The organism is Bradyrhizobium sp. 14AA, from assembly GCF_054185205.1.
This window is the reverse complement of sequence record NZ_JAVAYM010000024.1, coordinates 1-55,976: the sequence shown is the minus strand read 5'-3', so window position 1 is coordinate 55,976 and position 55,976 is coordinate 1. Positions and strand designations below refer to the sequence as shown.

Below are 55,976 nucleotides of genomic sequence, written 5' to 3'. Positions count from 1 at the left end.
TGCGCTCCGTCGGCGACAATCTGGTGGTGTCGGCGCTGCGAAAGCTGTTCCCGAGCGGACTTTTCGATTCTGGCGGCGCGCAACGGACTTCCGACGCCCTGATCCGGCAGCTGCGCATCGCGACGCCCAGTGCACGCCAGACCGTCGGCCTGCTCTCCGGCGGCAACCAGCAGAAGGTCGTGATCGGCAAATGGCTGGCGGCCGGCTCAAAGCTCTTCATCTTCGATGAGCCGACGCGCGGCATCGACATCGGCGCCAAGTCCGAGATCTTTGCGCTGATCGACCGCCTCGTCGCGGAAGGCGCGGCGGCGCTGATGATTTCGTCCGAGCAGGTCGAGATCTGCCATGTCTGCGACCGCGCCTATGTGATGCGCGAGGGGCGTATCGCCGGCCACCTGACCCGCAACGAACTGACCGAGGAGAACATCGTGCGACTGGGGATGCATCATGCGTGAGGCCGCGGTCGTCGCTCAACCCAATCCGCTGCAACGCATTCCCGGCGTTGCCATCGTGCTGACGCTGCTGATCGCGCTGTTCAGCGCGATCGCGCCCGGCTTCCTGTCGGTCGCCAACCTCTCCAACGTGCTGGTGCAGTCGACCATCCTGACCATGCTCGCGCTGCCGATGACGTTGATCATCATGACCGAGGGGCTCGATCTGTCGATGGGCGCGGTGCTGACGCTCACCTCGCTCTGCGTCGCGATCGTCTCGCTCGCGACCCACTCGATGCTGCTGGGCCTCGGCGCCGGCCTGCTGGTCGGCGCGGCCTTCGGTGTCGCCAACGGCTGGCTGGTCGCGATTCTCGGCATTCCGCCCTTCGTCGCGACGCTGGGCACGCTCGGCATGGCGCAGGGATTGTCGCTGATCGTCAGCGACGGCCAGAGCGTGGTCGGCATTCCCCACAGCGTGCGCGACATCTATTCGGCGACGCTGTTCGGCGTGCCCGTGCCGATCGTGATGGCGCTGGTAACTTACGCGGCCTTCCACGGCCTGCTCTATCATACCCGCTTCGGCACCTACATCTTCGCGCTCGGCGGCAATCGCGAAGCGCTGCGCTATGCCGGCCTCTCGCCGAACAAGCTGCTGATTGCAGTCTACGCGCTCGGCGGCGCCATGGCCGGCATCGCCGGCCTGTTGATGACCGCGCGGATGAACTCCGGCCATCCCACCGCGGGCCTCGGGCTCGAATTCGATGCCATCGCCGCGGTCGCCGTTGGCGGCACTTCGTTCGAACGCGGCAATGGCTGGCTGCTCGGCACCGTACTCGGCGTCATCGCGGTGGGCGTGCTCCGCAACGGACTGAACCTGATCTCGCTGCCGTCCTCGGTGCAGGTCGCAAGCGTCGGCGTCCTCGTCATCGTCGCCCTGTTCCTCGACGGCATCAGGAGCCGCGCATGACCGACATCTCCAAAGACGCGATGATGCCTCCTCGCTCGTTCCTGTCGCAGGACGCGATCCAGGCGTTCTACCGCCTGCTCGCCGCGCTCCTGATCTGTGCGGTGCTCGCCGTGCTCAGCGATTCCTTCCTGAGCCTCGGCAACATCCTCAACGTGCTCCGGCAGGCAAGCCTGACCTTCTTCATCGCCTCCGGCCTGACGCTGGTGGTGTTGACCGCAGGCCTTGATCTGTCCGTCGGCGCCAATGTCGCGCTGTCGGCCTGCATCGCCGGCACCGTGATCCACAAGACCGGCTCGCCGGCGCTCGGCATCCTCACCGGGCTTGCCTGCGGCGGCCTCGTCGGCCTGCTCAACGGCATCATGGTCACCGCGCTGCGCATCCCCTCCTTCATCGCCACCTATGGCATGCTCTGGGTGCTGAACGGCCTCACCTACTGGTACATGGCGGGCGAGACGCTGCACGGCTTCCCGGCGGGCTTCCGCCAGATCGGCAGCGGCTATCTGTTCGGCCTGCCCATCCCGGTCTATCTGCTGCTGGTGTTCCTCGGGATCGGGACGCTGTTCGCGCAGCGGACGATCTGGGGCCAGGAGATCTATGCGATCGGCGCCAATCCGGTCGCGGCCCGCCTCTCCGGCATTCCGGTCGCGCGGCGCCTGCTGTTGGTCTACGCGGTCTCAGGCACCATGGCGGGGCTCGCCTCGATCATCTTCCTGTCGCGGCTCAATTCGGCCGAGGCTGACATCGGCGAAAGCCTGACGCTGCCCGCGATCGCGGCCGTGCTGATCGGCGGCACCTCGCTGTTCGGCGGCGTCGGCACCGTGTTCGGCACCTTCGTCGGCGCGCTGATCCTGACGCTGGTGCTGAACGGCATGAATTTGCTGTCGGTCAGCGCCAACTGGCAGCCGCTGGTCACAGGCATCATCGTCATTCTCGCGGTCTGGCTCGACATGAAGACCCGCCGCCGCGCGCAATGAGTTCTAGAGTTCCAACAAGCAAAATGAGGGATGGAGGCAACATGAAACAGAAACTGGCTTACCTTGCGCTGCCGCTGCTGATGGCGGCTGCGCTCACCAGCGAGGTGCGTGCCGACGGCGAGACCATCGCCGTCTTCACCAAAAACCAGACCAACCCGTTCTTCCAGACGGTGCGGGTCGGCGCCGACAACATGGCGAAGACGCTGAACGCGAAGACGCTTCAGTACATCCCGACCAAGCCGGACTCGATCCCCGAGCAGCTCAGCCAGATCGAGGACGTCGTGGTGAAGAAGCCGAGCGCCATCGTCTTCACGCCGGTCGATTACAAGGCGATGGTGCCGGGGGTCGAGAAGATCAACGACGCCAAGATCCCCGTCGTCAACATCACCGACCGCTCCGCGGGCGGCAAATTCCTCTCCTTCGTCGGCGCCGACGATTACAGCCTTGGCCTGGAGACCGCGCGCTACCTGCTCAAGACGCTGGGCGGCAAGGGCAACATCGTCATCGTCGAAGGCGTCAAGGGCTCGCTGACCAATGTCGACCGCGTTCGCGGCTTCAACGACGCGCTGAAGGAGACCCCCGGCGCCAAGCTGCTGGCCTCGCAGCCCGGCAACTACCAGCGGCTCCAGGCGCTTCAGGTCATGGAAAACCTGATGCAGTCGAACTCGCAGATCGACGGCGTATTAGCCGCCAACGACGCCATGGCGGTCGGCGCGATCGAGGCGCTCGACGGCGCCAACCGCAAGGCGCAGGTGATCGGCATCAACGGCACCAAGGAAGCGATTGACGCGATCAAGTCCGGCAAGCTGCTCGCGAGCGGCGACTACAACGGCTTTGCGCAAGGCTGCCTCGGCACCATGATGGCGATCCGTTCCCTGCGCAACCAGCCCGTCATCAGCGAGATCGTGCTGAAGCCGACCGTCATCACCAAGGACAATTTCGGGCCGTTCGACGTGCCGCTGGAGCAGCGGACCTGCCCGACCTTCGAGGAAGCGGGCAAGCTCGGCGCGAAGTAATCCGGCCGATCACGGCAAGCCCGGACGGCCGCCGCTCGCGGCCGTCCCAAGACCTGAAGTAAGAAACGGAGACATCATGCTGTTCGCCATTCACGCCGTCGACCGCGCCGGCGCGCTGCCGACCCGGCTCGCCAATTACGACGCCCACAAGGCGTTCCTGAGCGACACCTCGCGCTTCGGCGTCAAGATCGTGATGTCGGGGCCGCTCGTCTCCGACGACGGCGCGACCATGATCGGCAGCCTGTTCCTGATCGAGGCGCCGAGCCGTAGTGAAGTCGAGGCCTTCAACCGCGCCGATCCCTTTGCCGCTGCGGGGATCTGGGAAAAGGTCGCGATCACGGGCTTCCTGCGCCGGCAGGGTTGAGGCCGACTTCCGCGCCATCTTCGAGGTGACAAGCCACCCACTGCTCGGGCCCGGCGGCGCGCAGCACCGGCTCTTCGACCCGGCAGCGGTCGAAGACGAGCGGACAGCGGGTGTGGAAGCGGCATCCCTTCGGCGGATTGATCGGGCTCGGCACGTCGCCCTTGAGGATGATGGGATTGCGCTGGGCACCGGGCTCGGGCAGCGGCACCGCGGAGAGCAGCGCCCTGGTGTAGGGATGCCTTGGCGCAGCAAAGATCTCGCGGCGCGGCGCCACCTCGACGATCTTGCCGAGATACATCACCGCGACGCGATGGGTCATGTGCTCGACGATGGCGAGGTCGTGGCTGATGAACAGCAGCGCGAGGCCGAACTCGCGCTGGAGATCCTGGAGCAGATTGACGATCTGTGCCTTGACCGAGACGTCGAGCGCGGAGACCGCCTCGTCGCAGACGATCAGCTCGGGCTCGGCCGCGAGCGCCCGCGCGATGCCGATGCGCTGGCGTTGGCCGCCGGAGAATTCGTGCGGCCTGCGGTTCAGCGCCTCGCGCGGCAGGCGCACGGTGTCCATCAGCGCCGTGACGCGCACCTCGAGATCTTCGGCGGATTTGGCGAGACCGAAATTTCGGATCGGCTCGGCCAGGATGTCGCGCACGCGCATGCGCGGGTTGAGGCTGGAGAACGGATCCTGGAACACCACCTGCATGCGGCGGCGCATCTGGCGCATCGTGCTCGGATGCGCATCGTCGATGCGCTGACCGTCGAGGATCACCTGGCCCGAGGTGATTTCGAACAAGCGCAGGATGGCGCGGCCGACCGTCGATTTGCCGCAGCCGGACTCGCCGACGAGCGACAAGGTCTCGCCGCGCGCGATCTCGAACGAGACGCCGTCGACCGCATAGACGAATTCGGTTTGTCGCCCGAACAGGCCCTTGTTGATCGGGAAATGCTTCTTGAGGTCGTTGACCTGGAGCAGCGGAGGACTCATGCCGCGACGGCTCCCTTGGCCGCGTAGTGACAGGCGGCGATATGGCGGGGGCCCTTCTCTTCGAGCCCCGGCGCATATTGCCGGCAGAGATCGGTCGCGAGCGCACAGCGGCCGGCAAAGACGCAGCCAATGATCGGCTTGCGGAGATCGGGCACTTGCCCGGGAATTTCGGCGAGCCGCGTCGCGGTGCCGGCGAGCGAGGAGCCGAGCCTGGGCACCGCGCCGAGCAGGCCTTGCGTATAGGGATGAAGCGGCGAACGGAACAACTCGGCCACCGGCGCTTCCTCGACCTTGCGGCCGGCATACATCACCATGACACGCTCGGCGATCTCGGCGACGACGCCGAGGTCGTGGGTGATCAGGATGATGGCCGCGCCAACCCGGCGCTTGAGGTCCAGCATCAGCTTCAGGATCTGCGCCTGGATCGTCACGTCGAGCGCGGTGGTCGGCTCGTCGGCAATGAGAAGCTTCGGATTGCAGGCCAGCGCGATCGCGATCATGACGCGCTGGCGCATGCCGCCCGAGAGCTGGTGCGGAAACTCGCGCACGCGGCGCTTCGGCTCGGGAATTCCGACCAGCGTCAACATCTCGATCGCGTGCGCCTCGGCGGCCGCCTTGTCCAGGCCCTGATGGATCATCAGCGTCTCGCGGATCTGCCGGCCGACGGTCAGCACCGGGTTCAGGCTCGTCATCGGCTCCTGAAAAATCATCGAGATGTCGTTGCCGCGGATCGCGCGCATCTCGCGATCGGACAGTTGCAGCAGGTCCCTGCCCGCAAAGCGGATGGCGCCCGCGATCCTGCCGGGCGGCTCCGGGATCAGCCGCATCAGCGACATCGACGTCACCGACTTGCCGCAGCCGGACTCGCCGACGATGGCGAGCGTCTCGCCCTCGCTGACATGGAAGGACACCCCGTCCACCGCGCGGTTGATGCCGCTGGGGGTACGGAAATGGGTCTGGAGGTTCTCGACTTCGAGCAACGCCATGTGATCAGCCTCGCAACATCAGAGGCTCTTGGCCATGCGCGGATCGAGCGCATCGCGCAGGCCGTCGCCGAGCAGGTTCACCGCAAGCACGGTGACGGAGAGAAATGCCGCCGGAAAGAACACGATGTAGGGCTTGACCTGCCACAGTGCGCGGCCCTCGGCCATGATGTTGCCCCAGGAGGGAATGGTGGGCGGCGTTCCGGCACCGATGAAGGACAGGATCGCCTCCGTGATCATGGCGCTGGCGCAGATATAGGTCGCCTGGACCAGCATCGGCGCCAGCGTGTTGGGCAGGATGTGGCGCAGGATGATCATCGGCGTGCGAGTGCCGCAGGCGACCGCGGCATCCACATAGGGCTGCTCGCGCAGCGACAGAACCACGCTGCGCACGAGGCGGGAGACGCGCGGGATTTCGGCGATGGTGATCGCCAGGATGACGTTGCCGACGCTGCCGCGCGTCAGCGCCATCAGCGCAATCGCGAGCAGGATCGGCGGGATCGACATCAGGCCGTCCATGAAGCGCATCAAAATGCCGTCGGCCCAGCGGATGAAGCCGGAGACGATGCCGATGGCAAGCCCTGCCGCGGACGCGAAGATCGCGACCGACAGGCCGACGGTAAGCGAGACGCGCGCACCGAAGAGCACACGCGAATAGATGTCGCGGCCAAGCACGTCGGTGCCGAACCAGAAATCGGCCGACGGCGCGCGTGTGCGTTTTGCGGGCGCCAGCGCGGTCGGATCGACCGTTCCGAGATAGGGGGCAAAAACCGCGATCAGGACGAGCGTCAGCAGCAGCGCGCCGCCGATCGCAACCGTGGGATGGCCGCGCAGGAGGCCGATGAAGCCGCGCCGGATCGTGACCGGCCGCAGGATATCAGGCAGTTGCGGCGCGAGGACGAGCCCGGCCGGAAGCGATTGCGGGTTGACGGTCGTATCGGTCAATAGCGGATCCTCGGGTCAACGAGCGTATAGGTGACGTCGATCATCAGATTGACGAGGACGTAGACGAAGCTGAACAGCAGCACGATGCCCTGGATCACCGGATAATCGCGGCGCAGGATCGCATCGATCGTGAGCCGGCCGAGGCCGGGAATCGCGAACACGCTTTCGGTGACGACCGCGCCGCCGATCAGGAGCGCGATGCCGATCCCGATCACGGTCACGATCGGCACCGCCGCGTTCTTCAGCGCATGAATGAACAGGATGCCGCCCTGCCCCAGGCCCTTGGCCTTGGCGGTGCGGATATAATCCTGCTGCAACACTTCGAGCATGGTGGCGCGGGTGATGCGCGCGACCAGCGCGATATAGACGCAGCCGAGCGCGATCGCTGGCAGGATCAGGTTCTCCAGCCAAGGCCAGAAACCCTGGGCAAGCGGCGTATAGCCCTGCACCGGAAGCCATTCGAGCTCGAGCGCGAAGACGTAGGCGAGGACGTAGCCGACCACGAAGACGGGCAGCGAGAACCCGAACACGGCGAACGCCATGATGACGCGATCGATCAGGCTGCCGGCCTTCCATGCCGCCACGACGCCGAGCGGCACCGCGACCACGATCGTGAGCAGAAGCGTGACGATCATCAGGGACAGCGTCGGTCCGAGACGCTGCCCGATCATCGTCGAGACCGGCAGATTGGTGAAGATCGACGTGCCGAGATCGCCGTGCAGGATCCGCCAGACCCAGCTTCCGAACTGGATCAGGAAGGGACGATCGAGACCGAGGCTCTGGCGGATGCGCTCCACATCCTCCGGGCTTGCCTGATCGCCTGCGATCACCACGGCGGGATCACCCGGCGCGATGTAGAGCAGGCTGAACACGAACAGCGCGACGATGGCCATGACGGGCAAAGTCGCGACGATGCGGCGGAGGATGTAGGAGAGCATCTGGCCTCAGCGCGCGATCATGCGGATTTCGACACGCCCCAGAAGAACGGCAGCGGCCCCTTGGTGATGCCGGAGACGTTCTTGCGCCAGGCCGTGTAGCTCAGGAAGAATCCGGTCGGCGCGTAGACGACGTCATCCATCGCCGCCTTGTTGAGGCGGCCGATGGCGGCCTTCTCCTCGTCGAGGCCCTTGGCCTCGAACCAGGCCGTAACTTCCTTTTCGGTGCCGGGGCTGTTCGGCCAGCCGAACCAGGCCTTGTCGCCGTTGGCGCGAATGGCGGTGTAGGGCGCCGGATTGATGCAGTCCGAACCTGCATGCCAGGTGTGGAACATGTTCCAGCCGCCCTGACCTGGCGGCGTCTTCTGCGCGCGGCGGGAGCCGACCGTGCCCCAATCGGTCGCGACGAAGTCGACATTCATGCCGAGCTTCTTGAGGAGGTCCGCGGTTACGTCGCCCATTGCCTTGGTGATCGGCTGATCCTGCGCGACAAGGCACGTCACCGGCTGGCCGGAATAGCCGCTCTCGGCGAGCAGCTTCTTGGCCGCGTCGAGATCGCGCTTGCCCTTGAGGATTTCGCCACCCGTTTCGGTGTAGAGCGGCGTATCCGGCGTGAAGAAGCCGGGCAGCGGCTTCCACAATGAATTGTCGTCGCCGACGATCGCGCGCATGTAGTCTTCCTGGTTGAGCGCCATCAGAACCGCGCGTCGCGCCCGCACGTCATTGAACGGCGGGTACAGGAAGTTCATGCGGAACGAACCGACATTGCCGAGCGGATCGCCGATATCGACGCTGATGTTCTTGTTCTTCTTCAGGACCGGGACGAGGTCCGCGATCGGGTTCTCCCACCAGTCGATCTCGCCGTTCTGCAAAGCGGCCGCAGCGGTCGCCGGGTCCGGCATGATGATCCATTCGACGCGGTCGATCAGCATCTGCTTGCCGCCGGCGAGCCACGACGCCTTCTCCTGCCGCGGCACATAGTCGGAGAATTTCTCGAACACGGCCTTCGCGCCGGGGACCCATTCGCCCTTGGCGAACTTCATCGGCCCCGAGCCGACATAATCCGAGATCTGCTTGAATGGGTCGGTCTGCGCAATGCGCTCCGGCATGATGAAGGCGCAAGGCGAATTGTTCTTGGCAAGCGCATAAAGCATTTTCGGGAACGGCTGCTTCAGCACCCATTTGAAGGTGCGGTCGTCGACAGCCGTGAGCTCTTGCTGGTTCGCCTTGAGCATCAAGCCCATGGGATCGCGCGCGGCCCAGCGGTTGAGGCTCGCCACGACGTCCTTGCTGAGCACCGGCTCGCCGTCATGGAACTTGAGCCCCGGCCGCAGCTTGAACGTCCAGGTGGTGCCGTCGTCGGTCACTTCCTCGGACTCGACCATCTGCCGCTGCGGCTGAAGCGAGGAATCGACGCCGTAGAGCGTGTCCCAGACCAGCGCGGCGGCATTGCGCACGACATATTGCGTGCCCCAGATCGGATCGAAATTGGCGAGATTGGCCTGCGGCACGAAGCGCAGGGTGCGGGCCGATGCGCCTTGCGACAGCGCGGGGGCCGCTAGGCCACCCGTCAATGCCAGGCCGCCCGCGCCAGCCAGTCCCTTCAATACGGTCCTGCGATCCATGAAGTCCTCCCAGTAATGCCGTGATGCCGGCCAATCATTGGCCAAGAGCAGTGAAACCGAAGCCCATTGGCGTGCAAATGGTATGCCACTAACCGCGCCTTCACCAGTGGGATCTCATCGACTTTTCGGCTAGCGCAAGTTGACTTACGCAAGTTGACTCGCCCAACTTGACTTGTCCAAGACCTCAAAGAGCCGCCGCCATCGTCGACCCGGTCTCGATGTGCGGGATCGCCTCGACCAATCTGCGCGTGTAGTCGGTCTTCGGATTATCGAACAGCGCCCGGCTTTCGCCCTGCTCCACAATGCCGCCGTTGCGGAGCACAATGGTGCGGTCGCAGAGCATGCGCACCACGTTGAGATCGTGGCTGACGAACAGCAGCGCGATGTCGTTCTCGCGCCGCAGGCGATCGAGCAGTTGCAGCACAACCGCCTGCACCGAGACGTCGAGCGCAGCGGTCGGCTCATCCAGCACCAGCAGCCGCGGCCGACAAGCGATGGCGCGCGCAATTCCCACGCGCGCCTTCTGGCCGCCGGAGAGCTGGTGCGGAAAGCGCGGCAACAGGTCCAGCGGCAGTCCCACGCGCTCCGCGCATTCCTCCACCCGTTGCCGCAACGCCTCGCCCGCACGCATGCCGTCGAGCCGCATCAGGGGATGGGCGATGCAGTCGAAGGCGGTGAAGCGCGGATTGAGGCTCTCGTTCGGGTCCTGGAACACCATCTGGATGTCTTTGCGCAAGGGCGAGCGGTGAAAATCGCGCGCGGCCACGTGGCCGATCGACGTTCCGTCGAACACGATCTCGCCATCGCTCGGGTCGATCAGGCGGCAGATCATGCGCGACGTCGTGCTCTTGCCCGAGCCGGACTCGCCGACCAGCCCGACACTCTCGCCGCCGGCCATCGTCATCGAGAAGTCGGCGACAGCCGCAGAACCCTGATCGAAACGTTTCGCAAGCTTCCGCACTTCCAGCAGCGGCGGCGTTCCATGCGCGAGCTCCGGTCGGGGCTTGCCGAGAACGGCCGTGTAACGCTCCCGCTCCTCCTCCGTCACGAGATCCTCGATCCGGGAGGTCGCGGTCGGCGATGCCGCAACGAGGCGCTTCGTATAGGCATGCTGCGGCGCGCTGAAGAGTGTCCTGGGACTTGCCTCCTCTACGATGCGTCCGCGCTCCATCACTGCGATGCGACGGCAATAGCGTGCGGCGAGCCCGAGATCGTGCGTGATCAGAATCGTAGCCATGCCGCGCGCGGCGGCAATGTCCGCCAGAAGATCCATCACCACCTTCTGCGTGGTGACGTCGAGGCCGGTGGTCGGTTCGTCGGCAATCAGAAGCGCGGGATTGCAGGAAATCGCGATCGCGATCATGACCCGCTGGCACATGCCGCCGGAGAGCTCGTGCGGATAGGCGTTCATCCGCGTCTCGGGGTCGCGGATCTGGACGGCACGCAGCAATTCCAGTGCCTCGGCGCGCGCGTCGTCCTTCGACATCCGCTTGTGGGTGAGGATCGCATCCGCGATCTGGAGGCCGATGGCGCGGATCGGATTGAGCGCGGCCCGCGGGTTCTGGAAGATCATCGACATCGCGGCGCCCTGGAGATGACGGAGATCGTCACCCCTGAGCTTCGTCACGTCCTGCCCGCGAAACAGGATCTTGCCGCCGACGACGCGGCCGGCGGCATCGAGCAGCCGTGTCGTTGCAAATCCAGTGACCGATTTTCCCGAGCCGCTCTCGCCGACGAGGCCGAGCATCTCGCCGGCTCCGACGGCGAGCGTGACGCCACGCACCGCCTCGACCACGCCGCGACGCGTCGAGAACGACACGTGGAGGTCATCGATCCTGAGCAGGTCCTCGCTCATGTGCGCATGCGGGGATCGAGAATGTCCCGCATCCCGTCACCGAGGAGATTGAAACACAGCACGGCCATCATCAGCGCAAGGCCCGGAAAGGCCACCAGCCACCACCGGCCGGTCGAGATGAAGCGGGCACCCTCGGCGACCATGATGCCCCATTCCGGCGTCGGCGGCTTGACGCCGAGACCGATGAAGGACAGGCCGGCCGCGTTCAAAATCGCCCAGCCGAGATTGAGCGAGATCTGCACCGCCATCGCCGGCAGGATGTTCGGCAGCAGGAAGCGCAGCACCACCGAGAAATGGCTCTCGCCGCAGGCCCGCGCCGCTTCCACCCAGCCGACGTTCCGCCTGACATTGACCTCGGCGCGCGCAAAGCGGATGTAGAACGGCAGATTGATGATCGCGGTCGCGATCACGATGTTCTCGATCCGGTTTCCCAATGCGGCGACCATAGCCATCGCCAGCACGAACAGCGGAAAAGCCATCATGACGTCGACGAAACGGCCGACCGCGCGATCCAGCCTGCCGCCGGCATAGCCGCAGAAGGAACCGACGACGGCTCCGATCACGAAGGAGATGCCGACCGCGGAGATCGCAATGGCCAGATCCAGCCGCGCCGCGATAACGAGGCGGCTGAAGACGTCGCGGCCGAGCTGATCCGTGCCGGCGATATGCGCCGCGCTCGGGGGCAGCAGCGCTTCGGAGACGTTCGAGACCACGGGATCATAAGGAACGATCCACGGTCCAAAGATCGCGACCAGGACGAACAGGAGGACGCCGGTCGCGGCAACGGCCGTCAGCGGATTGCCGCGCAGGATCCAGACCGAGTGGCGGAAGGTGGCACTGGTCATTCGATCGACACCCTGGGATCGGCGATGCCGTAGCAGATGTCGACGACGAGATTGACCAGCACGAACAGGCTCGCCATCAGCAGCACGAAACCCTGCACCGGCGCGTAGTCGGAGGATAAAAGCGCATCGAGCGCGTAGGACGCGACGCCCGGCCAGGAGAACACCTTCTCCACCAGCACGTTGGCGCCCAGCATGGTCGAGAACACGATGCCGGCGATGGTGATGACGGGCAGGATCGCGTTCCTCAGGGCATAAGTGACGACGACCTTGTGCCAGGACAATCCGACCGAGCGCGCGGTGCGCACGAAATCGCTGCCGAGCGACACCAGCATCGAGGCGCGCGTGATCCGCGCCAGCGGCGCGATGACGAACAGGGCCATGCTCACGGCCGGCAGGATCAACTGCTTGCAGGCCGCCCACCAGCCCTCAAAGTCTCCGGCGAGCAGGAAATCGATCGACAGGAATCCGGAGCGCTGCGGCGGCAGCGAGGTGAAGACGTCGATCCGGCCCGTGGGATCGGGCGCGAGGCCAAGCAGATAGTAGAAGACGTAGATCAGCAGCAGGCCCGAAACGAAGGTCGGCACGCAGACGCCGAGCGCGCAGAACAACCGTACCCCGTGATCGATGATCGACCCCGGCCTCAAGGCCGCGATGACGCCGAGTGGAACGGCCGCGATCAGCGCGATCAACAGCGCCGTGAAGGTGAGCTCGAGCGAGGCCGGCAGTCGCTCGCGCAAATCCTTCAGCACCGGCTGTCCCGTCATCATGGAGCGGCCGAGATTGCCGTGGCCGATGTCGGAGAGATAGAACACAAGCTGCTCCGGCACCGATTTGTTGAGCCCCATCTGCTTGCGGATCTGCTCGATCTCCTCCTTGCCGGCATTGGGCCCCGAGGCGAAGAACACCGCGGGGTCGCCCGGCAGGACGCGCATCAGGAGAAAGGTGAAGACCAGCACTCCGAACAGCGCCGGCAGCGACGACAACAGCCGCCTGCCCGCCCGCACCATCGTTGCGCCAAGACCGGTCGTCACCTTTCGGAGCCTCTCTCGTTTGCCGGCATCACTTGCGGCTGACGTCGCGATAGTCGACCTGGCGGTGGAACTCGTAGGTGTAGCCTTCGATCGACGACGCCATCACCGCATCCTGGTTCGGCTGCCACAGCGGAATCTGCGGCATCTCGCTGAAATGGATGGCATTGAGCTTGCGGCCGTCCTCCTCGTACTTGGCCTTGTCCGGCTCGAAGCGCGCCTCCTGCGCGATCGCAGCCAGCTCGGGATTGTTGATCGAGCTGTAATTCCAGCGCTGATTGCCGGTGTAGAAGTTGCGGTAGAAATAGTCCGTCGACGGCAGCCAGGCGACGATGCCCTCGGTGAAGAAGGGCAGCTTCTTCTCGTTGATCTGCGTCGACATCTGCGCATCCGGCAGCTTCTGGATGTCGACCTTGATCCCGATCTTGCCGAGAGATTCCTTCACGAGAGCCGCCATCGGCTCAGCCGTCGAGGCCTGCCCGACATTGAAGCTGAAGGTGGTCGAGAATCCCTCAGGCAGGCCCGCCGCCTTGAGATATTCCCTGGCCTTGTCGAGATCGATCTTCACCGGCGCCTGGAACGGATAGATGCCGTTCAGCGGCTTGCCGTCGGGCCAGGTCGCGCCGAACAGCGGCGCGCCGCGGCCGAACAGAGCGGCCTTGAACATGTCGTCATACGGCAGCGCGAAGGCGACGGCGCGGCGGACGTTGACGTTGTCGAAGGGCGGGATCTGGTTGTTCATCGAGACGAAGGTGATCGAATTGTATTGCGGCGTCGAGATCACCTTGAGCTTGCCCTTGGCCTCGAGCGACTGCACGTCGCTGGCCTGGAGATCGACCACGAGATCGGCGTCGCCGCGCTCGACCAGATTGGCGCGGGTCGCAGGCTCCGGCACCGACTGCACGATGACGCGCTTGAAGAAGGCGGGCTTGTCGGGCGACCCGCGATTCCAGTCCTCGTTGCGCTTGACGATCACCTGCTCGCCCGGCTTGAAGGTCTCGACCACATAGGCGCCGCTGCCGGCGGTGTGCTCCTTCAGCCAGGCGGTGGCCCAGGGATCATCCGCGGTGGCATGCTCTTTTGCCAATTTCGAGTTGATGATCATCGGGTAAACAGTGGCGAGATTGGGCAGCGCGAGCTTGTCGGGTTTCGGCAGCGTCACCTCGATCGTGAGGGGATCGATCACCTTGAACTGATCGGCGGAGGTCAGGGATCCCGTCAGAAGCTGTGCCTTGCCGAGGATCGGCGCCGTGACGCAGCGATCGAGCGACCATTTGACGTCCTCGGCCGTGACCGGCGAGCCGTCCTGGAATTTTGCATCCTTGCGCAGGCGGAACGTGAGCTTCAGCCCGTCGGGGCTGACGTCGTAGGATTCGGCGAGCTCGCCCGTGATCTTGTCGAGATCGAACACCCATTTGCCGTTGAGTTGCTTGCGGCCGAACGCCACGAGCCGGTCATATGTGCTCATGCTCAGCGCAAAGGACTCGCGGGTCGAACCGGGGATGTTGGGATCGAGCGTGTTGACCGATGCGCCGGTGACGTAGCGCAAGGTCTCAGCCCTGGTTTGCGCCTGCGAAGCCGCGGTGGCGACAAGCAGAAGCGCAGTGGCGGCGAACACGCAGGACGCCGGCCTGAAAGACACAAAACGCATTCGTTTTTCCCTGAATTTCGACAAGAATGCCAGCAAGGCAGGTTAAGAAACAAGCAAGTTGCGCGCCAGTCTCATGGTGCGCTTTTGATGTCGCTTCGTCGCGGCGGCGCATGAATGATCACAGCGTTTCCCCCATGTTTCGCACCGGCCGCACGACCACCGCCTGAGGCACGTCGTAGGCGCTGAGCGAGGCCCAGTGCCGCGCGACATCGGCGCGGAACAGGCCGCGCGTCAGACCGTGGACCAGCTTTGGCACGGCAGTCGTCATCGCGTTGATCGACGATCCCGACGGGCCAAAACTCATGGTGGAGGCGATGGCGAAAAGATGGATGTCGGAGATCCACGGCGTCTCGCCCGGCACGCGCTCGGTGAAGGCGTAGTCGTCGGCGAGATAGGGAAAGCGGCCGAGCCGGGCGTTGCGCTCGCCCGCAGGCGGCTGGTAGCGATCGGCCCAGGTTGCGATGTTGCCGGCAAATGCGCGCAGTTCGCCGCGCCCGGCAAAGTTCATGTCGATGCCGGTGCCGCAGATGACGAAATCCGCCGTGATGACGCCGCGCGGCGTCTGCAACTCAACGCCGTTGCCGGTCTTACGCGCGGCTTCGATCGGCGCGCCCTCGTGCAATTTGAAATTGGCGTGGCGCGCGCAGCGGTCGTAGGTCGGTTGCGGAAACCCTTCGCGCATTTCGAGAATCTTGCGCATGAAACGCCAGCGCCAGGCATCGTCGAGATCGCTGAGATGGCGCAGGAAGCCGCGGAAGGTCAGCCAGCGATAGGGCTGGATCACCTGGATCTGCGTCCGGCGGCAGAGCAGATGCACTTCCGCCGCTCCGGCCTCCAGCGCGGTCGCCGCATTGTCGAAGGCGGAGGCGCCCGCGCCGATCACGGCGACGCGCTTGCCGCGCAGGCTTTCGAAATCGATGTCGTCTGCGACGGTTGCGACCGAGCTCGCCGGCAGATGCGCTAGCTGCCCCGGAATCATCCAGTCGCCCATGCCCTCCTGCCCGGTCGCCAGCACGATCTTGCGGGCGTAGAGCGTCTCAATGGCATCGGCCCGTTTCACGCGCGCGGCGAGCAGGCCGTCCGCCACTGGCGCAATTTCCAGAAGCTCGCAAGCGTTGCGCACGGGCAAGCCGATCGTGCGCCGCAGCCACAGCAGGTACTCGGCCCAATGGGCGCGCTCGATCAGGCCAAGCTCCTGCCAGCTCTCCTTGCCGAAACGGGCCTCATGCCAGGACTGGTAGGTCAGGCTCGGAATATCGAGGTCCGGTCCCGTATAATCCTTCGGGCTGCGCAGCGTCGGCATGCGGGCATAGGTGAGCCACGGCCCCTCCTTCCCCTCCGCGGCCTTGTCGAGCAGCAGGATGTTGCTGACGCGCGAGCGCATCAGGCCGAAGCCGATGGCGACGCCGGACTGGCCGGCGCCGACGATGAGAACATCGAGCGCAGGCTTGCCGTCGGGGCCGGTCTTCGGTTCGAGCCACGCGGCGCCGGGATGCGCGATCCTGGCGAGATCGGCGCGAATGCCCGCTTCGAGCTCTGTCAGCGCATCATTCATGCCGCGAGCCAACCTCCGTCGACCACCATCACCGTGCCGGTCGTGAACGAGGACGCATCACTGGCAAGATGCAGCGCGGCCTGCGCGATCTCGTCTGCTTGGCCGAACCGCTTCATGGCGTGGCGGTTGCGCGAGGCCTCGCGCACCTCGTCCGAATTGGCGTGACGGGCAAAGCTGCGGCGAAGCATCGGCGTGTCGATCGCGCCGGGCGCGATCGCGTTGACGCGGATGCCGTCGGTGGCGAAATCCACCGCCATCGTCCGCGTCAGGCTGACGATGGCGCCCTTGGCGGCGATGTAGGCGCTGTTGCCCTTGCCGCCGGCCATCGCAAGCTGTGACGCCAGCGTGATGATCGATCCGCTGTTCTGCCGCTGCATGTGAGGCACTGCGGCCCGCGCCCACAGCCAGGTGCCGCCGACATTGGCGCGGAACACCGCGTCCCAGTCGTCCGGACTCGTGGTCAGCACCGTGCCGCCGCAGGAGAAACCGGCCGCGGTCATGAGGATATCGAGCCGGCCATATCGCGCCACGACGTCGCCGACAACAGCTTCGGCGAACGCGGCATCGCCGACGTCGCCGACATGCGTTGTTGCCTCGCTCACGAGGCTCAACGTTTGCTGAAGACCCGCAGCATCGCGATCAACCAGAGCAAGTCGCGCGCCCTCCTCTGCGAACAGCTTTGCACTGGCCTGGCCGATACCCGAGCCCGCGCCGGTGATGATGGCCGTGCGCCCCTGCAGCCGCATGTCAGCTCCCCTCCCTGTGCTGGGTCCACCAGTTGCTCATCGCAGCCGCAGACTCCGCGTAGCCAAACCGGGCGCGCCAGCCGAATTCGTCCGCCATTCGCTTGATCGACAGCGGCGCACGATCCCCGCCGTAGAGCTTGATGAAGGTTCTTTCTCCAGGCGCGGCCAGCCGGCATTGCAGTCCGGGATGCAAAGCCGCAAAAGCCTCGCCCCATTGCAGCGCGGACCAGGCCGCGCCGCCGGAGACGTTGTAGAGCCGGTGGCGCGGCCGCTCGGCTTCGATCAGCACGGCGACGGCTTCGGCGGCGTCGGGAGCATAGGTCCAGTCCTTGATGCCTGCTGCAGGGAGAAGAGCCGGTTCGCCGCGCGCGAACGCTGCCAGAATCTGAAGCTGGAGACTCGGCGTGTCCCGTACCGAACTGGCCCGTTCCCACGGACCGAACACCGCGCTCAGTCGCACGCTCAGGAAATCGCCGCCGAAGAGCTCGGCATGCCGTGCGACCGATCGTTCCGACGTGAACTTGCTGATGGCATAGAACGAAACGGGATCGCAGGGTGTGTCTTCGTCCAGAATCTCGACCCGCGCGCCCGCAGCGCCGTAAGCCGATGCCGACGACAGATTGACGACGCGGCGCACACCATGGCGGATCGCGGAGAGCAGGATCGGGATCTGCGCCATTACGTTGATCTCGAGAACGCGCGCAGTCGAAACCCGCTCTAGCTCTTCACCGGCCGTAACCGCCGCGCCGAGCACGATCGCATCGCAGCCCCCGCCAATGAGGGCGTCGATGCCTTCCGCGTCGGTGATGTCGCCCTGAACGACCTTGAGCCGCTCGCGATAATCGGCCAGCGATCGCTGCGCAGCCGGCGGCAGCGGCGCGCGGTCATACAGCGTCACCTCATGGCCGCGCGCGAGCAGCACCTCTGCGAGGTTGAGGCCGACAAAGCCTGTGCCGCCGAAGATGACGATCCTCATCGCGCGCGGTCCACCATCACAGCAGTTTTGCCCCGAAATTCCGTTCCGGATCCATATCCGCGACCAGCCGGCCGGTCGGCTTTGCAGCCTCGCCGCCGCTGCGCGCCAGGAATTTTCCGCTGCCGGCGCTCGCGAGACACTTGTCGCCGTCGATGATCACGCGGCCGCGCGAGAGCACCGATACCGGCCAGCCCTTCAGCTTGCGGCCCGCGAACGGCGTGTAGCCGGCAAGGTCGTGCATCATCTCGTCGGCGATCACGGTCTCGCGGTTGGGATCCCAGATCGCGATATCGGCATCGGCGCCGACCGCGATCGAGCCCTTGCGCGGATGCAGATTGTAGATCTTTGCAGGCGCCGTCGCGGTCAGCTCGACGAATTTTTCGAGGCCCAGCCGTCCCTTAGACACCATCGCGTCGAACAGCAGCGGCAATCGCAGCTCCAGTCCCGGCAGGCCGTTGGCGACCTGCTTGAAGTTCGGATTGGAGCCGGCGCGCAGCTTGCCGGTCTCGTCATAGCGATACGGCGCGTGATCCGACGAGATGGTCTGGAGATCCCCGAGCGAGAGCGCCTGCCAGAGCGCCTCCTGATCGGCATGCGTGCGCGGCGGCGGGCTGCACATCCACTTGGCGCCCTCCGCGCCGGGCTTGTCGAGATCGTTCGCGGTCAGGAACAGGTATTGCGGACAGGTCTCGGCAAAAATCTTGAGCCCCTGCCCACGCGAGTCGCGGATCACCTTGGCGCCTTCGGCTGTCGAGACGTGGAAGATCATGATCGGCTGGTCGATCAGCGCCGCCATGCCGATCAGCCGGGTGAAGGCTTCCGCCTCCGAGACGCGGGCGTGGCTGACGGCGTGGTATTTCGGCATGGTGTAGCCGCGCGCAAGCAGGCGCTTCACCATCCAGGCGATGATGCCGTGATTTTCGGCATGGGCGCACAACATCGCGCCGGACTGGCGCGCGGCGAGCAGGATGTCGAGCAGCGGCTCGTCGTCGACCTTGAGCCGGTCATAGGTCATGAAGATCTTGATCGAGGCATGCCCCTGCTTCACCAATGCCGGGATATGCTCCTCGACCGTCTCCTTGGTCGCGTCCGCAATGATCATGTGGAAGGCATAGTCGATCACCGCGCCCTTCTTCGCCAGCGTGTGATAATCCTCCACCACCTGCGGCAGCTTCATGCCGACATGCTGGGCCGCGAACGGGATCACCGTGGTCGTGCCACCAAAGGCCGCGGAAACCGTCGCACTCTCGAACGTGTCGGCGTTCATGATGCCGGCGGCCGACAGCTGCTCGATATGGGCGTGGCTGTCGACGCCGCCGGGCAGCACCAGCTTGCCGCGCGCGTCGATCTCGCGCTTGGCCGCCGGGAGCCCGCGGCCGATGGCCGCGATGGTCTCGCCTGATATGGCGACATCGGCCTCGAACACATCGGTCGTGGTGGCGACGCGGCCACCGCGGATGATCAGGTCGTAGGCGGGTTCAGTCATGAGGCACTCCGTGATAGGCTTAAGGCACGACATCGTAAATTCGCAGGAAGACCAGCATGTCCCGGCCGCGCATTCTCGTCATCAATCCGAACTCCAACCCCGCGGTCACGCAAGGGCTGGAGGACGCGTTGAAGCCGCTCGGTTTCGAGGGCGGGCCGGAATTGGTCTGCCAGACGCTGGCGGAGGGTCCGTTCGGGATTGAAAGCCAAGCCGATGTCGACAGCGTCGCGATGCCGCTGCGCCGGCTGGTTGAAGGCGACAACAGTTTTGCCGCCTTCGTCATCGCCTGCTACAGCGATCCCGGGCTGCAGGTCTGCCGCGAAGGAACGGACCGGCCCGTGTTCGGCATTGCCGAGTGCGGCGTGCTGACGGCGCTGGCCCGCGCCGAGACCTTTGGCGTCATCGCGATTGCCCAGCGCTCGATCCCGCGCCACATGCGCTATCTCAGGCAGATGGGACTGACCGATCGCCTCGCCGGCGAGCGGCCGCTCAACATGAGCGTTGCGGAGACCGCCTCGGGCGAAGGCACGCTCGCCAAGATGATCGAGATCGGCCGCGCGCTGCGCGACGAGGACGGCGCCCGCGCCATCGTGATGGGCTGTGCCGGCATGGCGCGCCATCGCCGACCGCTCGAAGACGCGCTCGGCATTGCCGTGATCGACCCGACACAGGCGGCCGTCACCATGGCGCTCGGTACCGTGCAGTTCTCGGCTCACTAGGCGTCCTTCAGTTCTTTTGAGTCTTGGCGTGCGAGCCATTGCGCATGGCTCTCGCGCGTCAGTGCGAACGTGTCCCGCTGCGTCGTGTAGAGATTGCCGAACATGCGGCCGATCGGCCGGTAGGCGTCGAGATCGACATACATGTTGGCCTCATCCACGAGGCCCTCGCGGGCATGAATTCTGAGCACCTCGCCGACCAAGAGCTCGCGATCCGGAGAGAAGTTCAGTACGACATGGCGGCGGCATTCCAGCGCAAAGGGCGCAGCAGCGAGCCGCGGCACTTTCACGTCGATCGAAGGGAGCGTCGCCAAACCGGCCGCGGCAACCTCGCTGTCGCCGGAGGGGAAATCGACCGCGCAGTCGTTCATCGCGCCCGATAGCGCCTCGTCCACCATGTGCACCACGAACTCGCCGTCGCGATGGATGTTGCGGGTCGTGTCCTTCGGCGAGTGATCCGGCTTGTGCTGGAGCCCGAGCACGATCAGCGCGGGGTTTTCCGAGAACACGTTGAAGAAGCTGAACGGCGCAGCATTGACCGCGCCGTTCTCGTCCAGCGTCGTTACCAGCGCGATCGGCCGCGGCACGACCACGCCGCAGAGCAGCTTGTAGCGATCGCGCGGATCGAGATCACGCAGGGAGATGCCTTTGTCCGCCATCGTTGTCACTTCTCCGGCGGCGGTACCGCGCCGGTCTGGCTGGTGATCAGGCCGTAATGCTCGATGCGGCGATGCCGGGCGAAATCGAAGATCGTGGTCTTGCCGAACGTCGTGGCGTCGAGATCGCAGGGGTGAACCAGCACCTCGTCACCATCAGTCTTGGCCTCGGCGACGATCTCGCCATTGGGATCGACGATCAGGCTGCCGCCGAACAGCGGGTGCCCGTCCTCGACGCCGGCCTTGGCCACCGCGACCACCCAGGTCGCGTTCTGATAGGCGCCAGCCTGCACCGAGAGGCGATTGTGAAACAGGCGCTTCTCGACACCCTCCTCGCTCTTCTCCGCGTTCACCGACGGCGTGTTGTAGCCGATCAGCACCATCTCGACACCCTGCAGGCCCATGACGCGATAGGTCTCGGGCCAGCGCCGATCGTTGCAGATAGCCATGCCGATGATGCCGCCGAGCTCGCGCCAGACGTTGAAGCCGAGATCGCCCGGCTCGAAATAGCGTTTCTCCAGATGCTGATGCGAACGCTTGGTGTCGTACTCCACATGGCCGGGCAAATGGACCTTGCGGTATTTACCGACGATCTTGCCGGACTTGTCGGTCAGAATCGCCGTGTTGAAGTGATGGCCGTCCGGCGTCAGCTCCGCATAGCCGAAATTCATCGCCATCTGGTGCTGCGCCGCGCGTTCGAACAGCGGCCTCGTCGCGGCGCTCGGCATTTCACGCTCGAACCAGGTGTCGAACTCGGCCCTGTCCTCCGCGTACCAGCGCGGAAAGAATGTCGTCAGCGCAAGCTCCGGATAGACGATCAAATCGGCGCCTCTGGCCTTGGCTTCGTCCATCAGCGCGATCATGCGCTCGACCACGGCCTCTCGGCTGTCGGCTTTCTGGATCGGGCCCATCTGGGCGGCGGCAACAGTGACGATACGCATCTGAGAATTCCTGGTGATCCCTTGGACGAAACTTTGATTTCAACGACGTGCCGGCGCGCCCAGCATAACGCGGCGCGACCCGGAATTTCCAGCCGAACGGGATCGGCATGGTGTGCATGGAACGATCCGCACGCTCATGCATGCTCCTTGTCGGCGACATCGAGGCCGTGGTCGAGCGCATCCAGCAGCAGCGTGGCTTCGCGCTCGGAGATCACCAGCGGCGGCGCCAGGAACAGCGAGGTCTGCTCGCCGCTGGTTCCGATCACCGCGCCGGCTTCCAGCGCCCGCTCCGCCACGCGCGAAGCGATCGGCACCTCCGTGGTGTCAGCATGCCAGGTGCGCCAGTCGGGGCCGTGGAGCTCCACCGTCCAGTGCAGCCCCTGCCCAGCCACACGCTGCACGCTCGGATGCTTCTGCGCGATCGCGAGCAGCCGGCGGGTAAACAGCTTTTCGAGCTTTTGCACGTGGTCCAGAATGTTCTCTTCGCTGACGACCTTCAGGTAGGCGCTGACGGCCGCCATGCTGATCGGATGGCCGCGCAGGGTGCCGTAATTCTGCCAGCTCGTGCCCTTGAGCCGCTCGACGATGTCTTTCGACACCACGACCGCAGCGACAGCGGCGGCGCCGCCGCCGAGCGACTTGCCAAGCGTCACGATGTCGGGGCGGCTTTGCGCGCCTTGAAACGCAAACCAGCGCCCCGCGCGGCCCGCGCCGGTGACGACCTCGTCCGCGATCCAGTACGAGCCGGCCTGCCGGGCGCAGCGCGCGACCTCGTCCTGATAGGCGCCGTCGTAATAGATGCCGCCTTGCGTATAGTCGATGATCGTCGCCGCCGTGTCGGCGAGCAGGCGCGTCGCATCCGCCAGATATTCGCTGGACGGGGTATTCTCGGCCGGTGCGCCATAAATCGCACCACGAGGCGCGGGCAGGATCCGCACCGGCGCCATCGGCGCCGGCAGCTTCGAGCCACCCGCGTGCACCGCAAGGCCGCCGTGCCATTGCGGCTGCACCGTCATGCTGCGCGACAGGCCGGTGATGCCGTGATAGGCGCGCTCGCGTGTTGCCAATGCGGAGCGCTGCGTCAGCGCCTGACAGAGCGACAGCGCCATGTCGTTGGCCTCGCTGCCGCTGATGCAGAAACGCACCGCGCCGACCCAATCCTCTTCCCCCTTGAACGCGGTGGCCATCAGATCGTCGGCGGCCTGCTCGCGGCCGACCCAGGTCCAGCCTTCGTTGACGACAGGCGTATCGGCCGCGCGGCGGATCGCCTCAACCATCGCGGGGTGACGATGTCCGAGACCGCCGCCGGTGTTGCTGCCGTCGATCAGCTTGCGGCCGTCGGACAGATGAAAATAGACGCCCTCGCCGCCCACCACGGCCATGGGCGCGGCATCGCCCGCGTTCAGCCCGGTTCGCAACAATCTGCTCATCGCAAATCCCCTCACTCAGCCGCCGCGGCGCCGAAGCCGCCGCCGCCGCACATCTCAATCGTGACGAGATCGTCTTGCTGCAACACCAGGTTTGATTTGCCGTCGATCGCGACGTTCGCGCCCTGCCTGACAAGCGAGATGCGGCAGGCCTTGCCGGCTTCGCCGCCCTGCATGCCCCAGGGCGCTATCACCATGCGTTCGATGCAGGTGGTCAGATGCATCGACGGTGCGAGGATGCGATAGGTGCGAACCGAGCCGTCACCGCCGCGATGCGCACCCGCGCCGCCGGACTGCCGGCGAATGGCCTGCTGCTCGATATGGATCGCGTAGTTCGCTTCGATCACCTCGACCGGCGTGTTCGAGGTGTTGGACAGATGCACCCGAGCCGCCGAGATGCCGGCCCGGTCGTGCCGCGCGCCCTCGCCGCCAGCGTGGACCTCGTAGAGCATCTTCCACGACCCGTTTGGCCGCGGCTCGGCAAAGAACAGCACGCCCGCGGTGGTCGCGCCACCGGCCGACAGGCGCTCGGGAATGGTGTCCTGCATCGCGCGAAAGATCGCATCGACGATGCGCATGGAGGTCTCGTGGTTGCCGGCAGCCACGGAAGCCATCCAGCCCGGCTCCAGGATCGAGCCCGGGCGCGTGATGATGGTGAGAGGCCGGAGCGCGCCCGCGTTCTGGTGCATGTCGCGCCCGCTCATGATGCGCGCGGCATAAGCGACCGCCGAGCGCGCCATGAACGGCGTCGTGTTGCAGAAATTGGAGACGCGGTCGCAGCTTCCGGAGAGATCGAAGGTCGCCTCGTCGCCCGCGATGGTGATCTTGACGTGGATGCGCGCAGGCGCATTGTTCGCGCTGCCGTCGTCGAGATGATCCTCACCCTCGTAGACGCCGTCCGGCAGCGCGCGGATGGCTTCGCGCATCTCGATTTCCGAGAGCTCATGCAGGCGCGACTGCGTCGCCGTGAACACGGCCTTGCCGTGCTCGCGGCAGAGGTCGACGATACGCTTCTCGCCGGCCTTGGTCGCTGCGATCTGGGCGAGCAGATCGCCCTCGCAGGATTCAGGGTCGCGAACATTGGCCTTGAGCAGTTGCACGATCGGCGTGTTGACGCCGGCCGCGGTCGCGATCAGCACCGGCGGAATTCGCATGGCCTCCTGGAATGTGTCGATGGCCTTCGCAAAATAGCTGCCGGGCCAGGTGCCGCCGATGTCAGGCCAGTGCGCGAGGCTGACCGCGAAGGCCACGATTTCGCCATCGACGAAGACAGGCCGCACGACCTTGACGTCGTTGAGATGATTGCCGCCGAGCGCGCCGACATTGTAGATCACCACGTCGCCGTCGTTCAGGCTGTCGCGCGGCATGACCTTGAGCAATTCAGGGATGGTGTAGGCCATCGCGCCGAGGTGGATCGGGATGTCGCGGCCCTGCCCGACCAGACCGCCATGGCCGTCGGTGATTGCGGACGACAGGTCGCCGGCCTCGCGCAGCAGCGGCGAGCGCGCCGAGCGCGTCATCACCAGGCTCATCTCCTCGGCCGCAGCCGAGAGGCCGTGCCTGATGACCTCGACGACGAACGGATCGAGCTTCATGCCGCCCTCCGCGTCAGGAACAGATTGCCTGATACGTCTGGCCTCACCTGCCAGTCTGGCGGCACGACCACGGTCGACCACGCGTCTTCGATGATGGCTGGGCCGCTGACGGTCTCGGTCAGCGAGGCGCGGTCGATGATGGCGGTTGCGATCTCGTGGAAGCCGTCGAACGAGCAGATGCGCTTGCTGCTGGAGACCGCCCTCACCGCCGTCGAGGGGCGGCTCACGACAGTGGTCGACGGACGGCGCGCCTGGACACGCACGGATTCGATGACGCAGGGCTCGCTGGTCGCGTAGCCGAACAGCTCGTTGTGTCGCGCCAAAAAGTCGGTCCTCAGCCGCGCCACATCCAGCGGCAACGTGAATGGCACCGGAATGGCATCGTTCTGCGCGGCGTAACGCATCAGCGCGACTAGCTCGACCTGGATCTCCGCCTTCGCAACAGAGTTGGCGATCAGCGGCACCGAGGCATCGTCGATCAGCGTCCCGATCCGTTCAGACACGCGGGCGATATCAATGCCGTCGAGGCCGGCGCGAAAAGTCTGCTGCTGGAGAAAGCTGAAATCGGCGGTGAGACAACCCAGCGCAGAGAACGCGCTCGATGCGCTGGGCACGACGACCTCTGCGATGCCGTAGAGATCGGCAAGGCCTGCGGCGTGCATCGGGCCGCCGCCACCGAAGGCCAGCAGCGTGCAGTCGCGTCCGTCGATGCCACGCTCGACGGTGACGCGGCGGAGCGCGCGGGCCATGGTTGCGTTGGCGACCTTGATGATTCCGAGTGCGGTTTCGGTCAAGCTGAGGCCCAGGGCGCGCGCGATCGGCGCGATGACATCAGCGGCGGTCTTGATGTCGATGCCGATCCGATCGCCGAGTTTGGTGTCGGGATTGAGATAGCCGAGCACGGCATTGGCGTCGGTGATGGTCGGCTCCGTGCCGCCGCGGCCGTAGCAGGCCGGCCCCGGCTCGGAACCGGCGCTCTCCGGCCCGACGGTGAGGCCGCCGGGGCCGTTGCGCACGATCGATCCGCCGCCCGCGCCGATGGAATGAACCGCCAGCATGGGCTGGCGTAGCGGCTTGTCGCCGAGCATGCGGCCGTCGGTCATCTCGGCCTGGCCGTCGACGATCAGGCACACGTCGGTCGTGGTGCCGCCCATGTCGAAGGTCAGCATGCGCGAGGTGCCGAGCTGGCGCGCGATGCTGACGGAGGCTGAGACGCCGGCCGCCGGGCCCGACATCGCCATCACCAGCGGCCGCCGCTTCACCGCTGAGATCGGGATCATGGCGCCGGCCGAATGGAACACCTGCAGGCCGGCACCGATCGGCAGCCGCTGCTCCAGCTCGCTCAGATATTCCACTGCGATCGGCATCGCGGCCGCGTTGAAAACGGTCGCGGATGTGCGCTCATATTCACGTGCCTCGGGATTGACCTCGTGCGAGAGCGAGACATGGGCGACGACGCCCTTGAGGCGCTCTCCCAGCATTTTTTCATGGATGGGATTGGCATAGGCATGAAGCAACGCCACGGCGACGCTCTGCACGCCGGTTTCCTTCAGCCACGCCACCAGACGCTCGATCTCGGCGTAATCAAGCGCCTTCAGCACCCGGCCCTCGTGATCGAGGCGCTCGGTGAGCCCAAAACAGCGTTCGGGCGGCACCAGAGGCGGTGATTTCGGGGGTACATCGAGGCGGTAGAGATCGCGGCGGCGATAGCGCGCGATCTCCAGAACATCGGCAAAGCCTGAGGTCGCGACCAGAGCCACCTTCGGCAGCCGGCCCTCGACGATGGCGTTGGTGACGCGCGTGGTGCCGTGGACGAAGCGCTTGACCTCGCTCTTGCGCAAGCCAACCGCCTCGATCGCCTCCAGCATGGCCTGAACCGGCGCGTCGGGGCGCGACGGCACCTTTGCAATCCGCGCCTCCGAAGAATCGCGCCGGATCGCGATGATGTCGGTGAAGGTGCCGCCGATATCGGTGCCGACTTCCCAGTGATGTTCGAAAGCGCTCATGTGTGGGGGCAGCTACGGGTGACGACCGAACCGGACGCCGGGTGCTTCCCGTCGATCGCAACGTCCAATGCCAAACCGGGTGTGCTCATCGTCATCCCCTGTCATGCCACCTACTTCGAGCGTGCGACAGAGCGATGGGCTCGGGATAGGGCCTGAGTTGTCGCGAGTGACGCCACGCATCGCGGCACCTGCTGCACGTTTTGGTGCAGCGGTGCCCGCGTTGAAAGCAGGTGAAGTTGGATCGTTCGAGGCGAGCGAAGTGCAGCGCACCACGGATTTTCCGGCGCAAATCGTGACATCCGCTGCACTGCAATCGGAGCGCTCCAAATCGCCTGTCTAATTTGCAGGCGATCGGACGGCAGTGCGCGATCATCGGATGCCCACGAGCTATGCACGGCAGTCGGCTCAGCCTCTCTTTATTGTACGAACAGTAAGAGACGATCGAGTCGGGTGGGATGGTGCATTGCGGAAGCGCTCCATTGCATCGGTGAACAACGCCGCCAGATGAGGCCGGTGACGGCGAAGGACACGGTCAGATCATTCGGCATCAGCACTGCGAACCCAGCCTCTTACATCAGGATGGGCCAGAAGCGGATTCGGGTTCAGCCTCGGCCGGAATGGTCGCCCCGATCATGTGATAGGCGCGGCCGAAATAGATCAGATTGTCGGTGCAGCCGGACCTTTGCAGGGCCACGACCCGGCAGAACAGCACATCATGCGTGCCGACATTGACGACGTCGTCAATCCGGCAATCGAACGCCGCGGTACAGTCGGCGAGCACCGGGGCGCCGGTTTCAAGCGTCGACCAGGCGGCTCCGGCAAACCGTTCCTCGGCCGGCACCCTGCCGCCGAACAAGCGGGATAGCTGCTCGTGCCGGGCCGAGAGCACATTGACGCACACCACCTTGTTGCCTGTCACACTGGGATAGGCCGAGGACGCGCGGTTGATGCAGACCAGAAGCGTCGGCGGATCGTCGGTGACGCTGCAAATCGCGGATGCGGCAAATCCGGCGCGGCCTGCACTGCCGTCCGTCGCCACAATGCTGACCGCGGCACCGAGGCAGGCCATCGCGTCGCGGTAGTCCTGAGGGGCCACGTCCTGCATCGTCGTCCTCACGGCTCGATGGCAGGCGCAAACGCAAGCTCGCGCAGCACCTGTGCCAGCACAGATGCTCCGGCCGCAACATGATCGGGTTCGGCCCATTCGTGCTCGACATGGCTAGCCCCGTCGCGGCACGGAATGAAGATCATCGCGGCCGGACAGACCTTGGCGAGATGGCGCGCGTCGTGACCGGCGGCCGAGAGGATGTCCATCGCAGCATGACCTTGGTCACGCGCCGCCGCCGCGATGCTTGCCCGCAGGCGTGGATCAAAGGCGTTCGACGGAGCATCGACGAGTGGCGTCACCGTGACCGTGCAAGGCGCGGCGTTCTCCCGGCAAAGGGCCATGATGCGCGCGCCCGCGGCATCGAGCACCACATTGTCGGGATAGCGCAGATCGATGCTGAAGCTGACGCGCGAAGGCACCACCGATGGTGCGTTCGGCAGGACCGTAACCCGGCCGATGGTGAACTTGATGTCGGCATCGACGGTGCCGATCTCGGCATGAAGTGCGCTGGCTGTCCGCGCAAACGCCGCGAGCGCATCTCGGCGCTCCCGCTGCGCGAGCGTGCCGGCGTGGCCCTCGGCCCCCTCGATCACCACCTGAAAGGTCTTCTTGCCCTGGATGCCGGTGACGACCCCGATCGTGCAAGCCGCGGCCTCGAGCAGCGGTCCCTGCTCGATGTGCAATTCGAGATAGGCGCTGACGACGAAGCCGAGCGGCCTGTGCGGCAGGTCGGGAAAGGCTTGATGGAGACGTTCGAGCGCTTCGCCGACGCTGATGCCGTCTGCATCACGCGCGGCGCGGATCGCGTCCATGTCGCGCTCGCCGGTGAAGGCCTCCGAGCCCATCATGCCCGGTGCGAAGCGCGAGCCTTCCTCGTTCATCCAGCCGACGACGATGACGTCGCGCGCGGGCTTCTCGCCTTGGCCGGCCAATGAGACCGCGGCTTCGAGCGCCGCCATCACGCCGGCCGCGCCGTCGAACTTCCCACCGGTCGGCTGGCTGTCGAGATGGCTGCCGAGCAGGAGCGGCGGTGCGGCGCGATCGCGGCCGGCCAGCGTGAGGAACAGATTGCCCGCAGCATCCGTCGACGGCGTCAGTCCCGCTTCACGCGCCCAGCCGATGACGCGGCGCCATGCGGCGATCTCGCCCTCGCTCAGCGCCTGGCGATTGACCCCGCCGGCGGACGTCGCGCCGATCTCGGCGAGCGCCATCAAGCGGGTCCAGAGCCGATCGGCGTTGATCAGGGGCAGACTTGTCATTGATCCGCTACTTCGTGCGCATGATCTGGCCCGGCAGGGCGCGCGGGTCGCGCGGCAACCAGCGTCCGGCCTCGACCTGGGCGATGAACTCGGCCAGCAGCGCGTTGAACGCCGCCGGCTCTTCGAGATTGAGCGTGTGACCGGTCTTGGGGAACACCGAGAGGCCGCAGGCGGGAATGGTCTTCTTCAGGAAGATGCCGGGCTGGAGACAGTGATCGTCCTCGTCGCCGACGATAACCAGCGTCGGCACCATCATCTTTTTCAAACCGTCTTCGAGATCGTAGAAGGACGGCCGCCGCGCCTGGACGCCGCGCATGGTGTTGGCGGCGCCGCGATCGGAATGGGTGGCGAGGCGATCGGCAAATTCCCGCCAGCCGCGCGGATCCTTGTTCTGGAACTGCACCCGGCTCGCGCCCAGCGCGTAGATCTTCGAGAATTCCTTGGCGCCCTGCTGCTCGAAATTGTCGGCGACTTCGCGCGAGACGCCGCGAAAATACTCCTCGAACTCTTTTTCGCAGCCGTAGCCGGCACCGGCCACGGTGAGCGACAGCGCGCGCTGCGGCGTGCGCAGGCCGAAATGCACCGTGCAGAACCCGCCCATGGAGAGGCCGACGATGTGCGCCTTGTCGATCTCGAGCGCGTCGAGCACGGCGACCGCATCGTCCGCGGCAATCGCCTGCGAATAGTCCTCCACGTCGTCAGGCACGTCCGACGGCGGATAGCCGCGCGCGGCGTAGGTGATGCAGCGGTGGCGCCGGCTGAAATAGCGCAGCTGCGGCTCCCAGCTTTCATGATTGCCGCCGAATTCATGGATGAAGAGGATCGGCGTGCCCTCGCCCGCCTCTTCCACATGGAGCTTCACGCCATCCTTCGTCGAGATCGTCGTCATCGGCATCGTCCCTAGAATTGCGGCGGAAGGTCGTTGAGCGTGCGTGCCTGCGCGACCATCTCCGGCAGCAGCGTGCAGAGCTTTTCGACCCAGGCTTGGGGCACGGAGGTGCTGATCTTGACGAAGCGGTCGCCGAAACGCTGGGTGTGATAGGTGCCCTGGCGGATCATGATGCCCTGGCGGCGATAGCACTCGACCAGTGCCTCTGGGCGGATGCCCGCCGCGATGGTCTCCAGCACCAGGAAGTTGCCGTGCGACGGCATGATCGGCAGCGCCAGCCCTTCGATAGCGCCAGCCGCCTCCTGGATCATCGCCTTGTTGGCCCGGTCGGTGCTGCGGACCTTCTTCATCCATTCGGTCTTGACCGACAACCCCGCCTGCGCGGCGCGCTGGGCGATGACGCTCGCACCGAGAACGCTCGTGGAGGTCTGTGCCAGTTCCTCGAACAGATCAGGCGCGGCGACGAGGGCACCGATCCGCAGGCCTGCAAGGCCGAGCCATTTGGAGAAGCTGGTCGAGACCACCGAGCCTTTCGGGGCCACGTGAAGCGCCGGCGTATGGCCATCGGCGAAGTCGCGATACGTGCAGTCGTGCACCAGCAGCGCACCGCAATCGCGCGCGATCGCCGCAAAGCTCTCGATGTCCTCGCGGGTGTAGCGGATGCCGAGCGGATTGTTGGGATCGACGAGATAGATGATCGCCGTGCGCTCGTCGACATTCGCCTTCAAGGCTTCAGGCGTCAGGCGGTAGTTGCAGGCGGGATCGTAGATCGGGATCTCGATCACCTCGGCTCCCTGCTGGCGCGCGAACAGGCACGGCCATTTCCAGGTCGGATCGGTCGTCACCAGCGTGGTCCCCGGCTTGCAGCGCGCACGGCAGATCATCGCCAGCGCGTTGACGCCGCCCTCGGTCACCAGCGCCTCTGCGCCTGATGTGCCGAGGTCGGCGACGATCGCCTCGCGCAGCGCCTCGAAGCCGAGCGGCGGGGCATAGGCATTGAACTCGCCGGCCTCGATCGAGCGCAGCATCGCCTCGCGCACGGCGGGATGGCTCTCGATGTGGTTGGTGTTCTGGCCGAGCCAGTAGAGGCCCGGCGTCGCCGAGAGCTCGTCGAAATAGCGGTTGCGGACCAGCGCCGCCGATTGAGACTTCGACATCGACGCCTCAGATTACCGAGCCGCGCGCGGCGATGCCGCCGTCGATCGTCACCACGGTGCCGGTAATGTAGCCGGACCGCGGCGAGGACAGGAAGGCAACGAGATCGGCGACCTCCTCCGACGTCGCCGGCCGCTTGCCTGGATATTTGTCGAACAGCTCCTCCCAGCGACCTTCGTCGCCGAGCATGTCGATCGCCTTGCGCTTCATGATCTTGAGCATGCGATCGGTGGCAACCGGACCCGGATTGACCGCGACGACGCGTACGCCGTGATCGAGGCTGCGGCCGCCGAGCGCCTTGGTGAAGGACATCAGCGCCGCGTTACCGGTCGAGCCTGCGATGTAGCTCGCGTCCCAGTTCTCACCGGAATTGCCGATGATGTTGATGATGACGCCGTCCTTACCCTTCATCCGCGGATAATAAAGACGCGACAGCGTGATGTAGCCGAACACCTTGAGATCGAAGCCGCGCCGCCAGGCGGCGTCGTCGAGGATCTCCAGCGAGCCGGCCGGGATGTCACCGGCATTGTTGATGAGGATGTCGATGTCGCCGACCTCGGCCGCGAGCTCCTCCATCGCCGCCGTGCTCGACAAATCGAGCGCGTGGATGGTGATCTTCACGCCAAAGCGGGCTTCCAGATCCCGCTTGGCCTGGAGCATGGCCTCGCCATTGCGGGCGGCCAGATGCAGGTGACACCCTTCCGCGGCGAAGAGTTCGGCCACCGCCAGTCCAATTCCTTTCGACGCGCCGGTGATCAGGGCGGTCTTGTTCGTCAGCTTAAGGTCCACTCCGGGTCTCCAGGATGCAAGCTAGATATACAAGGTCTAGCAATTTGCATACCAAGCGACCGGGAAGGTCACTCGAAGGCGGCGAGGAAGTCCAGCAGGTTGTCGCCGAGCAGGTTGACATGATCGCGCATGGCGCTGTGCGCGCGCTCGGGATCATGGGCCAGGATCGCCTGCATGATTGCCTCATGTTCGCGAATGGTGTCGGCGATCCGGTTCGGCATGCGCGTCACCCGGCGACGATACGCGGCCACCTGATTGCGCAGCTTCCGCGTCTGCTCGGCGAGGAACGCATTACGCGAGGCTTCATAGATTGCTTCGTGGAATTCCTGGTTGATGTCGTAGAAGACGTCAATGTCGCCGGTCGCACCGGACGCCACAAGTCGTTGGTGAATCTCGCCAATTTCAGCTCCCCAGGCCTGCGAGACGCGCCGTGCGGCAAGCCGTGCGCAGAGCCCCTCCAGCTCCGCCATGACCTGGAACATCTCGATCAGGGCCTGCGCCTTGATGCTGCGGACCGTCGCCCCCTGCCGTCCGCGCAGCTCGACGAGATTGCTGGCGGCCATCAGGCGGAACGCCTCCCGTACCGGCGTGCGCGAGACGCCGAAGCGCTGGGCAATCTCCTGCTCGTCGAGCCGGCTCCCCGGCTCCAGATGCCCCGCCGCAATCGCACCTTCGAGCTTCTGGCGCAGGCTCTCGGCGAGCGTCATACCGGGGCTCGTGCTGAGGGATTCGTGCCCATTTTTCGCGCGCTTGCCTCCATCATGTGCACCCGTATCCGTCATTATGTTCCTCTTACTTCAATATAGGTATACAAAACGACGCTCATCTTCCAGCGAAACGGCCGATTTTGACCCTTGGACACGCTCGGCTCTGACGTATTCGCGTCAGAGCTCGCAAGTCTTATGCCTGATTTGCGCGGGAAACGCACTGGCACACGAGTTGCTACGTAGATTCCGACGTGGCCCGCTTTCGTATGCGAATGGCCGCTGCCATTATACAAGGACATCCCGGTGCAGGCTGCCCGCCGACCCAATCCCGGACCGACCGCCGAAGCCATGCCGGCGCCCGGCAAGCCTGAGCCACTGCTCGAACTGCGTGCGATCAACAAGACCTTCGGTCATGTCGCGGCGCTGTCGGAACTCCAGGCGAGCATCGCCCCCGGGGAGTTCGTCACCGTCGTCGGCCCCAGCGGCTGCGGCAAAAGCACCCTCTTCAATATCGTCGCCGGACTGGAAGAGCCCGACGCCGGCGGCATCCTGCGCTTCGAGGGCAAGAGCTGCCATGCCGCCGATCTGCTCGGCCGCGTCTCTTTCATGCCGCAGCGCGATTTGCTGTTTCCCTGGCGCAACGTGGTCGACAACGCCATCCTCGCGCTCGAAGTCGAGGGCATGCCGCGCGACCAGGCGCGTGCCAAGGCGCTGAAGATGCTGCCCGAGTTCGGGCTCGCCGGCTTCGAGAAGCAATATCCCAATCAATTGTCGGGCGGCATGCGCCAGCGCGTCGCCTTGATGCGCACCTTCCTGTTCGAACGCGACCTCATGCTGCTGGACGAACCGTTCGGCGCGCTCGATGCGCTGACGCGGGCGATGATGCAGCGCTGGCTGCTCGACGTCTGGCAGAAATACCGCCGCACCATTCTCTTCATCACCCATGACGTCGACGAGGCGATCTTCCTCGGCGACCGCGTGCTGGTCATGACCGCGCGCCCCGGCTCGGTGAAGCTCGAACAGGTCGTCGATCTCCCCCGCCCGCGCCGACCCGAGATCGTCACCTCTCCCGAATTCGTGGGCCTGAAGCGCACGCTGCTCGATGCGATCGAGGAGGAAAGCATGAAATCGTTCCAATCCTCCATCGCGCAGGAGAAGCCGCAGTGAACGCGATGTCAGCAAAAGAACCGCGCGGGATCGATCCGGCCGAATGGGAGGCCCGCATCAAGCTCGCGGCCTGCTATCGCATGGTCGCCAAGCTCGGCATGGACGACCTGATCTACAATCACATCTCCTTGCGCGTGCCCGGCCACGACGATCAGTTCCTCATCAATCCCTACGGGCTGCTGTTCGACGAGATCACGGCGTCGAGCCTGGTGAAGATCGACACTGAGGGTAACAAGCTCGACGACACGCCGCAGGCCGTCAACGTCGCCGCTTTCGTCATTCATGCCGCGATCCACGCGTCGAACCACGACGCGGCCTGCGTGCTGCATACCCATTCCGACGCCAGCGTTGCGGTGTCCGGGCAAGAGAAGGGCCTGTTGCCGCTCAGCCAGTTCGCGATGCGCTTCTACGATCGCCAGGCCTTCCACGATTACGAAGGCGTTGCCATCGACCTCGACGAGCAGGTGCGCCTCGTGCGCGATCTCGGCCCGCACAAGGTGTTGCTGATGCGCAACCACGGCATCCTCACCGTCGGCCGGACGCCGGGCGAGGCCTTCATGCTGCTCTATTATTTCGAGCGCGCCGCCCGCATCCAGCTCCAGATGCAGGCGGCCGCCGCGGCCGGCGCGACTCTGGTGATGCCGCCGCATGAGGTCTGCGAGAAGGCCGCGCGCCAGTTCTGGGAATTGCAGGGTGACATCCTCGTGCCCGGCGAACGCGAATGGCCGGCGCTGATGCGCCAGCTCGACCGTACCGATCCGTCTTACCGCAATTGATTTTCATCGCCTGGAGTATGACCATGTTGAGCCGACGCCACGCCTTCTCCGTCCTCTCCGCCATCGCTCTGGCGAGCGGCTCGCTGGTCACGGCCGCGCCCGCAGCCGAGTTGCAGAAGGCAAGCCTGCGCCTGAAATGGCTGCCGCAGGCACAGTTCGCCGGTTTCTACGTCGCGGCGGCCAAAGGGTACTACAAGGCCGAGGGCATCGACCTCACCATCAATCCCGGCGGGCCCAACCTGCTCACCGAAAACCTGGTCGCAACCGGTGCCGACACGTTCGGTCTGTCCGGCGGCACCGACAGCGTGTTCGCCGCCCGCGACAAGGGACTGCCGATCGTCTGCATCGGGGTGTCGCATCAGATCACCCCGTTCATCTTCGTCACCCGCAAGGACGGGCCGGTGAAGACGATCCAGGACTTCAAGGGCAAGACCGTCACCACCTGGTTCACCGGCGCCAACCACGTGCTGAACGGCATGCTGGCCAAGGAAGGCATCAAGCCGGATGAGCTCAAGATCCAGCCGCAGCAGGTCTCGGTGACGCCCTTCGTCGACGGCTCCGTCGACGTCGTCACGGCGACCTATTACAACGAGTTCTACACCATCCAGTCGCGCATGCCGAAGGACAGTTTGAAGACCTTCGTCGCCGAGGATTACGGCATCACCTTCCCGCGTGACACGCTGATCGTGGCCGAGACAACCGCCAAGGAGAAGCCGGAGCTCGTCACGGCCTTCCTGCGCGCATCGGCGAAGGGCTGGAAGGATGCGTTCTCCGATCCCAAGGGCGCCGTCGACACCGTGATGGCGGCAGCTCCGACCCTCGACCGCGCGCAGCAGGAGTTCATGCTGACCGAAGTGAAGCGCCTGATGACATCGGGCGCGGCGGCCAAGAACGGCATGTTCTGGATCGACGCCGATGCGATCAAGACCGCCCACGATTTCTTCGTGAAGTATGGCGTGATCTCCAAGCCGGTCGATCTCGCGGCCGCCTATGACGCCAGCTTCATCCAGAGCATCCCGGCGGCGGACCGGCTGCCGTGAGCAGCCCTGCCGCGACATCGCTGGGTGAACGTCGCGCGGCTGCGCGGCCCATGGCCATACCGGATTCGCTGCGCAAGTTGATCCGGCTGCTGCTCGGCCTCACCATTGCGGCGGTGATCTGGGAAGGCGCGGTGCTGCTGTTCGGCATCCGGCCCTATTATCTGCCGCGCCTCAGCACGATCCTGATGGCGATGGCGGCGACGCCCCGCGCCTATGTCGACGGCTTCCTTCGCACCCTCGCCGAAACATTGATCGGCTTTGCGTCCGGCGGCGCCTTCGGCGTGCTCATGGGCATCCTGTTCTTCCGCGTCCGCGCGCTGCGCGAGATGGTGTTTCCGATCTTCGTGGTGTCGCAGACCATTCCGGTCATCGCCTTTGGCGCGCTGGTGGTGCTGTGGTTCGGCAACACGCTGCTCGCCAAGGCGATCATCGCATTCTACCTGACCTTCTTCCCGGTGACGGTGAACACGCTGCTGGGCCTCGAGACCGTCGATCCCAAGCAGGTCGCCCTGATGCGCAGCTTTGGCGCCTCTAACCGCCAGCTCCTGCTCCGCCTACAGCTTCCGACCGCGCTGCCACAAATCTTTGTGGCGTTGCGGCTCGCGGCTTCGCTAAGTCTCGTCGGCGCCATCGTCGGCGAATGGTTCGGCGACACCACCGGGCTCGGCGTGCTGCTGCTCCAGGCCATGTTCACGGAGAACGTCGTGGCGATCTGGGGCGCCCTGCTCGCCGCGGCCCTGCTCGGCACGGGCTTCTATGCGGTCGTCGCCGCGGTCGAGCGGCGGCTGGTGTTCTGGAGCGCCGAGCAATGAGCCGTGCGCCCGCCTCTCCCTCGCTCGCCGTCCAGCGCGGCATTCTCGGCGCCGTCCTCCTGATCGCATGCTGGGAAGGCGCGGCGCGCGGACTGCATCTGCCGGCCTATGTCCTGCCCGCCGTCAGCGACATCGTCGCGGGCCTCTGGTCGAAGCGCGCGACGCTGGCCGATGCCGCCGGCTACACCCTGCTCGAGGCGCTGGCCGGCTACGGGCTCGGCTGCCTGATCGGCATCGGCCTTGCCGTCGCCATCGCCCTGGTGCCGGCGTTGCGCAGCGCCATCCTGCCGCTGGCGACCGCGATCAATTCGGTGCCCGTGGTCGGTTATTCGCCGCTGATCCTGCTCTGGTTCGGCATCGGTGTCAGCTCCAAGATCGTGATGGTGGCGATGGCGGTGAGCTTCACCGTCCTGCTGTCGATGCTGGCCGGGCTCGACCGCGTCGACCGCCCCGCCGTCGATCTGATGAAGAGTTTTGGCGCGAGCCGCTTCAGCGTGCTCTGGCGATTGCGGCTGCCGACCGCCTTGCCGCTGCTGCTCGCCGGCATGCGCGTCTCCACCGTGCGCAGCGTCATCGTGGCGATCGTCACCGAGATGCTCGGCGCCCATGGCGGGCTCGGCTGGGTGATCTACCAGGCGGTGCTCCAGATCGACTTCGTTCAGGTGTGGTCGGCGATCTTCGTGGCGTCCGCCGCGAGCCTCGCCTTCTTCGGCCTGATCGGTCTCCTCGAGAGAAAAATCCTGTTCTGGACATGACGCCATGAAACGACAGATGCATCTCGGATTGTTCATCCTCGGCACCGGCAGCCACGTCGCGGGCTGGCGCTATCCAGGTGCGGTCGACAGCTTTCAGGACTTCGCGGCGATCCAGGAGATCGGCCGCACCGCCGAGCGCGGCAAGTTCGACCTCATCTTCATGGGCGACAATCTCTATGCCGACGCCGCCGCCCATCCGTCCTACACGCTGCGCCTCGAACCGCTGACGATGCTGGCCGCACTTTCGACCTCGACCAGCCATATCGGCCTCGGCGCCACCGTCTCCACCACCTACAGCGATCCGTTTTCGGTCGCGCGCGTGTTCGCCTCGCTCGATCACATCTCCAAGGGCCGCGCGGCTTGGAATGCGGTGACGACGGCCAATCCGGCGACGGCCGCGAATTTCGGCACGACGCACCCGGACCATGCCCGCCGCTACGAGATGGCGGGCGAGTTCCTCGACGTGGTCAAGGGCCTGTGGGACGGCTGGGCGGACGATGCCATCGTCGCCGACCGTGGCAACGGCCTCTACATCGATCCGGCAAAGCTGCGCCCGATCGACCATGACGGCGCATTCTTCAAGGTGAAGGGTCCGCTGAACATCGGCCGCAGCCCGCAAGGCCGTCCCGTCGTGCTCCAGGCCGGCGGCTCCGAGGCCGGGCAGGCGCTCGCCGCGCGCACCGCCGATATCGTGTTCTCGGTGGTGCAGGATATCGACGAAGCCAAGGCCGGCTACGCGTCACTGAAGACACGCCTGCCTGCGTGCGGCCGCAGGCCGGAGGATGTCACCGTGCTGCCGGGCGTGATGCCCGTGGTCGGCCGCACCGACAAGGAGGCGTTCGAGAAGCTCAACGTGCTCCAGAGCTTTGTCAGCGGCAGCAATGCGCTCGCGATCCTGTCAGACCGCTTCGGGCGCGACATGTCGGCCTACGATCTCGACGGGCCGATCCCGGACATCGCGCCGTCGGACAGCTATCACAGCTTCGCCAGCGTCATGCTCGCCAAGGGCCGGCGCGAGAACATGACGCTGCGCGATCTCTACAATCTCACCGCCGCCGCCCGCGGCCATTGGGTGCTGTGCGGCTCGGCCGAGCGCATCGCCGACACGCTCCAGCTCTGGTTCGAGGAGCATGCCGCCGACGGCTTCAACGTCATGCCGCCCTACTTCCATGAGGGCTTCGAGGACTTTGTCGAGCTCGTCGTGCCGATCCTGCAGGAGCGCGGGCTGTTCCGTGCGGACTATGAGGGCACGACATTGCGCGACCATCTCGGACTCGCGCGGCCGACGAATCCGTTCTTCGAGGCTTAGAGCGCGCCGGCGAAGCGCAACGCCTGCTCGAGTGCCGCCAACTCGTTCGCCGTCGCCGGCGGCTGCGGCGGCCGCGCTGCGTCGCATGAGAGACGCCCGAGCAGCTTCAGGCAGGCCTTGAGCCGCACGGTCGCGCGTCCTCCGGGCGGGTCGCGATAGATCGCGACCGCCAGTGGATACAGCTTTTCATGCGCGGCGCGCGCCCGCTCCCAATCGCCTGCCTCGGCGGCAGTCCAGAGGCCGACCACAAGCTCCGGCACGACACAGGCCAAGCTGACCTGGCTGCCGGCCGAGCCGACCAGATAGCTCGTCAGCAAATGCTCGTCGCCCGAACCGAGCACGACGAATTCGGGGCGCAGCTTGCGGATCAGCCTGAGATTCTGTTCGTAAGTCGCGACCTCCCAGCTACCCTCCTTGATCGCGACGAAGCGAGGGTCGGCGACGAGCTGCGTCAGCAGCGGCGGCCCATAGGCCATCGCGCCCGCGCCGACGGGTGCAGCGTAGAGCATCAAGGGCCCGGCCGTCGCATCGCGGATGCGGCGGTGATGCTCGATGACGCAATCATCGGCATGGCCGAGCGCCCAACTGTTGGGCGGAAACACCAGCAGCCCGTCCGCACCCGCCTGCTCCAGCGCGGCCGCCTCGCACGCCGCCTCCAGGCTCGATTCATGATTGACCCCGGAGACGATCAGGCAGTCCTTCGGCGCGTGCTGGCGCGCAAGCTCCACCACGCGCCGCTTCTCGGCCAGCGACAGCACGAAGTTCTCGCCGGCGTGGCCGTTGACCAGGAGCCCGTTGATGCCGGGCGTGGAGGCAACCGAGTTGAGATGCGCTCCGAGCTGCGCCTCATCGATCCTAAAATCGGGCGTCATCGGCACGATGGTGGCGGCGTGGATGCCGCGCAGGCGATCGCTGAATGTCCGCATCTCCGCCGACATCGCCGACTAGTGAATGATCTGGTCGAGGAACGTCCGCGCCCGCTCCGACTTCGGATGCTTGAAGAACTCCTCCGGCGCGGCCTGCTCGACCACCTTGCCCTCGTTCATGAACACGATGCGGTCCGCGACCTCGCGGGCAAAGCCCATCTCGTGGGTCACGCACAGCATGGTCATGCCCTCTTCCGCGAGCTTCTTCATGGTCTCCAGCACCTCCTTGACCATTTCCGGGTCGAGCGCCGAGGTCGGCTCGTCGAACAGCATGATCTTGGGACGCATGCACAGCGCACGCGCGATCGCAACGCGCTGCTGCTGCCCACCGGAGAGCTGCCCGGGGAATTTCTCCGCCTGGTCCGGAATCCGGACCTTGGTGAGGAAATGCATGGCGAGGTCCTTGGCCTCGGCCTCACTCAAGCCATTCACGGTCATCGGTGCCAGGATGCAATTTTCCAGCACGGTCATGTGCGGAAACAGATTAAAACTCTGGAACACCATGCCGGTGTCGCGCCTGACGGCATCGATGTTCTTGCGCTGGCGATCGAGCTCGACGCCGTTGACGTAGATCAGGCCCTCGTCGTGCTTCTCGATGTGGTTGATGCAGCGAATGAGCGTCGACTTGCCCGAGCCGGAGGGACCGCAGACCACGATCTTCTCGCCCTTGGCGACCTTGAGATCGACCTCGTTCAACGCGGTGAAATCGCCATAGTGCTTGTAGACGGCCTCCATGCGAACCGCTGGAACCTCGCGCAACTGCGGCTGCATCGTCGCACCCTCGGCGCCGCCATCCATATTCATCGATGCCTCACTCATGCGCGGGCCTCCACGCTCGCCTGCACGACCGGCGCGCTCGCTGCGACCCGCCTGGTTTTCGCGGCACTCGATCGACCGAAATGCTTCTCCAGCCGCCGCTGAACCGCATCCCAGACCGAGGTCAGGATCAGGTAATACGCCGTTGCGGCCGCATAGACCTCGAGGATCTGGAAGTGCTCCTGCATCAGCATGTCACTGCGGCGCATCAGCTCCTCGACGGAGATCACGGAGGCGAGCGAAGTCGCCTTCAACAGCGAATTGATCGAATTGCCGAGCGGCGGGATCATCAGCCGGAACGCCTGCGGCAAGGTCACGCGGCGGAACGTCACCCAGGGCGACAGGCTGAGGGCCCAGGCGGCCTCCCGCTGCCCGGCCGAGACGGCCATGAAGCCGCTCCGCACGATCTCGGCGAGATAGGCCGCCTCGTTGAGGATCAGGCCGACGAGCGCGCAGGTGATCACGCTGAACTTGATGCCCAGCTGCGGCAAGCCGCTGTAGATCACCACCAGTTGGATCAGCAGCGGCGTACCGCGGAAGAACCAGATGTAGAACCGCGAGGCGCCTGACAGCACGGGATTGGACGACATGCGCATCAATGCGATGCCCATGCCGAGGATCAATCCGCCGATGACGGCCGCCACCGTCAAGCCGATGGTGACGAGCACCCCCTTCATCAGGAAGTAGTTGAAGAAGTAGTTGACGGCGGCCGTCGGACTGAAATGGCTCATCGGCTCGTCTCCGTAGATATCAGGCCGGACCGGGGCCGGCGATCGCAAGCGGCTGGTCGGCAGGCATGCTGGTCAGGCCGAATTTGTCGAACAGCGCCTGGTAACTGCCATCGGCCCGCATCGCGTTGAGTGCCTTGACGACCGCATCGACCACCACCTTGTTGCGGAAGCCGAGCGTCGTGCGCGCGGTGCCGAGCCCGCTCAGCACTTCCTTGACGCGGCCCCGGCCGGTGAGATCGCGTGCCACGCTGTCGACCAGCAAGGCGTTATCGACCTGGCCGGCAAGCAGCGCGCTGACGACGTTGGTGGCGGTGGGGAACGTCCGCATCTCGACGGCCGTACCACCTTTCGCCACGCTCGCATCGCTGAGCTTCTTGAGCCAGTTCATCTGGTAGCTGCTGACCTCGACAGCGGACGATTTCCCGATCAGATCGTTCTCGGTAGCAATTTTTATGCCGCTGTCGGGAGCAACCACCACCGAAATCGCCTGAATGGCGTACGGCACCATGTACATCAGCTTGGAACGTTCCTCGGTCCAGAACATGCCAGTGTCGATGCCGTCGATGCGGGCTGCGTTGAGCGCGGGAATCATCGCCGGGAAATCCATCCGGACGAGTTCGACCGGAAGACACAACCGCTTGCCGAGCTCGGCGGCGAGTTCCACGTTGAGGCCCTGCAACTGACCGTCCTTGTCGACGAATTGCTGCGGCGGATTGGTCGGGTTGATGGAGAGCTGCAATTTGCCGGGCGCAATCAGATTGTCGTCGATGATCGCGGGCGTACAGGCGGCATGCACCGCCGTGGATGCGAGAACGAGTGCTGCGGCCGCACTCAAGCGAAACAGTGTCGAGACCATGGATACCTCCAGTAAGACGCCAATGACCGATGCAGTCCCTCGCCGTGAATTCCCCTCAACGTTTCTTGGATGCGGCCGGCCCGATCTCGCGACATGGCAGGCATCATCGTCCTCGATCCACCTAAGCCGGTGCCGACATCGGCCTGAGCTGGATGCGCATGAAATTCTTCACCAGGGATTCGAACGGACCAAAGCCCTTCACCTTCAGGAACTCCGGCGTCTCGAACGCCCACCGTCCCGCGACCTCGTACATGGCGGCGTATTTCGGCCCGTCGCCGACCGAGACGAAGCGCTGTGCCGAGAGCCAGCCGGGACAGGCGAGCAGATCGGGAAAATGTTTCTGCTCGTACCAGGCGTTGAACGCAGCCTCGTGCTCGGGATCGATGTCGACCCGCACGATGTGGATGAAGGCTTCGTCCGCCATGGCTTCGCCCCTCATGCTAAGTGCGGATGTCGCCGGCCGCACGCGCCGCGCCGACCGTCGTTGCAATGACGTCGCAGAGCGCAGGCAAAACCGGCAGCAGCGGCGATCGCGGATCGGCGTTCTCGATCAAGCCGAGCGCCTTCAGCCCGACTTTCATGCGCGTGTGCATGTCCATGATCGGCGCCGGGCCGTAGATCGCCCGGACGATCGGATAGAGCCGCTCGTTGACCGCGCGCATCGCCTTTAGATCGTCGGCAAGCGCAGCCTGCCACAGCGCGGCGAACAGATCCGGCGCAAGGCTGACGAGGCCGGACAGAATGCCGTCGCCGCCGACGGCCAGCTGCGGCAGGAACCAGTTGAAGTTGGACGGCAGGATCACAACCGACGGGTCGGCCTGCTTCACCGCACGACGGTTCTCGTCATAGGCCAGCATGGTATCGCTGCCTTCCTTGATCGCAATGACGCTCTCGAGCGCCGCGATCTTCGCCAGCGTCTCCGGCGAATAGCCAAAGCCGGACGCCAACGGATACTGGAAGATCGACACCGGAATTCCGATCGCGGAGCTGACCGCCTGCACGAAAGCCAGCGGCGCGCGCGAGGTCGCCGATGCACCGCCGCCGAGCGGCGCGGGCGGGAACAACACGGCGCAATCGGCGCCGGCAGCTTCCGCAAGCTGCGCCTGATGGATCGCCTCAGCGGTGGAATGGGCGATGATGCCTGCCAGCAGCGGCTTGCCGCCGATATGCCTGCGCGTCCGCTCGATCACCGCCTGCCGCTCGTCGTCCGAGAGCGAACCGCCCTCGCCGGCATGGCCGTTGACGAACACGGCCGCGATCCCGTCCGGGCAGGCGCAATAGTCGAGCACACGGGCATAGCCGTTCCAGTCGATCGACAGGTTGTCCTTGAATGGCAGCACGGTTGCGACCGTGACGCCACGCAGGTCCGGTTCTGTCATCGGCTTGCTCATGATGGTTTCCGCCGTGGGAATTTCAGGCTCGCCCGCGCCTTCAGCACTTCGAGGCCGCCCTCGTTGCGGGCGCTTGCCTCCCAGATGATGGTCCGGGTCTCGTCGTGCTGCTCGGCAATCCAGACATCGAAAGTGAGCGTGTCGCCATAGAACACCGGGCCGGTGAACCAGAACCGATCCTCCACCGACACGCCGATCGTACCGACAAGCTCGCTGGTGAGAATGCTGGTGCAGAGACCCGCGACCATGATCCCCGGCGCGAGCCTGCGGCCGAAGCGCGTCGCGCCCGCATAGACCTCGTCGACATGGACGGGGCCAAAATCGCCGGTGGCGGCAATGTAGAGCGCACCATCCGCCTCGGTGATGGTCTTGCTGAGGCTGACCCTGTCGTTGACCTTGAGATCGTCGAAGGACTTTGGCTCGTACATGGCTCAGCCCTTCGCGAACGGAACCAGCGTTGCGGTGCCGTCCACCACGGTCGCTCCCGAGGGCGACAGCGTGCAGGTGACGCGGCAGACCGCATCATCGCCGGCGACAGAAACGATCTCGGCCCTGGCCTCGACGGACTCGCCGACGATCACGGGCGCGGCGAAATTCAGCGCGATGCTGCCGATCCGCCGCGTCGGTCCGCCGAGCTGGCTGAGGCAGGTCGTTGCGAGGCCGCCGACGGCAAGCTCGAACGCGACCATGTTGGAGGCGCCCGCCTTTTTGGCGCGGACGGCATCGACATAGAGACCGCCGAGATTGCCGCTGATGCCGGTGAACATCGCCTGCTCGGCGACCGTCATGGTCTTGCGGAACGCAAAGGCGGCGCCGGGCTGGAGAGGAGCATGAGACATGAAGCGTTCCCTAGAGCTGCAAGCCGTTCTTGATGGTGCTGCGCGCGACCAGCATGCGGTGGATTTCGGAGGTGCCGTCATAGATGCGGGTGACGCGGGCATCACGGTACATGCGCTCCAGCGGCAGGTCCTTGCTGAACCCCATGCCGCCGAACACCTGGATGGCGCCGTCGACCACGCGGCCCTGCATCTCGGACGCCGCGACCTTGATCATCGAGACCTTGTCACGCGCATCGCGGCCCTGATCGATGTCCCAGGCGGCGTTCATCACCATCATCTTGACGCCGAAGATCTCGGTGGCGGAATCGGCGATCAGCTTTTGCACCATCTGGAACTCGCCGATCAGCTGGCCGAACTGGCGTCGCTCGCCGGCATGCCTGCGCATCATCTCCAGCGCGCGCTGCGCCATGCCGACGGCGCGCGCGCCGATATGGGCGAGACGGATCTGCAGCACGCTCTGCATGATCAGCTTGAAGCCGCCGCCGACCTCGCCGAGCACGGCCGCCCTCGGAATGCGGCAATCCTCGAACGTGAGTTCGGCATGGCCGTAGCCGCGGTGGCCCATCATCGGCTGGGTGCGCGCGACCTTGAAGCCGGCCGTAGCCCGGTCGACCAGGAACAGCGTGATGCCGCCCCGCGCCCGCTTGTCCTTGTCGGTCAGCGCCATCAGGATCACATAGTCGGCGATGTCGCCGTCGCTGATGAAGTGTTTGGTGCCGTTGAGCACCCACATATCGCCATCGAGATGAGCCGTCGTGCTGATCGACGCCGCGTCGGAACCGGCGCCCGGCTCGGTGATCGCCATGGCGCAGATTTTGTCGCCCTTCACTGTGGGCAGCAGATAGCGCTCGACCTGATCGCCCTTGCAGGCCATCAGCATGGGATAGACTTGGCCGAACACGCGGCGGATCAGGGCATCCGACGTCTTGCCGAACTCTTCCTCGACCAGGCAATGCTCGACGCAAGTTAGCCCGCCGCCGCCGACATCCGCCGGCATGTTCATCGCGTAGAGGCCGAGCTTCTGCGCCTTGGCCTTGGTGATCGCCAGCGCGTCGGCCGGCACCCTGGCGGTCTGCTCCACCACATCCTCGAGCGGCTGCACTTCCGTCTCGACGAAGCGGCGCACGGTGTCGACCAGCAGGCGCGTATCCTCAGGGATTGAAAAGTCGATCATCGCGCCACTCCGACGGCCTTGCCGGCGACCATGGCGTCGATGTCGGCAGCGCCGTAGCCGATCTCGCCGAGCACCTCGCGGGTCTGCGCACCCAACCTTTGCGGCACCAGCCGCACCTCCGGCGTCCGGCCGTCATAGCGCGCGGGATGGGCGACCATGCGGATCGGCGCGCCCCCTGCACTCTCGGCGGACTTGAACACGCCGAGATGGTTGAGCTGAGGATCGGCTACGAGATCGCGATAATCCTGCACCGGCGCGTGCCAGATGCGCGCTGCCTCAAGCGAGGGCAACCAGTCGGCCGTCGACTTCTGCTTCAGCCGGGCCGCAACGATCCCGGTGATCTCTTCGCGCTTCGAAAAACTGTCGGTGTCGCCGAATTGCTTCAGCTCTTCGCAGTCGAGCGCGACCGCGAGCGCCTTGGGCGACGCCATGGAAATCGCGAGATGGCCGTCGGCCGTCGCGTGAATGCCGTAGGGACCGGGGCTGAACCACGCCGCGATGCCGGCCGGCCCGCGCGGCGCCGGCGACGGCGCGCCGTTGAGCCAGGCGGTCAGCGGCTCGACCTGGAGATCGAGCGCGGCCTGATAAAGGTTGACCTCGACGAGCTGGCCCTTCCCGGTCTTGGTTCTTGCAAACAGCGCCGCGAGAATGCTCATCGCATAAAGCGAGGCCGCGTGCTGATCGACGATGACGGCGCCGACCGCGGTCGGCTCGCCGTCGGCGCGTCCGGTCCGCATCGCAAGCCCCGACATCGCCTGGAGCAGGAGATCCTGGCCCGGACGATCCTTGTAGGGCCCGTCCGATCCGAAGCCGGTCGCGACCGCATAGATCAGGCCGGGGTTGATCGCCCTAAGCGTGTCGTAGCCGAGGCCGAGCTTGGCCATCGTGCCAGGCCTGAAATTCTCCATCACGACATCGGCGGTTTCCACCAGCTTCTTCACTGCGGCAATGCCGTCGGGATGCTTGAGATCAACCGCGATGCTGCGCTTGTTGCGCCCGGTCGCCAGATGATTGACGCTGTCGCCCGCGACGAAGTGATTGGCGACCGCCCAATTGCGCTGAAACGCGCCCTCGATCGGCTCGATCGCGATGACATCGGCGCCGAGATCGGCCAGCGTCTGCGCAGCCAGCGGCCCTGCGAGATAGTGATTGAAGCTGAGGATCTTGACGCCTTCGAGCAGATTCACGGGGGCACTCCTGACCTAGGCAGCTTCGTTGGACGCACCACGCCAGGTCAGGTCGAAAGTCTCGACCAGCGCACGGGCCACGGCGTCCCGTGCTGCCGGCAAGGGCAGCCGCGGTGGACGCGGATGGCCGACCGCAAAGCCCATATGGCCGAGCAACGCCTTGCTGCCGGCGACGTAGGCCTGGCCACCGACGAATTCGATCACCGGCAAATATTTGAGATAGAGCTCGCGCGCTTCCCTGATCGCGCCGTGGTCGGCGACGAGGCTGAAGATGCGGGCCATCTCCGACGGCACTACGTTGGAGGCCACGGCCACCCAGCCCTGCGCGCCCTCGACGAAGGATTCGAAGCCGAGGATGCCGCCGAACACGGTCATCTTGTCGCCGCAGAGGCGGATGATGTCGCGCACGCGCGTCACCTCCAGCGTCGACTCCTTGATGTAGAGACAGTTGTCGATCTCGGCGATGCGCGCCACCAGCCTTGGCTTTAGATCGACGTTGGCGGTCGCCGGATTGTTGTAGAGCATGATCGGCAGCGCGATAGCATCCGCCACCGTCTTGTAGTGATGCACGAGCTCGTCGTCGGTCGGCGTCGAATAGAACGGCGGAATGATCATCACGCCGTCGGCGCCCAGTTTTTCGGCACGGCGGCTGAGGCGCACCACCTCGCGCGTATCCTCCGCGCCGGTGCCGATCAGCACGGGCACGCGCCCCGCGGCCTGAGTGATAACGACCTCGGCAACGAGCGCCTTCTCGTCATCGTCCATGGACAGGAACTCCCCGGTCGAGCCGAGCGGGATCAACCCGTGAATGCCTTCCGCGATCTGCCAGTCCACGAAGGCGCGCAACGCCGCGACATCGACCTCGCCCGCTGCCGTGAACGGGGTGATCATGACGGTATAGGTGCCGCGAAACGTCTTCATCAGGGAACTGCCGGGTGTTCGGGGGAATTCAAGTGATGGATGCCGCCTGCGGAATATCCGCACGCTTTATGCAATCGTTTGCATAAATGGCTCTGCATTGGGCAACACCATCCATTTTTTGAGCTTGATCCGCGCGGAATAAGCTCATAGCGTTTCTGCAATCGTTTGCAGTCTATCGGCAGGTTTGATGAGCGTCACGCTCAAAGATGTGGCACAGGCGGCCCGCGTTTCAGTCAGCACTGCTTCCCGAGCGCTGACGGGAACCGGCCTGACCAGCGAGCGAACGCAGCAGCGCCTGGTGCGCATCGCGCGCGAGCTCGGCTATCGGCCGAACCCGATTGCGCGGGGCCTCAAGACCGGACAGTCGCGACTCGTGGCGCTTCTCGTCCACAATCTCACCAACGCCTCGTTCCAGGTGATGGCCGAAGTGGTGCAGGCGCGCCTGAAGGCGCTGGGTTATCAGATGCTTCTGTGCATCGGCGGCGACGATCCGCAGCAGGAGAGCGATACCCTCACCACGCTGGTCGACCATCGCATCGACGGGCTGATCGTGGTGCCCACCGGCAAGAACGGCCCGCAGCTCAAGGCGCTCTCCAAGGACGTGCCCATCGTCTGCCTGGTGCGCCGCGACGACGCGACCGATCTCGAGACCGTGCTCGCGGACGATCCGCAGGGCGCTTATCTGGGCACGCGCCATCTGATCGAGCTCGGGCACAGGCGCATCGGGCTGATCGTCGGCCGTCAGGACACCACGTCGGGCCGCGAGCGCCTCTCCGGCTATGTCCGCGCGCTGCGCGAGGCCGGCATCGCCAAGGACGACACATTGATTCATACCGGCCATTTTGAGCCTGAGACGGGCGCGACGGGCTGCCGCAAGCTGCTCGACCTCCAGCGCCCGCCCAGCGCCATCTTCGTGGCCAACCACGAAGCGACACTCGGCGTGCTGCGCGTGACGGCAGAGCGGAACATCGCGATTCCCCAGGATCTGTCGCTGCTCTGCTACGAGGACATGCCGTGGTTCGAATGGCATCGCCCTGCTATCAGCATCGTCGACAACGGCGCGCGGGATCTTGCCAATCTCGCCGTCGACCGGCTGCTGCATCGCATGGACGCGAAAACCAACGGCAATGACGGCGTCCGCGAATATCGCGTCGGCGCCCGGCTGATCAAGCGCGACTCCTGCCGCCAGATCGACGCCCCGATCCCTGCGAAATCCGCGAAGTCCAAATCGTCTTCATCCAAATCATCTGCGGCCAAATCCGCGAAGGTCTGATCGATGCCCTATGTCGAAGTGCTCGCCCCGCAAGTCCCAAACCAGCGCAAGGCCGCTTTGGCGCGGTCCGTGACCGACGGCCTGATGTCGGCCTTCGGCGTGACCGCCGATACGGTCACCCTCTACTTCCTCCCGATCTCGTCCGACGACTACGCCCACGCCGGCACATTCGGTGTCCAGGATGCCGGCCAGCGCATTCTGCTCAAGGTGCATGCCTTCCGTCGCAGCGAGGCCGAGCGTCGCGCCGCCGCCATCGCGCTGACCCGCAGCGTCTGCAACGCCTATGGCGTGCCGGGTGACGACGTCGCGGTCTATTTCCTCGATCGCGACCGCAGCGAAGTCTCCCACGATTCCAAGCTCGCCAGCGACTGACGGGAGCAAGCCATGGACCGCTTCTATAGCCAAGACCAGAAAGCCCTGCGCGAGACTGCCCGGCGCTTCGCCGAAGCGGAGATCCTGCCGCGCGCGGCCGCGATCGATCGTGAGGACCGCTTCGACCGCACGCTCTACAAGGGCATGGCCGATCTCGGCCTGTTCGGCATCTGCCTGCGCGAAGGCGCCGGCGGCGCCGGTCTCGATGCGGTCGCGGCCTGCATCGCGATGGAGGAACTGGCGCGCTGCTCCGGCGCGGTCGCCAATGCCTTCGCGATTCCCGTCGAGGCGGTGCTGTTCTTCGATCATCACGGCACAGACGCGCACAAGGCGCTGATCCCCAAGATCCTGAGCGGCGACATCATCCCCGCCACGGCCGTCTCCGAGCCCGACCATGGCTCCGACGTCGCGGGCATCCGCACCAACGCGGTCCGCGAGGGCAATGGCTGGCGCCTCAACGGCACCAAGGCCTGGGTGACGCTCGGCGGCGTCGCCGACCACATCATGGTGTTCGCGCGTACCGGCGCGGATGCGGGCCATCGCGCCATCTCCTGTCTCCTCGTCGACGGCGCCCTGCCCGGCATCGCCCGCGGCAAGAACGAGGAGCTGCTCGGCATGCACGGCCTCGACGACTGCCAGATCACCTTCTCCGACGTGCGCCTCCCCGCCGACAGCGTGATGGGGCCGGAGAACCAGGCCTTCAAGATGGCCATGAGCAATTTCAACTTCAGCAGGCTGATGATGGCCTCGATGGCGCTTGGCATGGCGCAGGCCGCGTTCGAGGACGCCACCGCCTATGCAAAGGACCGCAAGCAGTTCGGCCAGGCGATCATCGGCTTCCAGGCGGTGCAGTTCATGCTCGCGGACATGTCGACCGACATCGCGGCTGCGCGCCTGCTGATCCACCACGCCGCGCGGCTGCACGATGCCGGCGAGCCGATCGCCAAGGAGGCGGCGCAGGCCAAACTGTTCACCACCGACATGGCGATGAAGCACGTCTCCAACGCGCTCCAGATCCATGGCGGCAATGGCTATTCGCGCGAATACCGCATCGAGCGCATCTTCCGCGACGTCCGCCTCGCCCAGATCTACGAGGGCACCAACCAGATCCAGCGGCTGATCATTGCCCGCCAGGTCGAGAAGGAAGCTGCGTGATGGGACGCGCGCGCTCATGCTGAGCATCATCACGGCGGCAGAGGCCGCCGCCCTCATTCGCGACGCCGACACGCTGATCGTCGGCGGCAATGGCGGCACGGGCGCCGCCGAAGCCATCCTCGACGCGCTGGAACAGCGTTTCCTCGGCGGCCAGGGCCCGCACAATCTGACGCTGATCAACATCACCGGCGTGGGCGCCGTGACCGAGAAGGGTCTCTGCCATCTCGCCCATGAAGGCATGATCGCGCGCGTGATCGGCGGCAATTTCGGGCTTCAAGTGCCGTTCATGCGCCTCGTCCGCGACGAGCTGATCGACGCCTACAATTTCCCGCAAGGCGTGATGAGCCAGCTCTGCCGCGCGATGGCCGCGAAGCACCCTGGCGTGCTCACCCATGTCGGCCTCAACACCTACATGGACCCGCGCCAGGACGGCGGCCGCATGAACAAGCGGACGACAGCGCCGCTGGTCGACCTGCTCGAGCTGCACGGCCAGTCGTGGCTGCTCTACCGCGTGCCCGCCCCGCCCGATGTCGCCATCATCCGCGGCACCTCTGCCGATGAGGACGGCTATATCAGCATGGAGCACGAGGGCACCACGCGCGAGGATCTCTCGATCGCGCAGGCCGTGCACAATGCCGGCGGCACCGTGATCTGCCAGGTCAAGCGCATCGTGAAGCGCGGCTCGATCCATCCGCAGATGGTGAAGATCCCCGGTTTCCTGATCGACCATATCGTGCTCGAGCCCGAGCAGATGCAGACCTACGGCACCACCCATGACCCCGCGCGCTGCGGCGAGACGCGCGTGCCGGTGGCGATGATCACGCCCGATCCGCTCACCGAGCGGCGGGTGATCGCCCGCCGCGCCGCCTTCGAGCTGCGCCCGCGCGACGTCGTCAATCTCGGCGTCGGCATCTCCGCGATGATCCCCAATGTCGCGGCAGAAGAAGGCATCTCCGACCTGATCACGCTGACGGTCGAGTCCGGCGTGGTCGGCGGCGTGCCCGGGCATGCGCGCGAATTCGGCACCGCCATCAACCCGCGCGTCATTCTCGACCAGGCCTATCAGTTCGACTTCTACGATGGCGGCGGCCTCTCCTGCGCCTTCCTCTCCTTCGCCGAGGTGGACGAAGCCGGCAACGTCAACGTCACCCGCTTCGGCGAGCGCCGCGACGGCTCCGGCGGCTTCATCGACATCACCCAGAACGCCAAACGGCTGATCTTCAGCGGCACCATGACCGGCGGCAAGTTCGACATCGGCGTCGAAAACGGCCGCCTCGCGATCCGGCGCGACGGCGCCTTCCGCAAGTTCGTGCCTGAGGTTGGCCAGATCAGCTTCAGCGCGACGCTCGCGACGCAACGCGGCCAGCACGTCAGCTACATCACCGAGCGCGCCGTGTTCGAGCTCGAGAACGGCAGCGTGACCCTGACCGAGATCGCGCCGGGCGTCCGCCTGGAGGAGGATATCCTCGCCCATATGGGCTTCAAGCCGCGCATCAGCCCGCAATTGAAGGACATGGACCCGCGCATCTTCCGGTCGGGGCCGATGGGGATCGCGCAAGCCTTCAACGCCCTGCCGGCGCGGCCGCGCAAGGTCGCCTGAGGATCAACATGGACACGAGCGCCCCGATCAATCTACGTTACGAGGACATCGCGCTCGGCGCAGAGTTCGAGACCGCCGTTCACACCGTGACCGCAGCCGACATCGCGGTCTTTGCCGACGTCACGCGCGATCACCACCCGCTCCATCTCGACAGCTCCTATGCACGCTCGCGCGGCTTCCCAGCGGTAATCGGCCACGGGCTGTTCGGCCTGTCGCTGATGGAAGGGCTGAAGTCGGAGCTGAAGCTGTACGAGGAGACCTCGGTCGCCTCACTCGGCTGGGACGAGGTGAAGTTCAAGGGACCCATCGTCGCCGGCGACCGCTTGCGCGTCCGCTTCCGCTTCGTCGAGAAGCGGCCGACAAAAAACCCCGAGCGCGGCATCGTCGTCGAGACCCTCGACCTCCTCAACCAGCGCGACGAGGTGGTGACCGCGGCGCGCCACATCTCGCTGATCCTGACCCGGCACGCCGACGCAAGGGCGGCCACATGACGAGACAATGAAGAAGACGTCGGACCGGAGAACGGCTCCTCTGCCACCCACGATTTGATCGGAGTATTCAGATGCGATTTCCCAAGACCTTCTCCGCCCTCGTCCTTCTGGTCGGCCTGACGCAGGCCGCCGGCGCCCAGACCTGCACGCCAAAAGTGCCGGCCTCGAGCCTGATCGAAGCACCGAAATGGCAGATGTCGATCAACCCGACGCTGCCGCCGCAGCAATTCGTCGACGACAAGGGTGAGCTCCAGGGGCTCAATGTCGAGCTCGCCCGGGAGATCGCCAAGCGCATCTGCGTCGAGGCGGTGTTCCTACGCATGGACTTCCCGCCGATGATCCCGGCGCTGCGCTCCGGCCGCTTCGATGCCATCAACACCGGCCTGTTCTGGACCGAGGAGCGCTCGAAGATGCTCTACCTCGTGCCTTACGCGCAGCAGGCGATCAGCATCTACACCGATCCGTCCTCCAGCCTGAAGCTGGAGAAATTCGAGGATCTCGCCGGCCGCGTCGTGGGCGTGGAATCGGCGACCTACACCGAGCGCAAGGCGCGCGAGTTCAGCACGGCGATGGAGGCTAAGGGCCTCAAGCCGGTCGAGCTGCGCACCTTCGCCACGGTGACCGCGACCTCGGCGGCGCTGCGCGCCGGCCAGCTCGAGGCGGCGCTCAACATCAACGAAACCGCGAATTCGCTGGAGCAGAAGGGCATCGCAAAGATCTGGGTCCGCGACATCGCCGGCACCGACATCACCTTCGCCTTCCGCGACAAGCTGCTCGCCCAGGCCGCAGCCGACGCGCTGACCGCAATCCGCGCCGACGGCACCTATGACAAGCTGTTCGACAAGTTCGGCATGACCAAGCTGAAGGCGACGGCGTTCGTCATCCGCGGCGACGGGCCGACGAATTGAGGGACGCGCGCGCTTAGATTTCGCGAAGCGCACACTCTCGTGTCCCGGACGCGCTGCAACGCCTTGGCGTTGCGGCGCAGAGCCAGGACCCAGATGGCAACCAGGGGATTTGCGGTGAGATGGGCCCCGGCTCTGCAGCGCACCGCTGAAGAAGCGCTGCGCCGCGTCCGGGGCACGAGCGCCGGTGGGGTTAGCTTAGCGCAGCGCCCTGCCCGGTTAGAACCGATCGAGATTCGGGCTCGCCGTGTTGAAAGTCGCGGTCGCGAACTAGATATTGGCCGGGTCCAGTCAATCGTATCCGGATCGACCATCCGCCCACCATGCCCTTTTTCCGGCTCAACGACGGCGACCTTCGCCCCGACGACACCATAGATTTCAATCCGGAGGACGTGCCGCGCCTCATCGCCGCCTTCGGCGGCGAGATGGTCACGAAGGGCACGGAGGTGGCCACGCACGCGCATCGGAAGGACGAGCTTGTGCTGATCTTGCGCGGGCTGGTCAGGTTGGAGGCCGGGCAGGACGTCTGGATCGTGCCGCCGCGCTGCGCGGTTTGGATTCCCGGCAACGTTCCGCATAGCGTGAATGTCGCCGGGGATGTCGAGCTCTATTGCCTGTTCGTCGAGCCGGATGCGGCGCCCGCGTTACCCCGGCAATGTTGCACGCTGACGATCTCGCCCTTGCAGGAGCGTTTGCTGGTGCACGCCACGCACATGCCGGCCCTGTATGATGTCGATGGCGCCGACGGCCGGATCGCTACGGTGCTGCTCGACCAGCTGTCACTGGCGCCGGTCGAAGAGCTGCGCTTCCCCATGCCGGCCGACGCCAGGTTGCGCAGGATCGCGAGCGCGATGATGGCCGATCCCTCCGACCGCGCGACGATCGAGGATTGGGGCCGGCGCATGGCAGTCGCCCCAAGGACCTTGACGCGCATCCTGCAACGCGAGACCGGCATGAGCTTTGGCCGCTGGCGCCAGCGGCTGCACATCCTGATCGCGCTCCAGCGGCTCGACCAGGGCGCGTCGGTCCAGGCCGTAGCGCTCGATCTCGGCTACGAAGGCGCGAGTGCCTTCGTCACCATGTTCCGCAAGGCGCTGGGCAAGCCGCCGGCGCGGTATCTGGCAGAACGCCGCTTCGCTGCGCATTGACCGGAAATCGCAAGCGATTGTCGCGTTCGCGGAATGCGGACGGAACAGCGATCTCGTATTCAGGCTCCAGGGCCCGCCCGCGGGCGCTTGTTCCGGAGTCGAAAAAGATGGATTCCCTCAGCAGCGGTCTTGTCGCCGACGTCCTCCTTCGTCTTCATCAGGAAGCGGAGGCAGCCGACGCGTCGCTGATGCAAGCTCAGATGAGCGAGCCGAGCGATCATCAGAGCACCATCAGCCGGTTCATCGAAGCCGAGACCAGCGATCTCGCCGGAGTCTATCGCGGGCTCGCGGACAACTTCCTGAGCGTCCCTCCCGAATTCGGACGATTTCTCTACCTCTGCGCCCGCGCCTGCAAGGCCATGCGCATCGTGGAGTTTGGCTCTTCGATGGGGATTTCCGCCATCTACATGGCCGCCGCCTTGCGCGACACGGGCGGGGGTCGCCTGATCGGGACCGATCTCGAGCCCGGCAAGATCGCGCGGGCGCGGGCGAACCTCATCGCCGCCGGACTTGGTGATCTGGTCGAGCTTCGCGCTGGCGACGCGCGCGAAACCCTCAAGGCCGGCGTCGGCGGCGACATCGACATGGTGATGCTCGACGGCGCCTTCACGCTCTATCTTCCCGTCCTGAAGCTTCTCGAACCGCACTTGAAGCGCGGCGCAGTGATCGTTGGCGAGAACGCGTTTGCGGAAGGCGCGGGCTATCTCGACTACGTGCGCGATCCGCAGAATGGCTATCTTTCGCTGCCGCTGCCGTTCCATCCGGGGCGCGGCAATGAGCTGACCATAAGGACCAGGTGATCAGCGCGTCGGCAACCCTGAGCGACAGGAGCACAGCCTTGAACGAACCTGGCCACCGGCCGCAAAGCCCCGAGCCACCGCCCGTCCCTCAGGGACGGGTTACGCAGATGCTGTTGCGATGGCTGATGCGTTCGGCGCGCATCGCTGGCGTGGAGACACTTTCGCCGCACTACCGGCTCATTGACCTCGAAGGCGAAGCGCTCGCAAGCGCCGCATGGTCGGCCGGCCAGAAGATCCAGATCACCATGGGTTCAAACCTGAGCGCGCGGACCTACACACCGATCTCGTGGGCCCCTGGGAGCGGCAAGACGCGACTACTCACGTTCGTGCACGGCGACGGCCCGGGTAGCCGATGGGCGAGCAGCTTGCGCCAAGGCGACACCTGCCAGTTCTTCGGTCCGCGGCGCTCGCTCGAACTCTCCGGTCTGGAATCGCCGACCGTGTTGTTCGGCGATGAAACGTCCTTTGGTCTGGCCGTGGCGCTCCGCAACAGCTCACGGCTCGACGACGTGACTTACCTGTTCGAGACCTCCGACGTCGTCGAGGCGCGCCCGGTGCTGGAGGCGGTCGGGCTGGGCCAGGCGACGCTGATTGCGCGCCGCGCGGAGGACGTCCATCTGGCAAGCGTCGAAACCGAGATGGTCCACTTGGCCGCAAGCAACGCGCATGTCATCCTGACCGGCAAGGCATCGTCAATCCAGCGCGTCGGTCGCGCCCTGAAAGCCGCCGGCGTCCCATCGTCGCGGATGAAAACCAAAGCCTATTGGGCGCCGGGCAAGACCGGATTGGCCTAGGGCCGATCGACATTCAGGATTCCCAAGTGGTTTGATCGCTGATTCATAGAGTTCCGTGATTCGACACGGAGCAGATGATGGCGGCGAAGCGATATGAGCTGACCGAGGCGCAATGGGCGAGGA

57 protein-coding genes (1 of these 57 running past the window's edge) are annotated in these 55,976 nt (G+C 65.4%); 22 read left to right on the top strand and 35 right to left on the bottom strand.

The window, feature by feature from the left end:
• From RAD15_RS33630 to RAD15_RS33610, 5 genes are all read left to right on the top strand, one after another.
• A protein-coding gene (locus tag RAD15_RS33630; protein WP_458182847.1) for a sugar ABC transporter ATP-binding protein crosses the window boundary here: on the top strand, nt 1–455 show its 3' portion. 1,069 nt of this gene lie to the left of the window's left edge; 455 of the gene's 1,524 nt are visible here — the last part of the coding sequence; its start codon lies off the left edge, out of view; it ends in the stop codon at nt 453–455.
• Nucleotides 448–1,398 carry an ABC transporter permease gene (locus RAD15_RS33625; protein ID WP_458182846.1) on the top strand — a complete coding sequence of 317 codons (951 nt, stop codon included), beginning with the start codon at nt 448–450 and terminating at the stop codon, nt 1,396–1,398. Before RAD15_RS33630 ends, RAD15_RS33625 begins: the two co-directional genes overlap by 8 nt.
• Nucleotides 1,395–2,372 (top strand): ABC transporter permease, encoded by a 978-nt coding sequence (locus tag RAD15_RS33620; protein ID WP_458182844.1) that lies wholly within the window; start codon nt 1,395–1,397, stop codon nt 2,370–2,372. The genes RAD15_RS33625 and RAD15_RS33620 overlap by 4 nt, the downstream gene beginning before the upstream one ends.
• A 41-nt stretch (nt 2,373–2,413) precedes the next feature.
• Nucleotides 2,414–3,388 (top strand): sugar ABC transporter substrate-binding protein, encoded by a 975-nt coding sequence (locus RAD15_RS33615; protein ID WP_458182842.1) that lies wholly within the window; start codon nt 2,414–2,416, stop codon nt 3,386–3,388.
• Between the two features lie 76 nt (nt 3,389–3,464).
• Nucleotides 3,465–3,752: a YciI family protein gene (locus RAD15_RS33610; protein ID WP_458182840.1), complete on the top strand. Its 288-nt coding sequence runs from the start codon at nt 3,465–3,467 to the stop codon at nt 3,750–3,752.
• Here RAD15_RS33610 and RAD15_RS33605 read toward each other — a convergent pair.
• The 13 genes from RAD15_RS33605 to hydA form a co-directional block, all read right to left on the bottom strand.
• On the bottom strand, nt 3,724–4,737 hold the full coding sequence (locus RAD15_RS33605; protein ID WP_458182838.1) for an ABC transporter ATP-binding protein: 1,014 nt from the start codon (nt 4,735–4,737) through the stop codon (nt 3,724–3,726). The genes RAD15_RS33610 and RAD15_RS33605 overlap by 29 nt on opposite strands.
• Nucleotides 4,734–5,723 (bottom strand): ABC transporter ATP-binding protein, encoded by a 990-nt coding sequence (locus RAD15_RS33600; RefSeq protein WP_458182836.1) that lies wholly within the window; start codon nt 5,721–5,723, stop codon nt 4,734–4,736. Before RAD15_RS33600 ends, RAD15_RS33605 begins: the two co-directional genes overlap by 4 nt.
• A gap of 18 nt (nt 5,724–5,741) precedes the next feature.
• Nucleotides 5,742–6,665 (bottom strand): ABC transporter permease, encoded by a 924-nt coding sequence (locus tag RAD15_RS33595; protein WP_458182834.1) that lies wholly within the window; start codon nt 6,663–6,665, stop codon nt 5,742–5,744.
• Nucleotides 6,662–7,603 carry an ABC transporter permease gene (locus RAD15_RS33590; RefSeq protein WP_458182833.1) on the bottom strand — a complete coding sequence of 314 codons (942 nt, stop codon included), beginning with the start codon at nt 7,601–7,603 and terminating at the stop codon, nt 6,662–6,664. Before RAD15_RS33590 ends, RAD15_RS33595 begins: the two co-directional genes overlap by 4 nt.
• Before the next feature lie 17 nt (nt 7,604–7,620).
• Entirely contained in the window at nt 7,621–9,225 is a 1,605-nt protein-coding gene (locus RAD15_RS33585; protein WP_458182831.1) for an ABC transporter substrate-binding protein, read from the bottom strand.
• 184 nt (nt 9,226–9,409) lie between these two features.
• Nucleotides 9,410–11,080, bottom strand: coding sequence for a nickel ABC transporter ATP-binding protein NikE (gene nikE, locus RAD15_RS33580; RefSeq protein ID WP_458182829.1), 1,671 nt, complete (start codon nt 11,078–11,080; stop codon nt 9,410–9,412).
• On the bottom strand, nt 11,077–11,925 hold the full coding sequence (locus tag RAD15_RS33575; RefSeq protein ID WP_458182827.1) for an ABC transporter permease: 849 nt from the start codon (nt 11,923–11,925) through the stop codon (nt 11,077–11,079). Before RAD15_RS33575 ends, nikE begins: the two co-directional genes overlap by 4 nt.
• Nucleotides 11,922–12,956, bottom strand: a complete 1,035-nt coding sequence (locus RAD15_RS33570) for an ABC transporter permease (RefSeq protein ID WP_458182826.1) — start codon at nt 12,954–12,956, stop codon at nt 11,922–11,924. The genes RAD15_RS33575 and RAD15_RS33570 overlap by 4 nt, the downstream gene beginning before the upstream one ends.
• A 28-nt stretch (nt 12,957–12,984) precedes the next feature.
• Nucleotides 12,985–14,604 (bottom strand): ABC transporter substrate-binding protein, encoded by a 1,620-nt coding sequence (locus RAD15_RS33565; RefSeq protein ID WP_458182824.1) that lies wholly within the window; start codon nt 14,602–14,604, stop codon nt 12,985–12,987.
• Nucleotides 14,605–14,722: 118 nt separating this feature from the next.
• Nucleotides 14,723–16,159, bottom strand: coding sequence for an NAD(P)-binding domain-containing protein (locus RAD15_RS33560; RefSeq protein WP_458182822.1), 1,437 nt, complete (start codon nt 16,157–16,159; stop codon nt 14,723–14,725).
• Nucleotides 16,156–16,905, bottom strand: a complete 750-nt coding sequence (locus RAD15_RS33555; protein WP_458182820.1) for an SDR family oxidoreductase — start codon at nt 16,903–16,905, stop codon at nt 16,156–16,158. Before RAD15_RS33555 ends, RAD15_RS33560 begins: the two co-directional genes overlap by 4 nt.
• A gap of 1 nt (nt 16,906) precedes the next feature.
• Nucleotides 16,907–17,881: an NAD-dependent epimerase/dehydratase family protein gene (locus RAD15_RS33550; RefSeq protein WP_458182818.1), complete on the bottom strand. Its 975-nt coding sequence runs from the start codon at nt 17,879–17,881 to the stop codon at nt 16,907–16,909.
• Between the two features lie 16 nt (nt 17,882–17,897).
• The gene (gene hydA, locus RAD15_RS33545) at nt 17,898–19,367 is read right to left on the bottom strand and encodes a dihydropyrimidinase (protein WP_458182816.1); all 1,470 of its coding nucleotides are present in this window, start codon (nt 19,365–19,367) and stop codon (nt 17,898–17,900) included.
• A gap of 56 nt (nt 19,368–19,423) precedes the next feature.
• Here hydA and RAD15_RS33540 point away from each other — a divergent pair, with 56 nt between their 5' ends.
• Nucleotides 19,424–20,086, top strand: coding sequence for an aspartate/glutamate racemase family protein (locus RAD15_RS33540; RefSeq protein WP_458182815.1), 663 nt, complete (start codon nt 19,424–19,426; stop codon nt 20,084–20,086).
• On the opposite strand, the gene RAD15_RS33535 is transcribed toward RAD15_RS33540, so the two are convergent.
• The 5 genes from RAD15_RS33535 to RAD15_RS33515 all read right to left on the bottom strand — a co-directional run bounded on the left by RAD15_RS33535 (nt 20,083) and on the right by RAD15_RS33515 (nt 26,708).
• Nucleotides 20,083–20,742, bottom strand: a complete 660-nt coding sequence (locus RAD15_RS33535) for a flavin reductase family protein (RefSeq protein ID WP_458182813.1) — start codon at nt 20,740–20,742, stop codon at nt 20,083–20,085. The two genes, RAD15_RS33540 and RAD15_RS33535, sit on opposite strands and share 4 nt — an antisense overlap.
• 5 nt (nt 20,743–20,747) lie before the next feature.
• Nucleotides 20,748–21,680 (bottom strand): N-carbamoyl-D-amino-acid hydrolase, encoded by a 933-nt coding sequence (locus tag RAD15_RS33530; RefSeq protein ID WP_458182811.1) that lies wholly within the window; start codon nt 21,678–21,680, stop codon nt 20,748–20,750.
• Nucleotides 21,681–21,814: 134 nt separating this feature from the next.
• Nucleotides 21,815–23,110 (bottom strand): aminotransferase class III-fold pyridoxal phosphate-dependent enzyme, encoded by a 1,296-nt coding sequence (locus RAD15_RS33525; RefSeq protein ID WP_458182810.1) that lies wholly within the window; start codon nt 23,108–23,110, stop codon nt 21,815–21,817.
• Between the two features lie 11 nt (nt 23,111–23,121).
• The gene (locus tag RAD15_RS33520) at nt 23,122–24,702 is read right to left on the bottom strand and encodes a hydantoinase B/oxoprolinase family protein (protein ID WP_458182809.1); all 1,581 of its coding nucleotides are present in this window, start codon (nt 24,700–24,702) and stop codon (nt 23,122–23,124) included.
• On the bottom strand, nt 24,699–26,708 hold the full coding sequence (locus RAD15_RS33515; RefSeq protein WP_458182808.1) for a hydantoinase/oxoprolinase family protein: 2,010 nt from the start codon (nt 26,706–26,708) through the stop codon (nt 24,699–24,701). Before RAD15_RS33515 ends, RAD15_RS33520 begins: the two co-directional genes overlap by 4 nt.
• A gap of 166 nt (nt 26,709–26,874) precedes the next feature.
• Here RAD15_RS33515 and RAD15_RS33510 point away from each other — a divergent pair, with 166 nt between their 5' ends.
• Nucleotides 26,875–27,048, top strand: a complete 174-nt coding sequence (locus RAD15_RS33510; protein ID WP_458182806.1) for a hypothetical protein — start codon at nt 26,875–26,877, stop codon at nt 27,046–27,048.
• Nucleotides 27,049–27,282: 234 nt separating this feature from the next.
• Here RAD15_RS33510 and RAD15_RS33505 read toward each other — a convergent pair whose 3' ends face one another.
• From RAD15_RS33505 to RAD15_RS33480, 6 genes are all read right to left on the bottom strand, one after another.
• Nucleotides 27,283–27,813: a flavin reductase gene (locus RAD15_RS33505; RefSeq protein WP_458182804.1), complete on the bottom strand. Its 531-nt coding sequence runs from the start codon at nt 27,811–27,813 to the stop codon at nt 27,283–27,285.
• Between the two features lie 8 nt (nt 27,814–27,821).
• Nucleotides 27,822–29,075 (bottom strand): Zn-dependent hydrolase, encoded by a 1,254-nt coding sequence (locus RAD15_RS33500; protein WP_458182802.1) that lies wholly within the window; start codon nt 29,073–29,075, stop codon nt 27,822–27,824.
• 7 nt (nt 29,076–29,082) lie between these two features.
• Nucleotides 29,083–29,964: an alpha/beta fold hydrolase gene (locus RAD15_RS33495; RefSeq protein ID WP_458182800.1), complete on the bottom strand. Its 882-nt coding sequence runs from the start codon at nt 29,962–29,964 to the stop codon at nt 29,083–29,085.
• Nucleotides 29,965–29,975: 11 nt separating this feature from the next.
• On the bottom strand, nt 29,976–31,121 hold the full coding sequence (locus tag RAD15_RS33490) for a pyridoxal phosphate-dependent aminotransferase (RefSeq protein ID WP_458182798.1): 1,146 nt from the start codon (nt 31,119–31,121) through the stop codon (nt 29,976–29,978).
• 7 nt (nt 31,122–31,128) lie between these two features.
• A complete protein-coding gene (locus RAD15_RS33485; RefSeq protein WP_458182796.1) occupies nt 31,129–31,908 on the bottom strand; it encodes an SDR family oxidoreductase in 780 nt (259 codons plus the stop codon).
• A gap of 68 nt (nt 31,909–31,976) precedes the next feature.
• Nucleotides 31,977–32,615, bottom strand: a complete 639-nt coding sequence (locus RAD15_RS33480; protein ID WP_458182794.1) for a GntR family transcriptional regulator — start codon at nt 32,613–32,615, stop codon at nt 31,977–31,979.
• Between the two features lie 303 nt (nt 32,616–32,918).
• On the opposite strand from RAD15_RS33480, the gene RAD15_RS33475 reads away from it, so the two are divergent.
• The 6 genes from RAD15_RS33475 to RAD15_RS33450 are packed head-to-tail and all read left to right on the top strand — an operon-like array spanning nt 32,919 to nt 38,474.
• Nucleotides 32,919–33,782, top strand: a complete 864-nt coding sequence (locus RAD15_RS33475) for an ABC transporter ATP-binding protein (protein WP_458182792.1) — start codon at nt 32,919–32,921, stop codon at nt 33,780–33,782.
• Nucleotides 33,779–34,558 (top strand): class II aldolase/adducin family protein, encoded by a 780-nt coding sequence (locus tag RAD15_RS33470; protein WP_458182791.1) that lies wholly within the window; start codon nt 33,779–33,781, stop codon nt 34,556–34,558. Before RAD15_RS33475 ends, RAD15_RS33470 begins: the two co-directional genes overlap by 4 nt.
• Before the next feature lie 23 nt (nt 34,559–34,581).
• Complete coding sequence (locus tag RAD15_RS33465) at nt 34,582–35,598, top strand: ABC transporter substrate-binding protein (protein ID WP_458182789.1); 1,017 nt, start codon at nt 34,582–34,584, stop codon at nt 35,596–35,598.
• Nucleotides 35,595–36,410: an ABC transporter permease gene (locus RAD15_RS33460; protein WP_458182787.1), complete on the top strand. Its 816-nt coding sequence runs from the start codon at nt 35,595–35,597 to the stop codon at nt 36,408–36,410. Before RAD15_RS33465 ends, RAD15_RS33460 begins: the two co-directional genes overlap by 4 nt.
• Nucleotides 36,407–37,165: an ABC transporter permease gene (locus RAD15_RS33455; RefSeq protein ID WP_458182785.1), complete on the top strand. Its 759-nt coding sequence runs from the start codon at nt 36,407–36,409 to the stop codon at nt 37,163–37,165. The genes RAD15_RS33460 and RAD15_RS33455 overlap by 4 nt, the downstream gene beginning before the upstream one ends.
• A gap of 4 nt (nt 37,166–37,169) precedes the next feature.
• Nucleotides 37,170–38,474 carry an LLM class flavin-dependent oxidoreductase gene (locus tag RAD15_RS33450; protein WP_458182783.1) on the top strand — a complete coding sequence of 435 codons (1,305 nt, stop codon included), beginning with the start codon at nt 37,170–37,172 and terminating at the stop codon, nt 38,472–38,474.
• On the opposite strand, the gene RAD15_RS33445 is transcribed toward RAD15_RS33450, so the two are convergent.
• The 11 genes from RAD15_RS33445 to dapA all read right to left on the bottom strand — a co-directional run bounded on the left by RAD15_RS33445 (nt 38,471) and on the right by dapA (nt 47,318).
• Complete coding sequence (locus tag RAD15_RS33445; RefSeq protein WP_458182781.1) at nt 38,471–39,400, bottom strand: dihydrodipicolinate synthase family protein; 930 nt, start codon at nt 39,398–39,400, stop codon at nt 38,471–38,473. The genes RAD15_RS33450 and RAD15_RS33445 overlap by 4 nt on opposite strands.
• Before the next feature lie 18 nt (nt 39,401–39,418).
• Complete coding sequence (locus RAD15_RS33440; RefSeq protein WP_458182779.1) at nt 39,419–40,219, bottom strand: amino acid ABC transporter ATP-binding protein; 801 nt, start codon at nt 40,217–40,219, stop codon at nt 39,419–39,421.
• Nucleotides 40,216–40,947 carry an amino acid ABC transporter permease gene (locus RAD15_RS33435; protein WP_458182778.1) on the bottom strand — a complete coding sequence of 244 codons (732 nt, stop codon included), beginning with the start codon at nt 40,945–40,947 and terminating at the stop codon, nt 40,216–40,218. Before RAD15_RS33435 ends, RAD15_RS33440 begins: the two co-directional genes overlap by 4 nt.
• Before the next feature lie 19 nt (nt 40,948–40,966).
• The gene (locus RAD15_RS33430) at nt 40,967–41,803 is read right to left on the bottom strand and encodes an ABC transporter substrate-binding protein (protein WP_458182776.1); all 837 of its coding nucleotides are present in this window, start codon (nt 41,801–41,803) and stop codon (nt 40,967–40,969) included.
• 121 nt (nt 41,804–41,924) lie between these two features.
• A complete protein-coding gene (locus tag RAD15_RS33425; protein ID WP_458182775.1) occupies nt 41,925–42,227 on the bottom strand; it encodes a hypothetical protein in 303 nt (100 codons plus the stop codon).
• Nucleotides 42,228–42,243: 16 nt separating this feature from the next.
• The gene (locus RAD15_RS33420; protein WP_458182773.1) at nt 42,244–43,194 is read right to left on the bottom strand and encodes a dihydrodipicolinate synthase family protein; all 951 of its coding nucleotides are present in this window, start codon (nt 43,192–43,194) and stop codon (nt 42,244–42,246) included.
• The gene (locus tag RAD15_RS33415) at nt 43,191–43,622 is read right to left on the bottom strand and encodes a MaoC family dehydratase (protein WP_011086090.1); all 432 of its coding nucleotides are present in this window, start codon (nt 43,620–43,622) and stop codon (nt 43,191–43,193) included. Before RAD15_RS33415 ends, RAD15_RS33420 begins: the two co-directional genes overlap by 4 nt.
• A gap of 3 nt (nt 43,623–43,625) precedes the next feature.
• Entirely contained in the window at nt 43,626–44,033 is a 408-nt protein-coding gene (locus RAD15_RS33410; RefSeq protein ID WP_458182771.1) for a MaoC/PaaZ C-terminal domain-containing protein, read from the bottom strand.
• A 10-nt stretch (nt 44,034–44,043) separates the two neighbouring features.
• Entirely contained in the window at nt 44,044–45,207 is a 1,164-nt protein-coding gene (locus RAD15_RS33405) for an acyl-CoA dehydrogenase family protein (protein ID WP_458182770.1), read from the bottom strand.
• A complete protein-coding gene (locus RAD15_RS33400; protein ID WP_458182769.1) occupies nt 45,204–46,394 on the bottom strand; it encodes a CaiB/BaiF CoA transferase family protein in 1,191 nt (396 codons plus the stop codon). The genes RAD15_RS33405 and RAD15_RS33400 overlap by 4 nt, the downstream gene beginning before the upstream one ends.
• A gap of 15 nt (nt 46,395–46,409) precedes the next feature.
• Nucleotides 46,410–47,318 (bottom strand): 4-hydroxy-tetrahydrodipicolinate synthase, encoded by a 909-nt coding sequence (gene dapA / locus RAD15_RS33395; protein ID WP_458182963.1) that lies wholly within the window; start codon nt 47,316–47,318, stop codon nt 46,410–46,412.
• A gap of 184 nt (nt 47,319–47,502) precedes the next feature.
• On the opposite strand from dapA, the gene RAD15_RS33390 reads away from it, so the two are divergent.
• The 9 genes from RAD15_RS33390 to RAD15_RS33350 all read left to right on the top strand — a co-directional run bounded on the left by RAD15_RS33390 (nt 47,503) and on the right by RAD15_RS33350 (nt 55,853).
• Nucleotides 47,503–48,588 carry a LacI family DNA-binding transcriptional regulator gene (locus RAD15_RS33390; protein WP_458182768.1) on the top strand — a complete coding sequence of 362 codons (1,086 nt, stop codon included), beginning with the start codon at nt 47,503–47,505 and terminating at the stop codon, nt 48,586–48,588.
• 3 nt (nt 48,589–48,591) lie between these two features.
• A complete protein-coding gene (locus RAD15_RS33385) occupies nt 48,592–48,960 on the top strand; it encodes a tautomerase family protein (protein ID WP_458182767.1) in 369 nt (122 codons plus the stop codon).
• Nucleotides 48,961–48,972: 12 nt separating this feature from the next.
• Complete coding sequence (locus RAD15_RS33380; protein ID WP_458182765.1) at nt 48,973–50,115, top strand: acyl-CoA dehydrogenase family protein; 1,143 nt, start codon at nt 48,973–48,975, stop codon at nt 50,113–50,115.
• Between the two features lie 16 nt (nt 50,116–50,131).
• Nucleotides 50,132–51,715, top strand: coding sequence for an acyl CoA:acetate/3-ketoacid CoA transferase (locus RAD15_RS33375; RefSeq protein ID WP_458182763.1), 1,584 nt, complete (start codon nt 50,132–50,134; stop codon nt 51,713–51,715).
• 8 nt (nt 51,716–51,723) lie between these two features.
• The gene (locus RAD15_RS33370) at nt 51,724–52,206 is read left to right on the top strand and encodes a MaoC family dehydratase (protein WP_458182761.1); all 483 of its coding nucleotides are present in this window, start codon (nt 51,724–51,726) and stop codon (nt 52,204–52,206) included.
• A 71-nt stretch (nt 52,207–52,277) separates the two neighbouring features.
• Entirely contained in the window at nt 52,278–53,114 is an 837-nt protein-coding gene (locus RAD15_RS33365; RefSeq protein ID WP_458182760.1) for a transporter substrate-binding domain-containing protein, read from the top strand.
• A 320-nt stretch (nt 53,115–53,434) separates the two neighbouring features.
• Nucleotides 53,435–54,259: an AraC family transcriptional regulator gene (locus tag RAD15_RS33360; RefSeq protein WP_458182759.1), complete on the top strand. Its 825-nt coding sequence runs from the start codon at nt 53,435–53,437 to the stop codon at nt 54,257–54,259.
• A gap of 107 nt (nt 54,260–54,366) precedes the next feature.
• Complete coding sequence (locus tag RAD15_RS33355; RefSeq protein ID WP_458182757.1) at nt 54,367–55,059, top strand: O-methyltransferase; 693 nt, start codon at nt 54,367–54,369, stop codon at nt 55,057–55,059.
• 38 nt (nt 55,060–55,097) lie between these two features.
• Nucleotides 55,098–55,853, top strand: a complete 756-nt coding sequence (locus RAD15_RS33350; RefSeq protein WP_458182756.1) for a siderophore-interacting protein — start codon at nt 55,098–55,100, stop codon at nt 55,851–55,853.
• Nucleotides 55,854–55,976 lie beyond the last annotated feature (123 nt).

Excerpts from the sequence above, each read along its gene's own strand:
- RAD15_RS33625 (WP_458182846.1), top strand. The coding sequence starts at position 448 with ATGCGTGAGGCCGCGGTCGTCGCTCAACCCAATCCGCTGCAACGCATT.
- RAD15_RS33620 (WP_458182844.1), top strand. The coding sequence starts at position 1,395 with ATGACCGACATCTCCAAAGACGCGATGATGCCTCCTCGCTCGTTCCTG.
- RAD15_RS33615 (WP_458182842.1), top strand. The coding sequence starts at position 2,414 with ATGAAACAGAAACTGGCTTACCTTGCGCTGCCGCTGCTGATGGCGGCT.
- RAD15_RS33610 (WP_458182840.1), top strand. The coding sequence starts at position 3,465 with ATGCTGTTCGCCATTCACGCCGTCGACCGCGCCGGCGCGCTGCCGACC.
- RAD15_RS33605 (WP_458182838.1), bottom strand. The coding sequence starts at position 4,737 with ATGAGTCCTCCGCTGCTCCAGGTCAACGACCTCAAGAAGCATTTCCCG.
- RAD15_RS33600 (WP_458182836.1), bottom strand. The coding sequence starts at position 5,723 with ATGGCGTTGCTCGAAGTCGAGAACCTCCAGACCCATTTCCGTACCCCC.
- RAD15_RS33590 (WP_458182833.1), bottom strand. The coding sequence starts at position 7,603 with ATGCTCTCCTACATCCTCCGCCGCATCGTCGCGACTTTGCCCGTCATG.
- RAD15_RS33585 (WP_458182831.1), bottom strand. The coding sequence starts at position 9,225 with ATGGATCGCAGGACCGTATTGAAGGGACTGGCTGGCGCGGGCGGCCTG.
- nikE (WP_458182829.1), bottom strand. The coding sequence starts at position 11,080 with ATGAGCGAGGACCTGCTCAGGATCGATGACCTCCACGTGTCGTTCTCG.
- RAD15_RS33575 (WP_458182827.1), bottom strand. The coding sequence starts at position 11,925 with ATGACCAGTGCCACCTTCCGCCACTCGGTCTGGATCCTGCGCGGCAAT.
- RAD15_RS33565 (WP_458182824.1), bottom strand. The coding sequence starts at position 14,604 with ATGCGTTTTGTGTCTTTCAGGCCGGCGTCCTGCGTGTTCGCCGCCACT.
- RAD15_RS33560 (WP_458182822.1), bottom strand. The coding sequence starts at position 16,159 with ATGAATGATGCGCTGACAGAGCTCGAAGCGGGCATTCGCGCCGATCTC.
- RAD15_RS33555 (WP_458182820.1), bottom strand. The coding sequence starts at position 16,905 with ATGCGGCTGCAGGGGCGCACGGCCATCATCACCGGCGCGGGCTCGGGT.
- RAD15_RS33550 (WP_458182818.1), bottom strand. The coding sequence starts at position 17,881 with ATGAGGATCGTCATCTTCGGCGGCACAGGCTTTGTCGGCCTCAACCTC.
- hydA (WP_458182816.1), bottom strand. The coding sequence starts at position 19,367 with ATGACTGAACCCGCCTACGACCTGATCATCCGCGGTGGCCGCGTCGCC.
- RAD15_RS33540 (WP_458182815.1), top strand. The coding sequence starts at position 19,424 with ATGTCCCGGCCGCGCATTCTCGTCATCAATCCGAACTCCAACCCCGCG.
- RAD15_RS33535 (WP_458182813.1), bottom strand. The coding sequence starts at position 20,742 with ATGGCGGACAAAGGCATCTCCCTGCGTGATCTCGATCCGCGCGATCGC.
- RAD15_RS33530 (WP_458182811.1), bottom strand. The coding sequence starts at position 21,680 with ATGCGTATCGTCACTGTTGCCGCCGCCCAGATGGGCCCGATCCAGAAA.
- RAD15_RS33525 (WP_458182810.1), bottom strand. The coding sequence starts at position 23,110 with ATGAGCAGATTGTTGCGAACCGGGCTGAACGCGGGCGATGCCGCGCCC.
- RAD15_RS33520 (WP_458182809.1), bottom strand. The coding sequence starts at position 24,702 with ATGAAGCTCGATCCGTTCGTCGTCGAGGTCATCAGGCACGGCCTCTCG.
- RAD15_RS33515 (WP_458182808.1), bottom strand. The coding sequence starts at position 26,708 with ATGAGCGCTTTCGAACATCACTGGGAAGTCGGCACCGATATCGGCGGC.
- RAD15_RS33505 (WP_458182804.1), bottom strand. The coding sequence starts at position 27,813 with ATGCAGGACGTGGCCCCTCAGGACTACCGCGACGCGATGGCCTGCCTC.
- RAD15_RS33500 (WP_458182802.1), bottom strand. The coding sequence starts at position 29,075 with ATGACAAGTCTGCCCCTGATCAACGCCGATCGGCTCTGGACCCGCTTG.
- RAD15_RS33495 (WP_458182800.1), bottom strand. The coding sequence starts at position 29,964 with ATGACGACGATCTCGACGAAGGATGGCGTGAAGCTCCATGTGGAAGAG.
- RAD15_RS33490 (WP_458182798.1), bottom strand. The coding sequence starts at position 31,121 with ATGTCGAAGTCTCAATCGGCGGCGCTGGTCCGCAACCGCTATTTCGAC.
- RAD15_RS33480 (WP_458182794.1), bottom strand. The coding sequence starts at position 32,615 with ATGACGCTCGCCGAGAGCCTGCGCCAGAAGCTCGAAGGTGCGATTGCG.
- RAD15_RS33465 (WP_458182789.1), top strand. The coding sequence starts at position 34,582 with ATGTTGAGCCGACGCCACGCCTTCTCCGTCCTCTCCGCCATCGCTCTG.
- RAD15_RS33455 (WP_458182785.1), top strand. The coding sequence starts at position 36,407 with ATGAGCCGTGCGCCCGCCTCTCCCTCGCTCGCCGTCCAGCGCGGCATT.
- RAD15_RS33450 (WP_458182783.1), top strand. The coding sequence starts at position 37,170 with ATGAAACGACAGATGCATCTCGGATTGTTCATCCTCGGCACCGGCAGC.
- RAD15_RS33445 (WP_458182781.1), bottom strand. The coding sequence starts at position 39,400 with ATGCGGACATTCAGCGATCGCCTGCGCGGCATCCACGCCGCCACCATC.
- RAD15_RS33440 (WP_458182779.1), bottom strand. The coding sequence starts at position 40,219 with ATGAGTGAGGCATCGATGAATATGGATGGCGGCGCCGAGGGTGCGACG.
- RAD15_RS33435 (WP_458182778.1), bottom strand. The coding sequence starts at position 40,947 with ATGAGCCATTTCAGTCCGACGGCCGCCGTCAACTACTTCTTCAACTAC.
- RAD15_RS33430 (WP_458182776.1), bottom strand. The coding sequence starts at position 41,803 with ATGGTCTCGACACTGTTTCGCTTGAGTGCGGCCGCAGCACTCGTTCTC.
- RAD15_RS33425 (WP_458182775.1), bottom strand. The coding sequence starts at position 42,227 with ATGGCGGACGAAGCCTTCATCCACATCGTGCGGGTCGACATCGATCCC.
- RAD15_RS33420 (WP_458182773.1), bottom strand. The coding sequence starts at position 43,194 with ATGAGCAAGCCGATGACAGAACCGGACCTGCGTGGCGTCACGGTCGCA.
- RAD15_RS33415 (WP_011086090.1), bottom strand. The coding sequence starts at position 43,622 with ATGTACGAGCCAAAGTCCTTCGACGATCTCAAGGTCAACGACAGGGTC.
- RAD15_RS33410 (WP_458182771.1), bottom strand. The coding sequence starts at position 44,033 with ATGTCTCATGCTCCTCTCCAGCCCGGCGCCGCCTTTGCGTTCCGCAAG.
- RAD15_RS33405 (WP_458182770.1), bottom strand. The coding sequence starts at position 45,207 with ATGATCGACTTTTCAATCCCTGAGGATACGCGCCTGCTGGTCGACACC.
- RAD15_RS33390 (WP_458182768.1), top strand. The coding sequence starts at position 47,503 with ATGAGCGTCACGCTCAAAGATGTGGCACAGGCGGCCCGCGTTTCAGTC.
- RAD15_RS33385 (WP_458182767.1), top strand. The coding sequence starts at position 48,592 with ATGCCCTATGTCGAAGTGCTCGCCCCGCAAGTCCCAAACCAGCGCAAG.
- RAD15_RS33380 (WP_458182765.1), top strand. The coding sequence starts at position 48,973 with ATGGACCGCTTCTATAGCCAAGACCAGAAAGCCCTGCGCGAGACTGCC.
- RAD15_RS33375 (WP_458182763.1), top strand. The coding sequence starts at position 50,132 with ATGCTGAGCATCATCACGGCGGCAGAGGCCGCCGCCCTCATTCGCGAC.
- RAD15_RS33370 (WP_458182761.1), top strand. The coding sequence starts at position 51,724 with ATGGACACGAGCGCCCCGATCAATCTACGTTACGAGGACATCGCGCTC.
- RAD15_RS33365 (WP_458182760.1), top strand. The coding sequence starts at position 52,278 with ATGCGATTTCCCAAGACCTTCTCCGCCCTCGTCCTTCTGGTCGGCCTG.
- RAD15_RS33360 (WP_458182759.1), top strand. The coding sequence starts at position 53,435 with ATGCCCTTTTTCCGGCTCAACGACGGCGACCTTCGCCCCGACGACACC.
- RAD15_RS33355 (WP_458182757.1), top strand. The coding sequence starts at position 54,367 with ATGGATTCCCTCAGCAGCGGTCTTGTCGCCGACGTCCTCCTTCGTCTT.